The following is a 56979-nucleotide window of genomic DNA, read 5'->3' as shown; positions in this document are numbered from 1 at the left end:
AGCTCCTCGGGGACGGCGTAGTCCCAGAGCTGGTCGAGGTGGAGGACGCCCTTGTTGACGAGGATCCGGGCGACCGGCAGCTCCTTGGCGAGGGCGGCGCCCCGCCAGGTGCGCGGCTTGGCCTTGGGGGCCTTGGCCTTCGCCTCGGCGACCATCTCCCGTATCAGCGCGAGCTGCTCGGGCGGGCCGCCCGCCTCGGTTTCGCTCTCGCCGTTGTCCCTGCTCACAGCAGCATTCTTACCAAATGCCACCGACAGTGGGTGCCCTCCCGAGATCTGGGCGGGCGGCGGCGGGTGGAACCGTCCTTCAACGCCGGGCTCGTGCCCGGCTCCAGATGAAGCCGTCACCCCGCGCACCGGGAGGGCGTGTGCAGCATAGGCACCGGGGCGCCGGACGATCAACGCAATACGGCCCCGGACCAGCGGGGGTCCGGGGCCGTACGGGTCCGCCGTGCGGCGGGGCGTGCTTACAGGCCGGCGGCCGTGCGCAGCGCGTCGACGCGGTCGGTGCGCTCCCAGGTGAAGTCGGGCAGCTCGCGGCCGAAGTGGCCGTACGCGGCGGTCTGGGCGTAGATCGGGCGCAGCAGGTCCAGGTCGCGGATGATCGCGGCCGGGCGGAGGTCGAAGACCTGGCCGATCGCGTCCTCGATCTTCTGGACCTCGACCTTGGCGGTGCCGAAGGTCTCGACGAACAGACCCACCGGCTCGGCCTTGCCGATGGCGTACGCGACCTGGACCTCGCAGCGCGAGGCGAGGCCGGCGGCGACCACGTTCTTGGCGACCCAGCGCATCGCGTACGCGGCGGAGCGGTCGACCTTGGACGGGTCCTTGCCCGAGAAGGCGCCGCCGCCGTGGCGGGCCATGCCGCCGTACGTGTCGATGATGATCTTGCGGCCGGTCAGGCCGGCGTCGCCCATCGGGCCGCCGATCTCGAAGCGGCCGGTCGGGTTGACCAGCAGGCGGTAGCCGTCGGTGTCGAGCTTGATGCCGTCCTCGATGAGCTGGGCCAGCACGTGCTCGACGACGAACTCGCGGATGTCCGGCGCGAGCAGCGAGTCCAGGTCGATGTCGGAGGCGTGCTGGGAGGACACGACGACCGTGTCGAGGCGGACGGCCTTGTCGCCGTCGTACTCGATGGTGACCTGGGTCTTGCCGTCGGGGCGCAGGTACGGGATGGTCCCGTTCTTGCGGACCTCGGACAGGCGGCGCGAGAGCCGGTGCGCGATGTGGATCGGCAGCGGCATGAGCTCGGGGGTCTCGTCGCACGCGTAGCCGAACATCAGGCCCTGGTCGCCGGCGCCCTGCTTGTCGAGCTCGTCCTCGTCGCCCTCGACACGCTTCTCGTACGCGGTGTCGACGCCCTGCGCGATGTCCGGGGACTGCGCGCCGATGGACACCGAGACGCCGCAGGAGGCGCCGTCGAAGCCCTTCTTCGACGAGTCGTAGCCGATCTCGAGGATCTTGTCGCGGACGAGCTGCGCGATCGGCGCGTACGCCTTCGTCGTCACCTCACCGGCGATGTGGACGAGACCGGTGGTGATGAGGGTCTCCACGGCCACACGCGAGGTCGGGTCCTCGGTGAGAAGTGCGTCGAGGATCGTGTCGCTGATCTGGTCAGCGATCTTGTCGGGGTGACCCTCGGTGACGGACTCCGAGGTGAACAGGCGACGGGACACAACGCTCCCTGGGGTTGCAGCGGCTGCTGGCTGATCATTTGGCGGAACCACACCGGGGGCTGCGCCCGATCACGTTCCGAATGCAGTTTATCGGTCGCCACCGTTTGCCGGACCACCCGTCTCGCCCTATGGGAGCCATGTGACCTGCGGCACTCACATTCTGGCTCATGGAATCCGTTACGAGAAGAGTCGTCGCTCAGGCGCGTCGGGGAGCGAGTCGCGGGGCGACCTGGTCCCAAATCACTTCGGCCAGCGCCTCCTTCGGACCGTAGGGAACCGGGGTCTCCGCCCCGTCGGAGGCCAGGATCACAGCCTCGTTCTCCTCAGAACCGAAGGTCTTGGCTGCGCCCACCTCGTTCACGACGAGAAGATCACACCCCTTGCGGAGCAGTTTTCTCCGGCCGTTCTCGAGTACATCGTCAGTTTCGGCGGCGAAACCGACCACGACCTGGCCTTCCAGGGCCCGGTCGGCCGAGATCTCGGCGAGGACGTCTGGGTTGCGGACGAGCGCCACCGGGGCCGGATCCTGCCCGTCCTTCTTCTTGATCTTGCCGTCGGCGTACTCGGCCGGCCGGAAGTCGGCCACGGCCGCTGCCATCACCACGGCGTCGGCGTCCGCCGCCGCCTTGAGGACCGCCTCGCGCAGCTGGACGGCCGTCCCGACCCGTACGACGTCCACCCCGGCCGGGTCGGCAAGCGCGGTGTTGGCCGCCACGAGGGTGACCCGGGCCCCGCGGGCGACGGCCGTACGGGCCAGTGCGTAGCCCTGCTTGCCGGAGGAGCGGTTGCCGAGGAAGCGGACCGGGTCGAGCGGTTCCCGCGTGCCGCCCGCGCTGATCACCACGTGCCGGCCGGCCAGGTCGGGCTCGGCCACGCCGCGCGCCAGCACCCTGCGGCACACCTCGTAGATCTCCTCGGGGTCGGGCAGCCGCCCCTTGCCGGTGTCCTTGCCGGTGAGCCGGCCGACGGCGGGCTCGATGACGAGGGCGCCGCGGCGCCGCAGCGTGGCCACGTTCTCCTGGGTGGCGGGGTGCTCCCACATCTCGGTGTGCATGGCGGGGGCGAAGACCACCGGGCAGCGCGCGGTGAGCAGCGTGTTCGTGAGGAGGTCGTCGGCGAGGCCGTGGGCGGCCTTGGCGAGCAGGTCCGCGGTGGCCGGGGCGACGACGACGAGGTCGGCGCTCTGCCCGATGCGGACGTGCGGGACCTCGTGGACGGTCTCCCAGACCTCGGTGCCGGCCGGGTTGCCGGACAGCGCGGCCCACGTGGCCTCGCCCACGAAGTTCAGGGATGCCGCCGTGGGCACCACCCGTACGTCGTGTCCGGACTCGGTCAGCCGGCGCAGCAGCTCGCACGCCTTGTACGCGGCGATCCCGCCGCTGACTCCGAGCACGACCTTCGGCTTACCCACCACACACGCCCCTTCGGCTGATCGTCGTACCTGTCTATGACACACCACAGGCCCGGCAGATGTTCTGCCGGGCCTGTGGTGAAAGGAATGCTCGGTGCCTTACTGGGCCGGGGCCTCGATGGCCTCGGAGGTCAGCAGACCCGCGTTGATCTCGCGCAGCGCGATCGAAAGCGGCTTCTCGTGGACGTGGGTGTCCACCAGGGGGCCGACGTACTCGAGCAGGCCCTCACCGAGCTGCGAGTAGTACGCGTTGATCTGACGCGCGCGCTTGGCCGCGTAGATCACGAGGCTGTACTTCGAGTCCGTGGCCTCGAGCAGCTCGTCGATCGGCGGGTTGATGATGCCCTCGGGCGCAGTGATGGAAGAGGACACGCTCTACCTTCCGAAGAATGGGTGAAAGATCAAGCATTGATCGAAATGAACATCGATCAACGATCAGACAACTTCCATCAAGGCTAGCAGCTCGCGCGCCACGTCCTCGACGGAGGTGTTCACCAGGGTGGTGTCGAACTCGGACTCGGCAGCGAGCTCGACCTTGGCGGTCTCCAGCCTGCGCTGGATGACCTCGGGCGATTCGGTGCCGCGGCCGGTGAGCCGGCGGACCAGCTCGTCCCAGCTCGGCGGCGCCAGGAAGACGAGCTGGGCTTCGGGCATGGACTCGCGGACGAGTCGCGCGCCCTGGAGGTCGATCTCCAGGAGAACGGGCTCGCCGTTCTCGAGTCGTTCCACCACCGCGCCGCGCGGTGTGCCGTAGCGGTTGCCCGCGAACTCGGCCCACTCCAGCAGCTCGCCGTTGGCGATCAGCTTGTCGAACTCGTCGTCGTTGACGAAGAAGTAGTGGACTCCGTGTCGCTCACCGGGCCGCGGCTTGCGGGTGGTGGCCGACACCGAGAGCCATACCTCGGGGTGGACCTTGCGCATATGCGCGACGACCGTGCTCTTGCCGACCCCCGAAGGGCCGGAGAGCACGGTCAGCCGCGGACGAACCTCTGCTGCCATAAAGCGATTATCCAGGTTCTCGGGACTGCCTGAGAACGCCGGGAGAACTTCAGGCAACGCGTCAGCCGGCAGGAGTGCCGAACTCACGCTCCAGAGACGCGATCTGGTTGGAACCGAGACCTCGGACACGCCGGGACTCGGAGATGCCGAGGCGCTCCATGATCTGCTTGGCGCGCACCTTGCCCACGCCAGGCAGGGACTCCAGCAGGGCGGAGACCTTCATCTTGCCGATGACGTCGTTCTCCTGGCCCGTCTTGATGACCTCTTGGAGCGAGGCGCCGGAGTGCTTGAGTCGATTCTTCACCTCGGCCCGCTCCCGGCGAGCCGCGGCGGCCTTTTCGAGCGCGGCTGCGCGCTGTTCAGGGGTAAGGGGCGGAAGAGCCACGCCTACGTCACCTCGGATGTCGAACTGTCGGATACGGACCGGTGGGGAACCCTAGGGCGCCACACCAGGCGAATGCCCGAACAGCGGTGGAACTCGTTCGCTGCTCGTCACTCTGATCGGAGACTAGCGGCCAAGGCCGCTCCAGTCAGCGAGAACGGACGAAAAGTCCTGGTCAGCCTCCACTGAACCGTACATCACGGACAAACCACCCCGGTTTTGTCCGGTGAAAGACGTTCGATTTTCGTCAGGCCGTACGACGTGCGGTGCGACCGGAGTGCCCGGAGGCACTCCGGAACGGGCTCAGGCGGAGACGGCCTCGCGGATCTCGTCCGCGAAACGGGTGGCCGAGGCGCGCAGGGCCGCGGCGTCCGGACCGTGCTTCAGCACGCCCCGCGAGACGTTCGGGACCACGTTGCGGACCGCCGCGCCGAAGACCGCCGGCAGATCGGCCGCCGTCGCACCCTGCGCACCGATGCCGGGCGCCAGCAGCGGCCCGTTGATGTCCAGGTCGAAGGACGACAGGTCGCCCAGCGTGGCACCGACCACCGCGCCGAAGGAGCCCATGGGCGCCGCTCCCGCGTTCTCCGCCGCGAGGTGCCCCAGCATCGTCGCGCCGACCGTGCGGCCGTCCTCACGCACCGCGCGCTGGACCTCCGCTCCCTCCGGGTTCGAGGTGAGCGCGAGGACGAAGAGACCCGCGCCCGAGCGGCGGGCGAGTTCCACCGCCGGCTGCAGCGAGCCGTAGCCCAGGTACGGGGACACCGTCAGGGCGTCGGAGAACAGCGGCGAGGACGGCGACAGGAACGTCTGCGCGTACGCGGCCATCGTCGAGCCGATGTCACCGCGCTTGGCGTCCATCACGACCAGCGTGCCCGCGGCCCGCGCGTCGGCCACGGTCTGCTCCAGCACCGCGATGCCCTTCGAGCCGAAGCGCTCGAAGAACGCCGCCTGCGGCTTGAAGACGGCCACCGAGTCGGCCAGCGCCTCGACGACCGTGCGGGAGAACTTCTCCAGGCCCGCGACGTCGTCGTTCAAGCCCCACGACGACAGGAGGGCGGCGTGCGGGTCGATGCCCACGCACAGCGGGCCGCGGGAGTCCATCGCCGCACGCAGGCGGGTGCCGAACGGGGTCACGGCGCTCTCGTTCACGGGGGTCTCGGTCACTGGGCGGCCTTTCGGGTTTCGGCGCCGACGGCCTCGGCGAGGGTCGCGTACGGGCTGACGGCCAGGCGCGCGGCCAGGCCCTTGTGGATGGCGCGGGCGTAGAACGGGCCCTCGTAGATGAACGCGCTGTACCCCTGGATCAGGGTCGCGCCGGCCAGGATCCGCTGCCAGGCGTCCTCGGCGTTCTCGATGCCCCCGACGCCCACCAGCACCAGGCGGTCGCCCACACGGGCGTACAGGCGGCGCAGGACCTCCAGGGAGCGCTCCTTGACCGGGGCGCCGGACAGGCCGCCGGTCTCCTTCACGAGGGACGGGGCGGACTTCAGGCCGAGCCCCTCCCGCGCGATGGTGGTGTTCGTCGCGATGATGCCGTCCAGGCCCAGCTCCAGGGCCAGGTCCGCGACCGCGTCCACGTCCTCGTCGGCGAGGTCCGGCGCGATCTTCACCAGGAGCGGGACCCGGCGGTCGGTCACCGTGCGGTCCGCGGCCTCGCGTACGGCCGTCAGGAGCGGCCGGAGGGACTCGGTGGCCTGGAGGTTGCGCAGGCCCGGGGTGTTCGGCGAGGAGACGTTCACGACCAGGTAGTCCGCGTGGCGGGCCAGGCGCTCGGTGGAGACGACGTAGTCCGCCACCGCCTCCTCCTCGGGCACGACCTTGGTCTTGCCGATGTTGACGCCCACGACCGTGTTGAAAACGGGCACACGGGCCGCCAGACGGGCAGCCACGGCAGCGGAGCCCTCGTTGTTGAAGCCCATCCGGTTGATCAGCGCGCGGTCCGGCACGAGCCGGAACAGCCGCTTCTTGGGGTTGCCCGGCTGCGCCTGCGCCGTGACCGTGCCGATCTCGATGTGGTCGAAGCCGAGCATGGACATGCCGTCGATGGCGACGGCGTTCTTGTCGAAGCCCGCCGCGAGGCCGAAGGGGCCGTGCATGCGCAGCCCGAGCGCCTCGGTCCGCAGCTCCTTGTGGCGCGGGGCCAGGGCCGCCGCCACGAAGGTGCGCAGCACCGGGGTGCGGGCCGCGAGCCGGATCCAGCGGAAGGCCAGGTAGTGGGCCTGCTCCGGGTCCATCCGCTTGAAGACGAGGTCGAAGAAGAGTTTGTACATGTGGAGAAGATCCCCTCGTGCGCTCATGAAGAGGGGGACACCCGTCGCTTGCGCGAATCCGGTGTCCCCCTCCCCTGTACGGGCTGCTAGTCGCGGGCGGCGGTCAGGTGCTCCGCGTGCTCCTGGAGGGAGCGCACGCCCACGTCGCCGCGGTTGAGCGCGTCGATGCCCTGGACGGCCGCGGCGAGCGCCTGGACCGTGGTCAGGCACGGGACGCTGCGCGCCACGGCCGCCGTGCGGATCTCGTAGCCGTCGAGGCGGCCGCCGGTGCCGTACGGGGTGTTGACGATCAGGTCGACCTGGCCGTCGTGGATCAGCTGGACGATGGTCTTCTCGCCGTTCGGGCCCTCGCCCTCGCTGAGCTTGCGCACCACGGTGGCGTTGATGCCGTTGCGGCGCAGCACCTCGGCGGTGCCGGAGGTGGCCATCAGCTCGAAGCCGTGGGCGACCAGCTCGCGCGCCGGGAAGATCATCGAGCGCTTGTCGCGGTTGGCGACGGAGATGAACGCGCGGCCCTTGGTGGGCAGCGGGCCGTAGGCGCCGGCCTGCGACTTGGCGTACGCCGTGCCGAAGACGGAGTCGATGCCCATGACCTCGCCGGTGGAGCGCATCTCCGGGCCGAGGACGGTGTCGACGCCGCGGCCGTGGATGTCGCGGAAGCGCGACCACGGCATGACGGCCTCCTTGACGGAGATCGGCGCGTCGAGCGGCAGGGTGCCGCCGTCGCCGGTCTTCGGCAGCATGCCCTCTTCGCGCAGCTCGGCGATGGTGGTGCCGAGCGAGATGCGGGCGGCGGCCTTCGCGAGCGGGACCGCGGTCGCCTTCGAGGTGAAGGGGACGGTGCGGGAGGCGCGCGGGTTGGCCTCCAGGACGTAGAGGATGTCACCCGCCATCGCGAACTGGATGTTGATCAGGCCGCGGACGCCGACGCCCTTGGCGATGGCCTCGGTGGAGGCGCGCAGCCGCTTGATGTCGAAGCCGCCGAGGGTGATCGGGGGCAGGGCGCAGGCGGAGTCGCCGGAGTGGATGCCGGCTTCCTCGATGTGCTCCATGACGCCGCCGAGGTAGAGCTCGGTGCCGTCGTAGAGGGCGTCGACGTCGATCTCGATGGCGTCGTCGAGGAAGCGGTCGACCAGCACGGGGCGCGTCGGCGAGATCTCGGTGGACTCGGCGATGTACGACTCCAGGCGGGCCTCGTCGTAGACGATCTCCATGCCGCGGCCGCCGAGCACGTACGAGGGGCGGACGAGGACCGGGTAGCCGATCTCGTCGGCGATGGCCTTCGCGCCTGCGAAGGTGGTCGCGGTGCCGTGCTTGGGGGCGGGCAGGCCGGCCTCGGCGAGGACCTGGCCGAAGGCGCCGCGGTCCTCGGCGGCGTGGATGGCCTCGGGCGAGGTGCCGACGACGGGGACGCCGTTGTCCTTGAGGGCCTGGGCGAGACCGAGGGGGGTCTGGCCGCCGAGCTGGACGACGACACCGGCGATGGGGCCGGCGAGCGACTCGGCGTGGACGATCTCCAGCACGTCCTCGAGCGTCAGCGGCTCGAAGTACAGGCGGTCGGAGGTGTCGTAGTCCGTCGAGACGGTCTCCGGGTTGCAGTTGACCATCACGGTCTCGTAGCCCGCGTCGCTGAGCGCGAAGGAGGCGTGGACGCAGGAGTAGTCGAACTCGATGCCCTGGCCGATGCGGTTCGGGCCGGAGCCCAGGATGATCACCGCGGGCTTGGTGCGGGGCGCGACCTCGGACTCCTCGTCGTACGAGGAGTAGAAGTACGGGGTCTTCGCGGCGAACTCGGCGGCGCAGGTGTCGACCGTCTTGTAGACGGGGCGGACGCCCAGCGCGTGGCGGACCTCCCGGACGACGTCCTCGCGCAGGCCGCGGATCTCGGCGATCTGGGCGTCGGAGAAGCCGTGCCGCTTGGCCTCGGCGAGGAGCTCGGGCTCGAGCTTCTCGGCGCCTGCCAGCTCGTCCGCGATTTCCTTGATCAGGAACAGCTGGTCGACGAACCAGGGGTCGATCTTCGTGGACTCGAAGACCTCTTCCTGGGTGGCGCCGGCGCGGATGGCCTGCATGACGGTGTTGATGCGGCCGTCGGTCGGGCGGACCGCGGTGGCCAGCAGTTCGGTCTTGTCGCCGGGGTCTCCGACGAAGGTGAACTGCGAGCCCTTCTTCTCCAGGGAGCGCAGGGCCTTCTGGAGGGCCTCGGTGAAGTTGCGGCCGATGGCCATGGCCTCGCCCACCGACTTCATGGTGGTGGTGAGGGTGGCGTCGGCCAGCGGGAACTTCTCGAAGGCGAAGCGCGGGGCCTTGACGACGACGTAGTCGAGGGACGGCTCGAAGGAGGCCGGCGTCTTCTCGGTGATGTCGTTGGGGACCTCGTCGAGCGTGTAGCCGATGGCCAGCTTGGCGGCGATCTTGGCGATCGGGAAGCCGGTGGCCTTCGACGCGAGCGCCGAGGAACGCGAGACGCGCGGGTTCATCTCGATGACGATGACACGGCCGTCGACCGGGTCGATCGCGAACTGGATGTTGCAGCCGCCGGTGTCGACGCCGACCTCGCGGATGATCGCGATGCCGATGTCGCGCAGCCGCTGGTACTCGCGGTCGGTCAGCGTCATCGCCGGGGCGACGGTGATGGAGTCGCCGGTGTGGACGCCCATCGGGTCGAAGTTCTCGATGGAGCAGACGACGACGACGTTGTCCTTGGTGTCGCGCATCAGCTCCAGCTCGTACTCCTTCCAGCCGAGGATGGACTCCTCCAGGAGCACCTCGGTGGTCGGGGAGAGCGTGAGGCCCTGGCCGGCGATGCGGCGCAGCTCGTCCTCGTCGTGGGCGAAGCCGGAGCCGGCGCCGCCCATGGTGAAGGAGGGGCGGACGACGACGGGGTAGCCGCCGAGGGTCTCGACGCCCTTGAGGACGTCGTCCATCGAGTGGCAGATGACCGAGCGGGCGGACTCGCCGTAGCCGATCTTGGCCTTGACGGCCTCGACGACGCCCTTGAAGAGGTCGCGGTCCTCGCCCTTGTTGATGGCCTCGACGTTGGCGCCGATGAGCTCGACGCCGTACTTCTCCAGCACACCCTGCTCGTGCATGGAGATGGCGGTGTTGAGCGCGGTCTGGCCGCCGAGGGTGGGGAGCAGCGCGTCGGGGCGCTCCTTGGCGATGATCTTCTCGACGAACTCGGGGGTGATCGGCTCGACGTACGTGGCGTCGGCGATCTCCGGGTCGGTCATGATCGTCGCGGGGTTGGAGTTCACCAGGATGACCCGCAGGCCCTCGGCCTTGAGGATGCGGCAGGCCTGGGTGCCGGAGTAGTCGAACTCGGCGGCCTGGCCGATGACGATCGGGCCGGAGCCGATGACCAGGACGGACTGGATATCGGTGCGCTTAGGCACGCTCGGCCTCCATCAGGGTTACGAAACGGTCGAAGAGGTAGGCGGCGTCGTGCGGGCCGGCTGCTGCTTCGGGGTGGTACTGGACGGAGAAGGCCGGCTGGTCGAGCAGCTGGAGGCCTTCGACGACCTGGTCGTTCAGGCAGACGTGGGAGACCTCGGCACGGCCGTAGGGGGTCTCGGAGACCTTGTCGAGGGGCGCGTCGACGGCGAAGCCGTGGTTGTGCGCGGTGACCTCGACCTTGCCGGTGGTGCGGTCCTGCACCGGCTGGTTGATGCCGCGGTGGCCGTACTTCAGCTTGTACGTGCCGAAGCCGAGCGCGCGGCCCAGGATCTGGTTGCCGAAGCAGATGCCGAAGAGCGGGGTCTTGCGCTCCAGGACGCCCTGCATGACGGCGACGGGGCCGTCGGCGGTGGCCGGGTCGCCCGGGCCGTTGGAGAAGAACACGCCGTCCGGGTTGACCGCGTACACGTCCTCGACGGTCGCGGTGGCGGGCAGCACGTGCACCTCGATGCCGCGTTCGGCCATCCGGTGCGGGGTCATGCCCTTGATGCCGAGGTCGACGGCGGCGACGGTGAACCTCTTCTCCCCGATCGCGGGGACGACGTACGTCTCCTTGGTGGCGACCTCGGCGGAGAGGTTCGCGCCCTTCATCTGCGGGGACGCCTGGACCTTCGCCAGCAGGGCCTCGTCGCGGACGTGCGCCCAGGCCTCGCCGGAGAAGATGCCGACGCGCATGGCGCCGCGCTCGCGCAGGTGGCGGGTCAGCGCGCGGGTGTCGATGCCGCAGATGCCGACGACGCCCTGCTTGACCAGTTCCTCGTCCAGCGAGCGCTGCGAGCGCCAGTTGGAGGGGATGCGGGCGGGGTCGCGGACGACGTATCCGGAGACCCAGATGCGGGAGGACTCGGGGTCCTCGTCGTTGACGCCGGTGTTGCCCACGTGCGGGGCGGTCATCACGACGACCTGCCGGTGGTACGACGGGTCGGTGAGGGTCTCCTGGTAGCCGGTCATGCCGGTGGAGAACACGGCCTCGCCGAAGGTCTCCCCCACAGCGCCGTAGGCGCGGCCGCGGAACATCCGACCGTCCTCCAGGACGAGTACGGCGGGAGCTTTGGCTGCTCCCCTGGTGGAGGTCGTCATCGTTCGGCGCCTTCCGTCGTGATGGATTGGTTCATGAGATTGAGTGCTTCGACCCAGGCGGCGTGTTCGGCCGCGCGGTCGGAGCGGAATCCGGAGTCGATCAGCTTGTCGCCGTGCGCCCAGGTGACGACGAGGAGACCGCCCTCGGTGAGTACCTTGCCCGCGATTCCCTTGTCGAGGCGGGCGCCGCGCAGCTGCGCGGCCGGTACGAAGAAGTCGGTGGCACCCGGACGGACCACGTCGAGGCCCGCGTCGGTGAGCGTGAGCTCGACCCGGCTGCGGACGCCCAGACCGTGGGCGACGATCCGGTCGAGCCACTGCCCGGCGGTGGTGGACCCGTGGTACCGGCCGGTCAGGGCCAGCCGGTGCTCGGGGAGACCGCCGGGGGCGGCGGGCAGCTCCGGCAGATCGCTCTGCAGGGCGCCGCGCCATTTCCAGCCCTGCCGCATCAGCCAGTACACGAACGCGATGAGGACGAGCAGACCGATCACCCACGCGATGCGGGCGCCCCAGTCCGTCACCTCCGCCGACCGTCGTTCGGCGGCCTCGGCGGCCAGATGGATTACTGCAGGTGTCACGCCAGATTCCCGTCCACGACCGTTGCCCGGCCCCGCAGGAAGGTGTGAGTGACGCGACCCGGCAGCTCACGGCCCTCGTAAGGCGTGTTGCGGCTGCGGGAGGCGAAGTGTGCGGGGTCCACGACACCACGGTACGAGGTATCGACCAGCGTCAGGTTCGCGGGTTCACCTGCCGAGACGGGGCGGCCGTGGTGGTCCAGGCTGCCGATCCGCGCCGGGGCGAAGGACATCCGCTCGGCGACGCCCGCCCAGTCGAGCAGTCCGGTCTCGACCATCGTCTGCTGGACGACGGAGAGCGCGGTCTCCAGGCCCACCATGCCCATGGCGGCGGCGGCCCACTCGCAGTCCTTGTCCTCGTGCGGGTGCGGGGCGTGGTCGGTGGCGACGATGTCGATCGTGCCGTCGGCGAGCGCCTCGCGCAGGGCCATCACGTCGCGCTCGGTGCGCAGCGGCGGGTTGACCTTGTAGACCGCGTTGTACGAGCGGACCAGCTCGTCGGTGAGGAGCAGGTGGTGCGGGGTGACCTCGGCGGTGACGTCGATGCCGCGGGACTTGGCCCAGCGCACGATCTCGACGGAGCCGGCGGTGGAGAGGTGGCAGATGTGCACGCGGGAGCCGACGTGCTCGGCGAGGAGCACGTCGCGGGCGATGATCGACTCCTCGGCGACGGCCGGCCAGCCGCCCAGACCCAGCTCGGCGGAGACGACGCCCTCGTTCATCTGGGCGCCCTCGGTCAGGCGGGGCTCCTGGGCGTGCTGGGCGACGACGCCGCCGAAGGCCTTCACGTACTCCAGGGCGCGGCGCATGATCACGGCGTCGTCGACGCACTTGCCGTCGTCGGAGAAGACGGTGACGCGGGCTGCGGACTCGTGCATGGCGCCCAGCTCGGAGAGCTGCTTGCCCTCGAGGCCGACGGTGACGGCGCCGATGGGCTGCACGTCGCAGTAGCCGGACTCCTTGCCGAGGCGCCAGACCTGCTCGACGACGCCGGCGGTGTCGGCGACGGGGAAGGTGTTCGCCATGGCGAAGACGGCGGTGTAGCCGCCGGAGGCGGCGGCGCGGGTGCCGGTCAGGACGGTCTCGGAGTCCTCGCGGCCGGGCTCGCGCAGGTGGGTGTGCAGGTCGACGAGGCCGGGGAGGAGGACCTGGCCCTCGGCCTCGATGACGGTCGCGCCCTCGGCGGACAGCCCGGTGCCGACCTCGGCGATGGTCTCGCCGTCGATCAGGACGTCCTGCGCCTCGCCGCCGAGAACCTTCGCCCCACGAATCAGGATCTTGCTCATGATTACTTGCTCTCCTCGATACGGGGCGTGCTGGTGGTGGTGACGGCCGGCTCGGAGCCTCCGAGCAGCAGGTACAGGACGGCCATCCGGGTGGAGACGCCGTTGGCGACCTGCTCGACGGCGGTGCAGCGGTCGGAGTCGGCGACCTCGGCGGTGATCTCCATGCCGCGGTTCATCGGGCCGGGGTGCATGACGATGGCGTGCTCGGGCATCTTGGCCATGCGGTCGCCGTCGAGCCCGTACCGGCGGGAGTACTCGCGCTCGGTGGGGAAGAAGGCGGCGTTCATGCGTTCGCGCTGCACACGCAGCATCATGACCGCGTCGGACTTCGGCAGCACCTCGTCGAGGTTGTACGAGACCTCGCAGGGCCAGCTCTCGACGCCGATCGGGACCAGGGTGGGCGGGGCCACGACGGTGACCTCGGCGCCGAGCGTGTGGAGCAGCTGGACGTTGGAGCGGGCGACCCGGCTGTGCAGGACGTCGCCGACGATGGTGATGCGGCGGCCGTTCAGGTCCTTGCCGAGGCCGGCGTCGCGGCCGACCAGGCGGCGGCGCATGGTGAAGGCGTCCAGCAGGGCCTGGGTGGGGTGCTCGTGGGTGCCGTCGCCGGCGTTGACGACGGCGGAGTCGATCCAGCCGGAGGTCGCGAGCCGGTAGGGGGCGCCGGAGGCGTGGTGGCGGATGACGACCGCGTCCGCGCCCATGGCCTCGAGGGTCAGCGCGGTGTCCTTCAGGGACTCGCCCTTGGAGACCGAGGAGCCCTTGGCGGAGAAGTTGATGACGTCGGCGGAGAGCCGCTTGGCGGCCGCCTCGAAGGAGATCCGGGTGCGGGTCGAGTCCTCGAAGAAGAGGTTGACGACCGTGAGGCCGCGCAGGGTGGGCAGCTTCTTGATCGGCCGGTCCGCGACGCGGGCCATCTCCTCGGCGGTGTCGAGGATGAGGACGGCGTCGTCGCGCGTGAGATCGGCGGCCGAGATGAGGTGGCGCTTCATCAGGGTGCTCCGTAAGTCGATGAGGTCAGAGCGGTGGGGAGGGCAGAGCGGCGGGCGGGACGGGGTGCGGCCCGGCGGGCAGGCTCGCGCACGGGCCCCCGCGTTCGGGGCCCTCACTCGTACGGGCTACTGCCCGGCCGCCGTGTCGGTCCGCTGGCCGAGCAGCACGGCGTCGCGGCCGTCCTCCTCCTGGAGCTGGACCTTGACGGTCTCCCGCAGCGACGTGGGGAGGTTCTTGCCGACGTAGTCCGCGCGGATCGGCAGCTCGCGGTGGCCGCGGTCGACGAGGACCGCGAGCTGTACGGCGCGGGGGCGGCCGAGGTCGCCCAGTGCGTCGAGGGCGGCTCGGATGGTGCGGCCGGAGAAGAGCACGTCGTCGACGAGGACGACGAGGCGTCCGTCGATGTCGTCGCCGGGGATCTCGGTGCGGCCGATCGCGCGGGCGGGCTTCATCCGCAGGTCGTCGCGGTACATGGTGATGTCGAGGGATCCGACCGGGATCTTCGTGCCGGTGATCTCTTCGAGCTTGGCGGCCAGCCGGCGGGCGAGGTACACACCGCGGGTGGGAATGCCGAGGAGCACCACGTCGTCGGCGCCCTTGGCGCGTTCGACGATCTCGTGGGCGATGCGGGTCAGCACCCGCGCGATGTCCTGTGCCTCGAGCACGGGGCGCATCGCCTCGATGCCCTGGGCATCGACGTTCTGAGCAGCCTGAGCGTCCATGAAAAGGACCTCCTTCTCCGCCTCACGGGACGGACCTTAAAGGACGTCTGATGTACGTCGTCCACGGTACCAGGGCCCTGGCGGGGAACCGGCACCGGGCCTGTACGCGCCCCTCGTACGTGGGCGTCGGAGAGCATTCGGCTTGACGCATCCAAGTAACGCTGCGTAACCTCACAGTGAGTTACCAGCCGCGCGGCGGAGCCGCACGTGGTCCATGTCGTCAGCGTCCATGTCGTCACAGCGTCACAGCGTCCGGGAGCGTTATGTCCAGCGAATACGCCAAACAGCTCGGGGCCAAGCTCCGCGCCATCCGCACCCAGCAGGGCCTCTCCCTCCATGGTGTCGAGGAGAAGTCCCAGGGCCGGTGGAAGGCCGTGGTGGTCGGATCGTACGAGCGCGGGGACCGCGCCGTGACCGTCCAGCGCCTCGCCGAGCTGGCGGACTTCTACGGGGTTCCGGTGCAGGAGCTCCTGCCGGGCACGACTCCCGGCGGGGCGGCCGAGCCGCCGCCGAAGCTGCGCCTCGACCTGGAGCGCCTCGCGGGCGTGCCCGCCGAGAAGGCCGGCCCGCTGCAGCGGTACGCGGCGACCATCCAGAGCCAGCGCGGGGACTACAACGGCAAGGTGCTGTCGATCCGTCAGGACGACCTGCGCACCCTGGCCGTCATCTACGACCAGTCCCCCTCGGTCCTGACCGAGCAGCTGATCAGCTGGGGCGTGCTCGACGCGGATGCCCGTCGCGCCGTGGCGCACGAGGACATCTAGTCCCCGCCCCCAGGACCAGCAGAAACGTTACCGGCGCGGGCCGGGAGCCGACCGTGGCTCCCGGCCCGCGCCGGTTTCGCATCTCCGGGTGCAGCAGGAGCACAGACGGAAGCGGAAGCGGAACCGGAAGCAGAAACGGAGGGCCCGCGGCGCATGTGCGCTGCGGGCCCTCCGTTCTCGCCGAACCGCCGCGGGCTACTCGCCCCGGCGCAGGCTCGGCTTCAGGTCCTTGAAGCGGGCCAGCAGCCCGTTCACGAACGAGGGGGACTCGTCCGTCGAGAATTCCTTGGCCAGCTGGACGGCCTCGTCGATGGCCACGGCGTCCGGGGTGTCGTCCACCCAGATCAGCTCGTAGGCACCGAGCCGCAGGATGTTCCGGTCCACGACCGGCATGCGGTCGAGTTCCCAGTCCACGGCGTAGGTGACGATCAGGTCGTCGATGCGGTTCACCTTGTCGGCGTAACCCTCGACGAGATCCATCGTGAAGGCGCTGACGGGCGGCTGCCGGTCGTCCGACCGCGCGTGGCGGATCCAGTCCGCGAGGACCTCGCGCACGGGCACCCCGCGCTGGTCGGCCTCGAACAGGATCTGGAAGGCGCGCTTGCGCGCGTTGCTGCGGGCAGCCACGGTTAGCTGCTCACCCGGCCGAGGTAGTCGCTGGTGCGGGTGTCGACCTTGACCTTCTCGCCCGTGGTGACGAAGAGCGGGACCTGGATCTCGTAGCCGGTCTCCAGGCGCGCCGGCTTGGTGCCACCGGTGGAGCGGTCGCCCTGGACGCCCGGGTCGGTGTGCTCGATGACGAGCTCGACGGCGGCCGGGAGCTCGACGTAGAGCACCTCGCCCTCGTGCTGGGCGACCGAGGCGGTGAAGCCCTCGATCAGGAAGTTGGCGGCGTCGCCGACGGCCTTGCGGTCGACCATCAGCTGGTCGTAGGTCTGCATGTCCATGAAGACGAAGTACTCGCCGTCCATGTACGAGAACTGCATGTCGCGGCGGTCGATGGTGGCCGTCTCGACCTTCGTGCCGGCGTTGAACGTCTTGTCGACGACCTTGCCGGAGAGCACGTGCTTGAGCTTGGTGCGCACGAAGGCCGGGCCCTTGCCGGGCTTGACGTGCTGGAACTCGACGACGGACCAGAGCTGGTCACCGTCGAGCTTGAGCACCATGCCGTTCTTGAGGTCGTTCGTGGAAGCCACGGTTGCGGAATCTCCTGCACTGGAAGACCACGGGTGCGCGCACAGCCCGCCGCAGCGGGCTAGAGCGCGAGCAGCTCCTTGGTCGTAATGGTGAGTAGCTCGGGACCGCCGTCCGCCTCGGGGCGTACGACGAGCGTGTCATCGATCCGGACACCTCCCCGGCCCGGGAGGTGAACCCCCGGTTCGACGGTGACCGGCACGCAAGCGTCCAGTTTACCCATTGCCGTAGGTGCAAGCTGCGGGTCCTCGTCGATTTCGAGGCCGACGCCGTGTCCGGTCCACGGAGCGAGGGCTTCACCATGCCCTGCGGAGTCCAGTACGGAGCGCGCGGCCCGGTCGACCTCGCGGTACGCGGCGCCCGGCACGAGGGCCTCGCGTCCTGCCCGCTGGGCCGCGAAAACGAGATCGTAGAGCTCGATCTGCCAGTCGGCCGGGCTGGTGCCGATCACGAACGTCCGGCCGATCTCGCAGCGGTAGCCGCGGTAGTTGGCGCCGAGGCAGACGGAGAGGAAGTCGCCCTCCTCGACGCGGCGGTCGGACGGGCGGTGCCGGGAGCTGCCCGAGTTCGGTCCGGTGCCGACGGAGGTCGGGAAGGCGGGCCCGTCGGCCCCGTGGTCGACGAGGCGGCGCTCCAGTTCCAGGGCGAGGTGGCGTTCGGTGCGGCCCACCAGGATCGACTCGAGCAGCTCGCCGAGCGCCTGGTCGGCGATCTCGGCGGCGATCCGCAGACAGGCGATCTCCTCCTCGTCCTTGACGAGGCGCTGCTGCTCCACGGAGAACCCGAGGTCGGCGAGCCGCAGCTTGGGCGCGACGGAGCGCAGGGCGCGGTGCCGGGCGACGGTGAGGTGGTGCTCCTCGACGGCCAGCGAGTCGGCGCGCAGGGAGCCGGCCATGTCGCCGGCCGCGACGGCCGCGTCGCTGCCGGGGGCGGACAGCACGGAGAGTCTGAGCCGGTCGTCGAGGCGTCCCTCGTCGGCCTCGCCGCTGGGCGGGCCGACGGTGAACAGCATGTCCTCGCCGCCCGGTCCGACGAGCAGGACGGCGCCCGGCGGGGACGCCCCGGCGAGGTAGCGGACGTTCGCCGGACGCGTGATCAGTGCGGCGGCGTTCCCCGCGGCGGCACAGCGGTCGCGAAGCAGGCCCCGGCGGGCCGCGTACACGTCTGACATGTCTTCGAGCCTACGAGCGCCCCGCGCATCCGGCCTGGTGAGCACACCCGTACGAGGGCCCGGCCCGCGGCGGCGGTCAGAAGGCGGGGGCCGCGATGGCCCGGGCCAGGGCCTCGTCCAGGGCCCGGGAGGTGCCTTCCACGTCCAGGTCCGAGTTGTCGATGATCGGCAGGCCGGAGCCGTACCAGCCGGCCATCCGGCCGTGGATGCGGGCGACTTCCTCGTCCGAGAGGCGCCGGTTGCCCGAGCGGGCGGCATTGCGCTCGAGGACGATCTCCAGGCCGGGCAGGAGGACGACGGGCAGCAGGGCGGGGCCGACGTGCCGCTTCCAGCCGCCCAGGCCCACCACGGGCCGGTCCGGGAAGACGGCGTCGTCGAGGATGCAGGAGATCCCGTTGGCCAGGAAGTTGCGGGCGGCGAAGCCGCAGGTGCGGCGGGCCAGCCGGTACTGGGCCTCGGAGTGGTCGTTCCAGCCCGCCTGCGGGTCCGCGAAGCCCGAGCACACCCATTCCCGGACGTCGTCCAGGCTCACGTGCGCGGTCGGCACGGGCCGGGTGCTGGCCCAGTGCCGGGCCACCGTGGTCTTGCCCGCGCCCGCCGGGCCGATCAGCAGCACGGCCAGCGTGGCGCCGCCGGTGCCGGGCACCGCGGGCGGCAGCGGAATGTGCCCCGTCGTGGCCTCGGGGCCGCCCGGCGGTGGCGGCGGCACGTGCGGCGCCGGTGCCTGCGGCGGCGCAGGCACCGGCCACCCCTGCGCAGGGGGTATGGGCGGCTGCGGGGGCGCCGCCGGATGATGTCCCGGCTGCCCCCAGCCCGCTCCGCCGCCCCCCACTCCTTGCTGCATCCGCTGCCACTCCGTCTCGTTCCACCGACTGATGCGAGAACGTTATATGACCGCGGGGGCGGAGCCGCCCACCAGCACCGTCAGAGTTCGTCGGCCAGTGCGCGCAGCGCCAGCCGGTACGAGCCGATGCCGAAGCCCGCCACTGTTCCCGTCGCCACCGAGGCGATGACCGACGTGTGCCGGAACTCCTCGCGGGCGTACGGGTTCGAGATGTGCACCTCGATCAGCGGCGCGGTGCGCTGCGCGGCCGCGTCCCGCATGGCGTACGAGTAGTGCGTGAAGGCCCCCGGGTTGATCACGACCGGGATCTTGCCGTCCGCCGCCTCGTGCAGCCAGCGTACGATCGCGCCCTCGTCGTTGGTCTCGCGGACCTCGACGTCGAAGCCGAGCTCCTCGCCCAGCGAGCGGCAGCTCTCCACGAGCCCGGCGTACGAGGTGGCCCCGTACACGTCGGGCTCGCGCGAGCCGAGCCGGCCCAGGTTCGGGCCGTTCAGCACGAGGACCTTACGGCTCACGCGGACACCTCGCCGTACGCGGCGATCAGGTGCGCCGGGTCGGGGCCCTCGAGGACGGTGGGCTTGGCCAGTGCGTCGAGGACGATGAAGCGCAGCAGGTTGCCGCGGGACTTCTTGTCGACCTGCATGGTCTGGAGCAGCTTGGGCCACTGGTCGCCGCGGTAGGTCAGCGGCAGGCCGACGGCGGCGAGGATCTCCCGGTGCCGGTCGGCCGTCGCGTCATCGAGCCGGCCGGCGAGCCGGCCGAGTTCGGCGGCGAAGACCATGCCGACGGACACGGCCGCGCCGTGCCGCCACTTGTAGCGCTCGTTCTTCTCGATGGCGTGCGCGAGGGTGTGCCCGTAGTTGAGCATCTCCCGCAGCCCGGCCTCCTTGAGGTCGCTGGAGACGACGTCCGCCTTGACCTGGATGGAGCGCGTGATCAGCTCGGCCGTGTGCGGGCCGTCGGGCGTGCGCGCGCCGTGCGGGTCCGCCTCGATGAGGTCGAGGATCACCGGGTCGGAGATGAAACCGGCCTTGATGATCTCCGCGAGGCCGCTGACGTAGTCGTTGACCGGCAGCGAGTCCAGCGCCGCCAGGTCGCACAGCACACCGGCCGGCGGGTGGAAGGAGCCCACCAGGTTCTTGCCCTCGGCGGTGTTGATGCCGGTCTTGCCGCCGACCGCCGCGTCGACCATCGCGAGGACGGTGGTCGGTACGGCGACCCAGCGCACCCCGCGCAGCCAGGTGGCCGCGACGAAGCCCGCGAGGTCCGTGGTGGCTCCGCCGCCGACGCCGACGATCACGTCGGTGCGGGTGAACCCGGACTGGCCCAGCGCCTTCCAGCAGTACGCGGCGACCTCGGCCGTCTTGGCCTCCTCGGCGTTCGGCACCTGGATGGCGACCGCCTCGTAGCCCTGCCCGGCCAGGTCGTCGCGCAGTGCCTCACCGGTCGAGGCGAGCGCCTCGGGGTGGATCACGGCGACCCGCTGGGCCTTCGTACCGATCAGTGCGCCGAGCTCGCCGAGCAGCTGCCGGCCGACCAGCACGTCGTACGCGTCGTGTCCGGCTACGGCGCCGACCTGGATGCGCGTCACCTGGTCTGTCATACGTCCTTCAACTCCAGAGCGTCGAGGACCGCCTGGGCGACCTCTTCGGGGGTGCGGTCGTCGGTGGCCACCACGACGCGCGCGACTTCGGTGTACAGGGGGCGCCTGGCGTCCATCTGCTCGCGCCACTGGCGGCGCGGGTTGACGGCGAGCAGCGGGCGCGCGGCGCCCAGGCCGACGCGCCGGACGGCTTCCTCGACGTCCATGGAGAGGTAGGCGACGGGCAGGCCGGCCAGCAGCTCCCGGGTGCCCGCGTCGAGGACGGCGCCGCCGCCGAGGGCGAGGACCCCGGTGTGCTCGGCGAGGGCGGCGGCGACCGCCTGTCGCTCGAGCTCACGGAAGTACGGCTCGCCCTCGTCGACGAAGATGTCCGAGATCTCGCGACCCTGGGCCGCGACGATGTCGGCGTCGGTGTCCCGGTAGGGGACGCCGAGCCGTTCGGCGAGCATCGCCCCCACCGTGGACTTGCCGGACCCCATGGGGCCGACGAGGACGACCAGTGGTCCGCCCGTCACCGGATCTGCAGGTTCTCGAGGTAGGCCCGGACGTTGCGGCGGGTCTCGGGCACCGAGTCGCCGCCGAACTTCTCGACGACCGCGTCCGCGAGGACGAGGGCGACCATCGCCTCGGCGACGATGCCCGCGGCGGGGACGGCGCAGACGTCGGAGCGCTGGTGGTGCGCGGCAGCGGCCTCGCCGGTCGCGACGTCGACCGTGGCGAGCGCCTTCGGGACGGTCGCGATCGGCTTCATGGCGGCCCGTACGCGCAGCAGCTCACCGGTGGTCAGACCGCCCTCGGTGCCGCCGGAGCGGCCGGAGGTGCGCTTGATGCCCTCGGGGGTGGACACGATCTCGTCGTGCGCCTGCGAGCCCGGCACGCGGGCCAGGTCGAAGCCGTCGCCGACCTCGACGCCCTTGATGGCCTGGATGCCCATCAGCGCGGCAGCGAGGCGGGCGTCCAGGCGGCGGTCCCAGTGCACGTGCGAGCCGAGGCCGACCGGGACCCCGTACGCGAGGACCTCGACGACGCCGCCGAGCGTGTCGCCGTCCTTGTGGGCCTGGTCGATCTCGGCGACCATCGCCTTCGACGCGTCCGCGTCGAGGCAGCGCACCGGGTCCGCGTCCAGCTTCTCCACGTCCGCGGGGGTCGGGTACACGCCGTACGGGGCCTTGGCCGCGGCCAGCTCGATGACGTGCGAGACGATCTCGATGCCCGCGGTCTCCTTGATGAAGGACCGGGCGATGGCGCCGAGGGCGACGCGGGCGGCGGTCTCACGGGCGCTGGCGCGCTCCAGGATCGGCCGGGCCTCGTCGAAGCCGTACTTCTGCATGCCCGCGAGGTCGGCGTGGCCCGGGCGCGGACGCGTCAGGGGGGCGTTGCGGCCCGTCTCCTTCAGCTCCGACGGGTCCACGGGGTCGGCCGACATGACCTTCTCCCACTTGGGCCACTCGGTGTTGCCCACCATGACGGCGATCGGCGAACCCAGGGACAGACCGTGGCGGACGCCGCCGAGGAAGGTCACCTCGTCCTGCTCGAACTTCATCCGCGCACCGCGCCCGTACCCGAGCCGGCGCCGCGCCAGATGGTCGGCCACCAGCTCGGTGGTGACCGGAACGCCGGCGGGAAGCCCCTCCAGCGTCGCCACCAGCGCCGGACCGTGCGACTCCCCGGCGGTCAGCCAACGCAACCTGCTCAACGATGCTCCTCATGCTCGCGCCTGGTACTGCGGCGGCGCGGCCGGGTGCGCGGCCCGGACCCGCCTCACCCGATCCTCCCACGTCCGGGCCGGTGCACCGCCCTCCGGTCCAGCTGGCGGACGCCGGTGCACCCTCCCCACCCTGGCGGGTCCGGCTTCAGGCGAGCAAGATCAGTGGGCGCAGTGCATCAGGTGTGCCGCCCGGGCCCGGCCATGATCCGCCGGACACCCGCTAGTGGCGGGCGCGCAGGGCGGCCTCGCCGGCGGCCCGTATGGCGGCCAGCGGCGCGGTGTGGCGGCCGGTCATCTGCTCGACCTGGAGCACCGCCTGGTGCACGAGGAGGTCCAGGCCGCCGAGGAGGCGGCCGTCACGCTGCGCCCAGGCCGCCGCGAGGGCGGTCGGCCACGGGTCGTACAGGACGTCGAACAGGGTCCCCGGGGCGGCCGGTACGGCGGCTGCGAGCCAGTCCGTGGCGCTGGCGGGGGTGGTCGCGATGACCAGCGGCGCGCCCAGCCCGTCGGCCGCGTCGGTCCAGTCGGCCGTGCGGACGGCCACGCCGAGGCGCTCGCCCCACTCCTGCATCTCCTCGGCGCGGGCCCGGGAGCGCACGTACACCGTGACCTCGCCGGAGCAGATCCGGGCGAGGGCGGCCAGTGCCGAGGAGGCGGTGGCGCCGGCGCCGAGGATGGTGGCGCTCTCGACCTTGTCGACGCCGCGCTCGTGGAGCGCCGAGACGATCCCGGGGATGTCGGTGTTGTCGCCGAGGCGCCGCCCGTCCTTGGTCAGGACGACCGTGTTGACCGCCTCGACCGAGGCGGCGGTGTCGCTGATGCCGTCGAGCAGCGGGATGACCGCGCGCTTGAGCGGCATCGTCAGGGACAGCCCGGCCCACTCGGGGCCGAGGCCGGCGACGAACTGCGGGAGCGCGGCCTCGTCTATCTCGAAGCGGTCGTAGGACCAGTCGTCGAGACCGAGCTCCTGGTACGCGGCGCGGTGCAGCACCGGGGAGAGGGAGTGCTCGATCGGTGAACCGAGCACGGCTGCGCGTATCACTGCCCTGCCTTCTTCCGTTCCTCTTCGTACCGCTGGCGGTTCTGGTTGTGCTCGGCGTTCGTCACGGCGAAGAGGGTCTCGTTCTCGTTCACCGACACGAAGTAGTACCACGGTCCGGCGGCCGGGTTGATCGCCGACTTCAGCGCGTCCGGGCCCGGGTTGCCGATCGGGCCGGCGGGCAGGCCCTTGATCTTGTAGGTGTTGTACGGGTCGTCGAGCTTGCGCAGGTCGTTGACGGCACCGACGTCCAGGGTGCTCTGGCCCTTGATGTAGTTGACCGTGGAGTCGAAGTCGAGCAGACCGTACGTCTCGGTGTTGCCCGGCTTGAGCCGGTTGTAGACCACCCGGGAGATCTTGTCGAAGTCGTGCTGGTACTTGCCCTCGGCCTGGACGAGGCTCGCGACGGTGACGAGCTGCAGCGGGTTCGCGAGGCCCAGCTTGGCCGCCTGACCCTGGAGGTCCGCGCTCGCGTAGGCCTCGTTGGACTTGGCCACCATCTGCTTGAGCAGCGACTGGGGGCTCGCGTCCTTGCTGAGGTCGTAGCGGGCCGGGTAGAGGAAGCCCTCCAGCGGGTCCTTGATGTCCTTGCTGTTGTTGGCCCACTCGGGCAGACCGAGGTTCTTCGCCTCCTTGGAGGCGATGTCCTTGGTGGTGCCCTCCTTGAGCTTGAGCTTCTCGTCGATGGCCTTGTAGACCTGGATGTTCTTCCAGCCCGGGATGACGTCCAGGGCGTTGACCCCGGCGCCGTTCACCATGAGGTTCACGGCGGCCTTGCCCGACATGTGCTCCTTCATCACGTAGGAGCCCGCCTGGATCGCACCGCCCTTGGGGTTCGCCTTGGCGGCGGCGACGAAGGCGTCCGCGCTCTTGACGACGCCGTGCGCCTTGAGGATGCGGCCCATCTCACCGATGCCGGTGCCCTTGGGGATGTCGATGGCCACGGAGCCCTCGCCCTCACCGGCGTAGTCCTCGCCGGTGCTGAACTTGGACTTGATGTAGTCGTAGCCGTAGTAGCCGCCACCGCCGATGACGCCCACGATGACGAGGGCGGCGATCAGGCAGGCCGCACCGTTGCGGCGCTTGGGCTGCTTGTCCTTCGAGCGGCCGCGGCGTCCGCCGGCGTTCGGATCGTCGGAATCGTCGTCGCCTCCGCCGCCCGGCAGGATCGAGGCCTCCTCGGCCTCCTCGTCGGCGTACTCCGCCTCCGGCTCCTCCTCCGTGACCAGGTGGCGCCGGCCCGGGGGCTGCGGCGGCGGGTAGGCCTCGGGGGTGCCGTAGAGGTCGGGGGCCTCGCCCGGGTAGCCGCCGACGGGCTGCTGGGCGTACGGGTCCGCGCCGAGGTACGGGTCGGCCTGCGGGACACCGGTGTACTGGCCCTGGCCGGTGTCCCAGCCCTGACCGTCGTACGCCGGCTGCTGCTGCGGCTGCGGCTGCGGGTGCAGCAGCTGCTGCTGGTGAGCCTGGTGGGGCTGCTGCGGGGCATAGCCCTGCTGCTGCTCCGGGTACTGCCCCTGCTGCCCGTACTGCTGCTGGTACTGGGGCTCCTGCAGGTACTGGCCCTGCTGGTACTGGTCCTGCTGGTACTGCGGGCTCTGCTGGTACTGCTGTGGGTCCTGCTGGTACTGCGGCTCCTGCGGATGCTGCTGCTGCGGGCCACCGGCATAGGGCATCTGAGCCTGCTGGGCCTCGTGCCCGGTCCACCCGTGGTCCCCGTACAGGGGGTCCTCCGGGTGCCACGGTTCGGGGCCACGGCCCCGGCCATACTCAGTCATCGATCCCCTAGAGCCGCGAGACGGAGGCAGCGGCTACATCCGCCACGGCACCCGGTTCCGCCTCTGAAGTGGTGGGCGACGACTGTTCGAATGCCGCCGCATCGCGCGGAACGTTACCGTATCGCGATCAGACAACCACTTCGACGCACTCACCGGGCGGATTACCTGATACCCGTTCGGTCTCAAGAGCGTTCTGAAGGATCACCACAGCGGCCGCCTGGTCGATCACCGAGCGGCCCTTCTTCGCGTTCCTCCCCGAGGCCCGCAGCCCCTGGGCGGCGGTGACCGTGGTCATCCGCTCGTCCACCAGACGGACCGTCACCGGCTTGATGCCCTTCGCGAGTTCGTTCGCGAAGGCGCGCACCTTGGCCGCGGCCGGCCCCTCCCGCCCGCTGAGCGAGCGGGGCAGGCCGACCACGACCTCCAGGGGTTCGTACTCCTCGACGAGCTGCCGCAGCCGCCGGTGGGCGAAGGGGATGTCCCGGCCCGGAACGGTTTCCACCGGTGTGGCGAGCACCCCGTCGGGGTCGCACGAGGCGACCCCGATACGGGCGTCCCCGACATCGATGGCGAGACGGCGGCCACGGCGCAGAGTCATGGTCAGACCGTCTCGACGACGAGGCGTTCGACCGCGGCGATGGCGTCGGGAACGGCGGCCGGGTTCTGGCCGCCGCCCTGGGCGACGTCGGGCTTGCCGCCACCGCCGCCACCGAGGGTCTTGGCGGCGGTGCGGACCAGGTCGCCGGCCTTGAGACCGCGCTCGCGGGCGGCCTCGTTGGTGGCGATCACGGTCAGCGGGCGGCCGCCCGCCGTGGTGAACAGGGCCACGACGGCCGGGCGGTCGCCCTGGATGCGGCCGCGGACGTCGAGGACCAGCTTGCGCAGGTCGTCGGCGCCGGTGCCGTCCGGGACGGTGCCCACGACGAGGGCGACGCCACGGATGTCCTGGGCGTTCTCGGCGAGACCGGCGGCGGCCTGGAGGACCTTCTCCGCGCGGAACTTCTCGATCTCCTTCTCGGCGTCCTTCAGCTTGCCGAGCATGGAGGCGATCTTCTCCGGCAGCTCCTCGGGACGGCCCTTGACCAGCTCCTGGAGCTGGGCGACGACCGTGTGCTCCCGGGCGAGGAAGTTGTACGCGTCCACGCCGACGAGGGCCTCGACACGGCGCACGCCGGAGCCGATGGAGGACTCGCCGAGCAGCTTCACCAGACCCAGCTGGGCGGTGTTGGCGACGTGGGTGCCGCCGCACAGCTCCTTGGAGAAGTCGCCGATGGTCACCACGCGCACGCGCTCGCCGTACTTCTCGCCGAACTCGGCGATGGCGCCCTGCTTCTTCGCCTCGTCGATGCTCATGATCTCGGCGGTGACGTCGAGCTCGCGGGAGAGCACGTCGTTGATCTTCTGCTCGACGTCGGTCAGGACCGTGCCGGGCACCGCGTTCGGCGAGCCGAAGTCGAAGCGGAAGCGGCCCGGCGAGTTCTCGGAGCCGGCCTGGGCGGCCGTCGGGCCCAGCGCGTCGCGCAGCGCCTGGTGGGTCAGGTGCGTGGCGGAGTGGGCGCGGGCGATGGCCCGGCGGCGGTTCACGTCGATGGCGGCGTACGCGGAGGCGCCCACCGTCACCTCGCCCACCTGGACCGAGCCCTTGTGCACGGAGACGCCCGGGACGGGCTGCTGCACGTCGCGGACGACGATGACGGCGCCGGAGTCGAGCTTGATGCGGCCCTGGTCGGCGAGCTGGCCGCCGCCCTCGGCGTAGAAGGGGGTGCGGTCCAGGACGACCTCGACCTCGTCGCCCTCCGAGGCGGCGGGCGCGGACACGCCGTTGACCAGCAGGCCGACGATGGTGGACTCGCCCTGGTTGGTGGCGTAGCCGGTGAACTCGGTACCGCCGGCGTTGTCGGCGATCTCCCGGTAGGCGGACATGTCCGCGTGGCCGGTCTTCTTGGCCTTGGCGTCGGCCTTGGCGCGGTCGCGCTGCTCCTGCATCAGGCGGCGGAAGCCGGGCTCGTCCACGGAGAGGCCCTGCTCGGCGGCCATCTCCAGGGTGAGGTCGATCGGGAAGCCCCAGGTGTCGTGGAGCAGGAACGCCTTGTCGCCGGAGAGGACCGTGCCGCCGGCGGCCTTGGTCTCGGTCACGGCGGTGTCGAGGATGTTCGTGCCGCCCTTGACGGCCTTCAGGAAGGCCGCCTCTTCGGCGAGCGCGACGGTCTCGATGCGCTTGCGGTCGGTCACCAGCTCCGGGTACTGCTGCCCCATCGTGTTGATCACGACGTCGACGAGGTCCTGGACGACCGGGCCGGTGGCGCCCATGAGGCGCATGTTGCGGATGGCGCGGCGCATGATGCGGCGCAGCACGTAGCCGCGGCCCTCGTTGCCGGGGGTCACGCCGTCGCCGATGAGCATGACCGAGGTGCGGATGTGGTCGGCGACCACGCGCATCGAGACGTCGGTGTTCTGCGCGGCGCCGTAGCGAACGCCGGTCAGCTCGGTGGCCTTGTCCATGACCACGCGCAGGGTGTCGGTCTCGTACATGTTCTGCACGCCCTGCAGGATCATCGCGAGGCGCTCGAGGCCGAGGCCGGTGTCGATGTTCTTCGAGGGCAGGTCGCCGAGGATCGGGAAGTCTTCCTTCCCGTCGCCGGCGCCGCGCTCGTACTGCATGAAGACCAGGTTCCAGATCTCCACGTACCGCTCGTCGTTGACGGCCGGGCCGCCCTCGACACCGAACTCCGGACCGCGGTCGTAGTTGATCTCGGAGCACGGGCCGCACGGGCCGGGGACGCCCATGGACCAGAAGTTGTCCTTCTTGCCCAGGCGCTGGATGCGCTCGGCGGGGACGCCGATGACGTCACGCCAGATCGTCTCGGCCTCGTCGTCGTCGAGGTAGACCGTGATCCACAGCTTCTCCGGCTCCAGGCCGTAGCCGCCGTCCGCCACGGAGCTGGTCAGCAGCTCCCAGGCGTACTTGATGGCGCCTTCCTTGAAGTAGTCGCCGAAGGAGAAGTTGCCGCACATCTGGAAGAACGTGCCGTGGCGGGTGGTCTTGCCGACCTCTTCGATGTCCGGCGTACGGACGCACTTCTGCACGCTGGTGGCCCGCGGGGCCGGGGGCTTGGTCTCGCCGAGGAAGTACGGCTTGAACGGGACCATGCCCGCGTTGACCAGCAGCAGAGTCGGGTCGTCCGCGATGAGCGACGCCGAAGGGACAACGGCGTGACCGCGCTCCTCGAAGAAGCTCAGCCAGCGGCGGCGGATTTCAGCCGACTCCATCAGTGGTCCTCATTCCGGTTGTACGTAACCCTCGACTGGTTCGAGGAGTGGGTGGTCTTGTCGTTCTGGATGGCCCACAGCCGCCGCTGCCCGGGGAGGGCGGTGACGTCGTCGGGCCGATCGGGGTCCTGGTGCAACCCCAGTGCGTCGTTCAGCTCGTCCTCGCGCTGCGACATTCCCGCCTTCACGTCGAGGGCGAAGTCCTTGAGGCGGTGACCCGCCTCCACGGCCTTGTCGGCGGCCTGGGCGGCGAGGCTCTCCGGTGTCAGCTTCTTGAGCTGGCGGTTGACCTTGGTGGTGGCCCACACGCCGGCGGCTGCGCCTGCGGTGAACCAGAAGGCTCGGCGGAACATCGGAGGTTTCAGCCCTTCTGTTTCCGGCGCCGGGCGGCCGGCACCGTACGGCCAACGATCACGTTACGTCGGGACGCCTTCGGCGGCGCCCCTTCCGTGGATTTGCCCAGGGCCTTGCGGACCCCGTAGCCGAAGGCCGCGACCTTGACCAGCGGTCCGCCGAAGGTGGAGGCCACGGTGGAGGACAGCGCGGAGGCGTTCGAGGTGACTTCCTGGACGTCGCTCGCGATGGCGTCGACCCGGTCGAGCTGGGTGCGCGCGGAGCGGACCGTGGTGGAGGCGTCCGCCAGCAGCGGGACGGCCTGGTCGGTCACGTCGGCCACCAGCTTGGTCGTCGCCTTGAGCACCTGGGCCAGCCTCACCAGCACCACGGCGAGGAAGGAGACCAGAATGGCCCAGAAGACGGCCACGAGGATCCCGGCCACCTCTCCACCGGACACGTTGCACCGCTCTCTACCTGTTGATCACTACGTGGAAAAGTCGTTCTCCGACCCTATCGCGCCGGAGATCCACCGCCGTACCCGAATTCGCGGTCCGGCCAACCCGCCTTGTACGCAACGCATCCGGACCAGTACCCTCCGTGTCCCATGCGACAGAGGCCCGTGCAACACAGGACCTGCGGCAATCTTCCCTCGGAGCTGAGCCGCCTCGTCGGGCGGGGTGCGGAACTCTCCGAGGTCGGGAGGCTGCTGGAGGCCTCCCGGCTGGTCACCGTGACCGGCGTGGGCGGCGTGGGCAAGTCCCGGCTCGCGCTGGCGGCGGCCCGGGAGGCGGCCGAGGCGGACGCTGCGGCCGGTACTGCGCAGGAACGCTACTGCGACGGCGTCTGGCTGGCCGAGCTGTCCTGCGTACGCGATCCGGCGCTCCTCGAACTCACGCTGGCGGAGTCGCTCGGCCTCACCGACCACACCACGCGCCCGCCCCGGACGGTCCTGGCCGAGCACCTCGCCGAGCGGCGGCTGCTCCTGGTGCTGGACGGCTTCGAGCAGCTCGTCGACGAGACCGCCGGGCTGCTGCGGGAGCTGCTGCGCCGCTCCCCCGGCCTGCGGGTGCTGGCCGCCGGGCGGCGGCCGCTGGACCTCGACGGGGAGCAGACCTTCCCGCTGGCCCCGCCGGGCCCCGACGAGGCGCTGGAACTGCTGGCCGAGCGGGCGGCGGCCGCCGATCCGGGCTTCGCGGTGACCGCGGCCAACCGGGCCGCGCTGGAGGAGCTGTGCAGCCGGCTCGACGGGATCCCGCTGGCCCTGGAGCTGGCGGCGGCGCGGCTGCGCGTGCTGTCCCCGGAGCAGGTGCTGACCCGGCTGGAGGACCGGTTCGCGCTGCTGACGGGCGGGGTGCGCGGGGCCCTGCCCCGGCACCGGGCGCTGCGTACGGCGATCGGCTGGAGCCATGAGCTGTGCACCGCGCAGGAGCGGCTGCTGTGGGCGCGGCTGTCGGTGTTCGCCGGGCACTTCGACCTCGATGCCGCCGAGTACGTGTGCGCGGGGACGGACCTGCCGGTGGAGTCCGTGCTGGACGTCCTCGGGGAGCTCCTCGCCCAGTCGCTGCTGGCCCGGGAGGAGACGGCGGCGGGGGTGCGCTACCGGATGCTGGAGACCGTACGGGTGTACGGAGCGGGGTGGCTGGAGTCGCCGGGCGACGCCGGGCGGCTGCGGCGGCGCCACAGGGACTGGTACCTGGGGCTGGCGACCTGGTGCGAGCTGGACTGGTTCAGCCCGCGCCAGCAGGAGGTGGCCGCGCTGGTTGAGGCGGAGCTGCCGAATCTGCGGCTGGCGCTGGAGTGCTCTCTGGACGATCCGGACGAGGCCCATCTGGGGCAGTACCTGGCGGGGACGCTGTGGTTCTACTGGGCGGGCTGCGGCCGGCTCACCGAGGGCCGGTACTGGCTGGACCGGACGCTGGAGCCGGGCCCGGCGGAGTCGGAGCACCCGGGGTCGCGGCTGAAGGCGCTGTGGGTGCTGGGATACGTGGCGGCCCTGCAGGGCGATGCGGTGGCCTCGATGAGCGCCCTGTACGAGTGCCGGGACGGGGCGGCGCGCACCGGGAACCCGGTGGCGGCGGCGTACGCGGTGCACCGGCTGGGCTGCCTGGCGCTGGTCTCGGACGACATGGAGCGGGCCGGGGAGCTGCTGGGCTCGGCCCTGGAGCGGTACCGGGAGGCCGGGGAGCTGAACAGCAACGTGCTGATGTGCCAGGTGGAGCTGGCGATGGCGCTGGCCTTCCAGGGGGATCTGGCGGGCGCGCTCTCGCTGTGCCGGGAGGTCCGGGACATCTGCGAGGAGCGCGGGGAGCGCTGGACGAAGGCGTACGCCCTGTACGTCCTCGCGTACGCGGCCCTGGAGGCGGGGGGCGCGGCCGAGGCCCGGCGGCTGCTGACCGAGTGCGTGACGATCAACCACACCTTCCGCGACCTGGTCGGGCTGGTGCTGGCGCTGGAGCTGCTGGCCCTGGTCACGGCCGTCGAGGGGCATCCGGCCGAGGCTGCGGTGCTCCAGGGCGCGGCGGAGCCGATGTGGGACGGGGTGGGCCTGCAGCTGTTCGGCTCGGGATACTTCAACGCCCCGCGGCTGATGTGCCGGGAGCGGGCGGGCGAGCTGCTGGGGGCGGAGCGGTACGAGGCGTGCGCGCAGCACGGCCGGAGCCTTTCGCCCGAGGAGGCGGTCGAGCGGGCGCTGCGGGCGCCGGAGCCGGTGCCGGCGGCGCCGGATCCGCTGCCGAGGCCGCGGGCCGGGGACGCGGCGGGCACGGCAGGCGGCCCGGTCGGTCCGAGCGGCCCGAAAAACAGGAAGCCCGTCGGCTCCCCCAAGGGGGAACCGACGGGCTGACCAGCCTGTGAGGCTACGTCCGCTGGATCAGCGGGCGTAGTACTCGACGACGAGCTGCTCGTCGCAGATGACCGGGATTTCCTTGCGGTTCGGGTCGCGGTCCAGGCGGAAGGCGAGGGCCTTCAGGTTGACCTGCAGGTAACGGGGGGTCTCGCCCTCGCCTGCGTAGCCACCCTCACGGGCAACCTGGAACGGAACCTTCTCGCGGCTGCGCTCGCGCACGGTGATGACGTCGTCCGGGCGGACACGGAACGACGGCTTGTCGACCTTGCCACCGTTGACCTCGATGTGGCCGTGAACGACCATCTGGCGGGCCTGGTAGATGGTGCGGGCGATGCCCGAACGCAGGACCAGGGCGTCGAGACGACGCTCGAGCTCGACGACCAGCGCCTCGCCCGTCTTGCCTTCGGCCTTCTTGGCGCGGTCGTACGCGCGGGCCATCTGACGCTCAGAGATGTCGTACTGAGCGCGCAGACGCTGCTTCTCCAGCAGACGAACCTTGTAGTCCGAGTTCTGCTTGCGGCCACGGCCGTGCTCGCCCGGCGGGTAGGGGCGGGCCTCGAAGTACTTGACGGCCTTCGGGGTCAGCGCAATGCCGAGGGCACGCGACTTCTTGACCTTGGGTCGCTTCTGGTTCACGTGGAACCTACCTCCATGTAAGTTAGGTGAGGCTTACCTTAGCGAGGAGGACGTAATGTCTCGACCACATGGGATCCCCCTGCCCAGTGCGCAACGCAGTTCGGATTCAGACGAAACAGAATCCGCTTGCGCCGACGATAAGCAAGGTCAGCCGCGTCCCAGGGAAGGCGTTCGGCAGCTCACCGGAGCCGAACGCGTACGAACCCTCGTAGAGTCCAACGCCTCAGTATCCCTCACGCTGCCGGGTGCTGTTGACCAGCTGCGGTCTCTTGACCAGGCGGAGTTCGGGACGGGGATGCCGGCCGCTCGGACCGTCACCCCGGACGGGGACGTGATTCTCCTGGTGTCAGGGGAATCCGCGGCTGCCAGGGCAGCCGCTCACGCCCAGGACGACGACCTCACGGCCGTGATCGAGATCACGGATGTGGCGCCGGTGTCCGTGCCCCATCGTATCCGAGGCCGTGCGTGGCTGGCCGGGTGGCTGACGCACGTGCGCGGGGACGACCGCGCGGCCTGCGCGGCGCTGCTGGCGGAGCGCCGGCCGGTGGGCGAACTCCTCGGCCTGCACGGCCGGCCGTCCTTCGTGATGCTGCGCCTCGAGGTCGGCGAGATCTCGGTGGACGACCTGTGGGGCGCGGAGCACGTGGACCCGGAGGAGCTGGCCACGGTGGAACCGGACCCGATGGTGAACCACGAGACGGAGCTCCTCCAGCACCTGGCCGCCGCGCACCGCGACCGGATCGCCGACCTGTGCGCGCTGCTGGGCCCGCGGGAGAGCGCCGGCACGACCGCGGTCCCCCTGGCCCTGGACCGGCTGGGCCTGCGGGTCCGCTTCACGGGCGACGGCGGCTCCTCCTTCGACGCCCGCTTCGACTTCCCGGCGCCGGTACGCGATGTCTGCGACCTGCGCCGGGCGATGCACACGCTGTTCGCGGCGGCGGGTCACCGGTAGCGAGGAAACCGTGATCGCCGGACACGCGTGATCTTCCTGTGCCACCGTGATGTCGCTTGGTGACGTCACGGCTACACGGAGGAGCACAATGGCTGTCCCGACCCCTGAGCAGAGCGCGGCTGTCGACTCCTTCAGGCGCGGGGACCACCTGGTCCTCCAAGCGGGCGCCGGGACGGGCAAGACCACGACCCTGGCCATGCTGGCGAAGGGCACGGCGGCACGCGGCCGGTACATCGCCTTCAACAAGTCCATCGCCGTGGACGCGGCCGGCAGGTTTCCCGCCACGGTGGAGTGCAGGACCGCCCACTCCCTTGCCTTCGGCGCGGTGGGCCGGGGCTATGCGTCGCGGCTGAACGCCCCTCGGGTCCCCGGCTGGAAAACCGGGGCCCTGCTCGGCATCGCGGTCGGCATGCGCGTGCGGATCGGCGAGCGCAACGTCAGCAACAAGGCACTGTCGTACACCGCGCTGCGGACCGTCACCCGCTTCTGCCAGTCCGCGGACAGCACCATCCGGCGCCACCACGTCCCGCGGCTGCGCGGCATCGAGGCCGAACATCTCCACGCCCAGCTCGTCGACGTGGTGCTGCCGTACGCGCTCAAGGCCTGGGAGGACCTGCAGAACCCGCACGAAGGCGTGGTCCGGTTCGACCACGACCACTATCTGAAGATCTGGGCCCTCACCGACCCCGTGATCCCGGCCGACTTCCTGCTGCTGGACGAGGCCCAGGACACCAATCCCGTGGTCGAGAAGATCTTCACCGCGCAACGCGACCACGCCCAGCTGGTGATGGTCGGCGACTCGGCCCAGGCCATCTACGGGTGGCGCGGTGCCAGGGATGTGATGAGCGGTTTCGACGGGACCCAGCTGGCCCTGTCCCAATCCTTCCGCTTCGGCTCCGCGCTCGCCGAGGAGGCCAACCGCTGGCTGCACCTCGCCGAATCCCCGATCCGGCTGACCGGCACCCCGGCCATCGAGACCCGTCTGGAGCGGGTGGAGAAGCCGGAGGCCATCCTGTGCCGGTCCAACGTCGGCGCCATGCTCGAAGTCATGCGACTGCTGGAGGACGGCCGCAGGGTCGCCCTCGTCGGCGGCGGCGAGGCACTGAGTGCCCTCGCCCGGGCCGCGCGCGACCTCAAGGCCGGCAAGCGCAGTACGCACCCCGAACTGATCCTCTTCGACTCCTGGGGGGAGCTCCAGGAGTACGCCGAGTACGACCCCTCGGGCCGGGACCTGCTGCCCCTCGTCGATCTGGTGGACGAGCACGGTGTCGACGTCATCCTGAGCGCCGTGGAACGGCTCTCCGCCGAACAGGGTGCCGAGATCGTGGTCTCCACGGCGCACAAGGCCAAGGGGCGCGAATGGGCCTCGGTCCGCATCGGCGAGGACTTCACCGAACCGGTGGACGCCGAGGAGACGGACGAGAACGGGGACCCGCTTCCCGGTGAGATCGACGACGCGGAGGCACGCCTCGCCTACGTCGCCGTCACCCGTGCGCGTCTCCGGCTCGACATCGGCGGCCTCGGCTGGATCAACCGGCGCCCCGACGGCCGTCCGGGCGCCGGACCCGCCGGACCCGCCGGACCCTGGGACGCGCTGGGACCCGCCCCGGAGTGACGGACCCGGGTGCCGACGGTACGGTCAGGCACCGCCGCGGAGGCGTTCTCGGACCTTCTCCACCACGTCCGCGTAGCGGGCCTCGGCGCCGTAGCGGGTCGGCTCGTAGTACCGCTTGCCGTGGACGGCGTCGGGGGCGTACTGCTGGGCGGCGATCGCGCCCGGCACGTCGTGCGGGTACACGTACCCCACGGCGTGGCCCAGCTTGGCCGCGCCCTTGTAGTGCCCGTCCCGCAGATGCGTCGGCACCGGGCCCGCCAGCCCCGCCCGGACGTCCGCCAGCGCCGCGCCGATCGCGGTCGTCGCCGTGTTCGACTTCGGGGCCAGCGCCAGCGCGATCGTCGCGTGGGAGAGGGTCAGCGCCGCCTCGGGGAAGCCGATCATCGCCACCGCCTGCGCCGCGGCCACCGCGAGCGGCAGGGCCGTCGGGTCCGCGAGCCCGATGTCCTCGCTCGCCGAGATCATCAGGCGGCGCGCGATGAACCGCGGGTCCTCCCCCGCTTCGATCATCCGCGCCAGATAGTGCAGCGCCGCGTCCACGTCCGAGCCGCGGATCGACTTGATCAGCGCGCTCGCCACGTCGTAGTGCTGGTCGCCGTCCCGGTCGTACTTCACCGCCGCCCGGTCGACCGCCTCCTCCACCGTCTGGAGGCTGATCTCGGACTCCCCCTTGGCGATCGCCGAACCGGCACCGGCCTCCAGCGCCGTCAGCGCCCGCCTGGCATCGCCGCCGGCGATCCGCAGCAGGTGCGCCTCCGCGTCCGCCGGCAAGGTCACCGCCCCGCCCAGGCCCCGCTGCTCGGTCAGCGCGCGCCGCATCAGCGCGCTCAGGTCCTCGTCCGTCAGCGGCTCCAGCGTGAGCAGCAGCGACCGCGAGAGCAGCGGGGAGATGATCGAGAAGTACGGGTTCTCCGTGGTCGCGGCGATCAGCGTCACCCAGCGGTTCTCGACCGCGGGGAGCAGCGAGTCCTGCTGGGCCTTGCTGAAGCGGTGGATCTCGTCGAGGAAGAGGACCGTGTCCTTGCCGTACCCGCCGGCCGCCCGCTTGGCGCCCTCGATGACGGCGCGGACCTCCTTCACGCCCGCCGTGATCGCGGACAGCTCCACGAACCGCTTCTGCGTCGCCTGGCTCACCACGTACGCGAGGGTGGTCTTGCCGATGCCCGGCGGGCCCCACAGGATCACCGACGAGGCTCCGGCCGGACCGCCCGCCCCGTCCCCGACCAGCCGCCGCAGCGGCGATCCGGGCTTCAGCAGGTGCTGCTGGCCGACGACCTCGTCCAGGGTGCGCGGGCGCATCCGGACGGCGAGCGGGGAGCTCGCCGGATCCTTCTCCTGGCGGTCTTCGGCAGCGGCGGTGAACAGGTCTGGTTCCACACAGGAAGCCTAAGCGAGCCCACTGACAGCCCACCGACGGCGAGCGGCGCCCTCAGGAGGTCCAGAAGTCCCACCAGCGCGTCAGGATCAGCATGCCGATGATCCCGACGTGCAGGACCGGCAGCACCCAGGTGAACTCGTCGAGGAAGGAGCGCAGCCAGCCGGGGGCGGGCAGCAGGCCCTCCCGCACGTTGTGCGCGGTCACGTACCAGAACATGAAGATCGTGGCGACCCACGCCAGCGAGCACCACAGGCACAGCGAGTTGATGTTGTACAGCGACTGGTAGGTCAGCCAGGCGCAGAACACGACGCCGAACAGCATGCCCGCGTTGAGGGTCAGCCAGTACCAGGGGCGGAACCGGGCCCCGGCCAGCACGCTCATGCCGACGCAGACGACGATCCCGTACGCGACCAGCCCCAGCATCGGGTTCGGGAAGCCGAACGCGGACGCCTGGTCGCTCTTCATGATGTTGCCGCAGGAGACGATCGGGTTCAGGCTGCAGCCCGGCGTGAAGTTCGGGTCCTCGAGCAGCTTGAACTTGTCGATCGTGATCACCCAGGCCGCGAGCAGTCCCGCGGCGCCCGTGATCACCAGCAGCAGGGCGAGTGCCCGGCTGGCGCCGACCGTCCGCGGGGCGGGGCCTGCGTCCGTACCTCGTGTCGTCATACCGCCCGCTCCACATCTGCAAGGTCAACAAGCACCGGCCATTGTGCCGTACTGAGCCGGTGTCCACCGTTCGGTGGACATAAGGACGTACGCACGGGGGGACCGGTGGAGCGGGTTCCGCCACACCATGTGGGACATGACACGGAACGCGGTGGAAGTACGGGGGCTTCGCAAGCAATACGGCGAGGTCACCGCAGTGGACGGACTGGACCTGACGATCCGCCAGGGCGAGGTCTTCGGCCTCCTCGGGCCCAACGGCGCCGGCAAGAGCACGACGGTGGAGATCCTGCAGGGCCACCGGGAACGGGACGGCGGCGAGGTCGGCGTGCTCGGCGCGGACCCGGCCACCGCCGGGCGGGCCTGGCGCTCGCGCGTCGGGATCGTCTGGCAGGACGAGTCGGCGCCCGCGGAACTGACGGTACGGGAGACGGTCGAGCACTTCGCCCGCTACTACCCGGCCCCGCGCGACCCGGCCGAGGTCATCGCCCTGGTCGGCCTGGAGCAGAAGCGCGACCAGCGCGTGAAGGGCCTCTCGGGCGGCCAGCGGCGCCGGCTCGACGTGGCGCTCGGCGTCATCGGCGGCCCCGAGCTGCTGCTCCTCGACGAGCCGACGACCGGCTTCGACCCGGCGGCCCGGCGCCAGTTCTGGGACCTGATCCGACTGCTGGCCGGCGAGGGCACCACCATCGTGCTCACCACGCACTACCTGGAGGAGGCCGAGGCCCTCGCCGACCGCCTCGCGGTCATCGCGAGCGGCAGGGTCGTCGCGGAGGGCGAACCGGCCCAGCTGCGCTCCCGCTTCGGCACCGGCGCCACCGTCGAATGGACCGAGGCCGACGGCAGCCCGCGCAGCATCGCCACCGAGACCCCCACCCGCACGGTCGCCGAGCTCATGGCCCGCTTCGAGGGCGAGATCCCGGGGCTGAAGATCGGCCGGCCCACCCTGGAGGACGTGTACCTGCGCCTCACGGGTCAGCTCGTACCCACGACCACGCAGCAGCCGGAGGCCGCACGATGAGCACGACCGCCAAGACCGCCACGACCGCGACGGCCGGCGGCAGGGCCGCGGCGGCCGCGCAGACGCTGCCCGGCGCCTGGACCCTGGGGCTGAGCCGCGGGGCCCTGGAGATCCGGCAGTTCGTCCGCCAGCGCGACGCGATGATCTTCACCTTCGCCTTCCCCATCGTCTTCCTCGCCCTGTTCGCCTCGATCTTCCGCGACAGCGTGGAGAACACCGGGGTCACCGCCTCCCAGCTGTACGCGGCCGGCATGGTCGCGGCGGGCATCATGTCCACCAGCTTCCAGTCGCTCGGGATCTCGATCGCCGTCGAACGCGACGAGAAGGTGCTGCGCCGGCTGCGCGGGACTCCGATGCCCCCGGCCGCGTACTTCCTCGGCAAGGTCTGGATGGTGCTGGCCACCGGGCTCGCCGAGACCGCGATCCTGCTGCTCGTCGGTTCCACCCTCTTCGGCCTCGATCTGCCGGCCTCGGCCTCGAAGTGGCTGACCTTCGGCTGGATCTTCGCCCTCGGCCTGACCGGGTGCGCCCTGCTCGGCATCGCCATCAGCAGCCTGCCCAAGTCCGGCAAGAGCGCCAGCTCGGTGGTCGTTCTGCCGTTCCTGATCCTGCAGTTCGTCTCCGGCGTGTTCATCCCGGTCAACGCGATCCCGGACTGGCTGCTGAACGTCGGCGCGCTGTTCCCGCTCAAGTGGATGTGCCAGGGGTTGCGCGGGGTGTTCCTGCCGGAGTCCGCGGCCGTCCTGGAGCAGGCGGGCAGTTGGGAGTACGGAAAGGTCGCCCTGGTCCTGGGTGCCTGGGTCGTCGGAGGATTGGTGCTGTGTCTGCTGACCTTCAAGTGGAAGAACCGCCGCGACGGCTGAGCGGGTTCACCGGGAGGGCCGGAGCGCGCGAATCCCACGTCTGGGACCGCGCGTTCGGGCCCTGGGACCTCTACTTCGGCTTCGTGTGGGTCGCGACCGTGGCCTTCGTCCTGGGCACGGACTTTCCCCCGCTGTCGTACCGGGTCCCCGCCGCCGCCCTGCTCACGCTGCTGATCCCCTGGTACGCGTGGGCCGGCCGGCCCCTGCTCCAGAAGGATCCCGGGGCCGAACCGGGGCTGTCCCTGCGCTACCTGGGCGTGGTGGTGGCCCTGTTCCTGCCCGCCGCCTCCCTGGCGGGCGAGACCCGGCTGATCACCTTCGCCCTCGCCCCGCACTGCTTCATGCTGCTGCCGCTGCGCCGGGCGGTCGGCGCGATGGGGGTGGTGGCGCTGCTGCCGGTGGCCGGGTGGGCGCTGCTGTGGCAGCCGGCCGGCCACATCGTCTTCATCAACGCGGCCAGCGCCTTCGTCACCCTCGTCTTCTCCTCCTTCTTCGGCGCCTGGATCATCCGGATCATCGAGCAGAGCCGGGAGCGGGCCTCGCTCATCACCGAACTCGATGCCAGCCGGGAGGAAGTGGCCCGGCTGTCCGCCGCGCAGGGCGCCCATGCCGAAAGGGAACGCATGTCCCGCGAGATCCACGACACCCTAGCCCAGGGCTTCACGAGCCTGCTGATGCTGGTCCAGGCCGTGCAGTCGGAGATGGACACGGATCCGGAGCAGGCCCACCGGCATCTGGAGCTGATGGCCGCCACCGCCCGGCAGAACCTCGCCGAGGCCCGGGCCCTGGTGGCGGGCGGCGCTCCCGCCGACCTGGACGCCGGCTCGCTGCCGGACGCGGTACGCCGCCTCGCGGCCCGGCAGGCCCCGCCGGCGGCGGTGTCGGTGACCGGGGAGGTCCGGCCGCTCGCCGCGGTACTGGAGGTGGTGGCCCTGCGGTCCTGCCAGGAATCCCTGTCGAACGCCTCGAAGCACGCGGGGGCGGGTGCACGCTGTTCGGTGTCCCTGGCCTACGGTGACGGCGAACTGACCGTCACGGTCAGGGACACCGGGCGGGGCTTCGACCCGGCGGCCCCCGGCCCGGGCCACGGCCTGCGGGGGCTGCGCGCCCGCACGGCGGAGGTCGGCGGCACCGCGTCGATCGCCGCGGTGCCGGGCACCGGCACGACGGTCACCGTCACCCTCCCGACGACCACTCTCCCGACGACGCTCTGAGGAGCCGCAGCACATGATCCGCATCCTGCTGGCCGACGACCACCCGGTGGTACGGGAGGGCCTGCGCGGCATGCTCAGCGCGGAGCCGGACCTGGAGGTCGTCGCGGAGGCCGCGAACGGCCCGCAGGCGGAGGCGCTGGCCGCGGAGCTGGTGCCCGGCGGCCTGGACCTGATCCTCATGGACCTGCGGATGCCGGACGGCGACGGCGTCGAGTCCATCGCCCGGATCAGCGCGGCCCGGCTGCCCGTCAGGGTCGTGGTCCTGACGACGTACGAGAACGACCGGGACATCCTGCGGGCGGTGGAGGCGGGGGCGGCGGGCTACCTCCTGAAGGACATGGCACGGGCCGAACTGGCCGACGCGATCCGCGCGGCCGTACGGGGCGAGACGGTCCTGGCCCCGTCGGTGGCGGGCCGCCTGGTGGACCGCCTCCGCACCCGCCCGGAGCGCCCGCGCCTCTCCGACCGGGAGGTGGCGGTCCTCCGGCTGGTCGCGGAGGGCGCGACGAACGCGGAGATCGGCCGCCGCCTGTTCGTCGCGGAATCCACCGTCAAAACGCACCTGCTGCGGATCTTCGGCAAGCTGGAGGTCACGGACCGCACGGCTGCGGTGACCACAGCCATGCGGCACGAGCTCCTGTGACGGCTTCCGTCAGGCCAGCTTGGTACGCAGGAGGGCGACCACGTCCGTCAGGGCGACCGGGGACTGCTCCCCGGACTCCATGTCCTTCAGCTGGACGACACCCTCGGCGAGGTCCCGGTCGCCCGCGACCACCGCGAACCGTGCCCCCGACCGGTTCGCGTCCTTCATCGCGCCCTTGAGGCCCTTGCCCCCGTACGAGATGTCCGCCGCGACACCGGCCTTGCGGAGCTCCGTGACCAGCCCGAACAGCACCGGCTTCGCCTCGCCCAGCGCCACCGCGAACACCGACGTCGTCGGCGGGATGTCCAGCTCGACACCCTCGGCTTCGAGCGCCAGCACCGTACGGTCCACGCCCAGCGCCCAGCCCACCGACGGCAGCGCCGGCCCGCCGATCATCTCGGACAGCCCGTCATAGCGCCCGCCGCCGCCCACCGCCGACTGCGAGCCCAGACCGTCGTGGACGAACTCGAACGTGGTGCGGGTGTAGTAGTCCAGGCCGCGCACCAGCTTCTCGTCGTCCTCGAAGGCCACGCCCGCCGCCGTGATCAGCGTCCGCACCTCCTCGTGGTACGCCTTGCACGCGTCGCACAGGTAGTCCCGCAGCATCGGCGCGCCGACCAGCTGCTTCTGTACCTCGGGCCGCTTGTCGTCGAGGACGCGCAGCGGGTTGATCTCGGCCCGGCGCACGGTCTCCGCGTCCAGGTCCAGCCCGCGCAGGAAGGCCTGGAGCGCCTCCCGGTACACCGGGCGGCATTCCTTGTCGCCCAGCGAGTTCAGCAGGATCCGGAAGTTGCGCAGGCCGAGCGTGCGGTACGCCTGGTCGGCCAGGATGATCAGCTCGGCGTCCAGCGCAGGGTCCTCGGCGCCGATCGCCTCGGCACCGACCTGCGAGAAGTGGCGGTAGCGGCCCTTCTGCGGGCGCTCGTAGCGGTAGTACGAGCCCGAGTACCAGAGCTTCACCGGCAGGCCGCCGGCCTTGTGCAGGTTCGCCTCCAGCGCCGCGCGCAGCACGGACGCGGTGCCCTCGGGACGCAGCGCGAGGTTGGCCCCGCCCTTCGTCGTGAGGGTGTACATCTCCTTGGTCACGATGTCGGTGGACTCGCCGACACCGCGCGCGAACAGGTCGACGTCCTCGAAGCCCGGCGTCTCGACGTACCCGTAGCCGGACAGCCGCAGGGGGCCGGAGATGGCGTCGCGGACGGCCAGGTACTTCGCCGAGTAGGGCGGGATCAGGTCGTACGTGCCCTTGGGGGCCTTGAAGGTGCTCACGAAACTCTCGTCACATTCCTCGTCGTGGAGACGTGAAGCCGTCTCCCAGGCCGGCGGCCACCTGCCGCAGGTACGGGTTGGTGGCGCGCTCACGGCCAATGGTCGTGTGCTCGTTGTGACCGGGCAGCACCACGGTCGAGTCGTCGAGCGGCAGGCACACGCGGGCCAGCGACTCGAGCATGTCCGCGTGGCTGCCGCCCGGGAAGTCGGTACGTCCGATGGAGCCGGCGAAGAGCAGGTCGCCCGAGAACAGCAGCGGGGGGATGTCCCCCGCCTCGGGCATCCCGAAGGTCACCGACCCCCTGGTATGACCGGGCGCGTGCGAGACGGTGAGCTCCATGCCCGCCAGCGCCAGCTTCGCGCCGTCGGTGAGCTCCTTCACGTCGGAGGGCTCCCCCACGGTGAGCTCGCCCATCAGCTGTGCTCCCAGGGAGCGTCCCAGCGCCTTCTCCGGGTCGCTCATCATGAAGCGGTCCTCGGGGTGGATCCAGGCCGGTACGTCGTGCGCTCCGCACACCGGGACCACCGAGGCCACATGGTCGATGTGGCCGTGGGTGAGGACGACCGCGACGGGCTTGAGCCGATGCTTCTTCAGCGTCTCCTCGACACCCTGGGTGGCCTGGTGGCCCGGGTCGATGATGACGCACTCCTCACCGGCGGCGGGGGCGACCACGTAACAGTTGGTCCCCCAGGCCCCGGCGGGGAACCCGGCAATCAGCACGTTCGTCCTCAATCGTCGTCCGGCGGGAGCTTCAGCAGCGGCCGAGTTCGGAATGCTGCTGCTCAGAGCCTACCGGCGCCGCTCGTTACACAGCGAACCCATATACGGTACGGCCTAACCGAGCCCGGACAGCGGTGCCATACACGTACAAGGAGACGACCCGGTGGTCACGAGCGATCAGCGACGGCGACAGCTCGCCAGGGAGAAGTACGAGCGCCAGCAGAAGCGCCGGGCGGAGGCCCGGCGGAAGTCGCGGCAGCGGGCGGCGGTGATCGGCGCGGCGGTGGCCGTGGTGGTCGCGACGCTGGTCGGCCTCGTCGTGAGCGGCGTCTTCGACAAGGACAAGAAGGACCAGGCGGCGGATCCGGCGGCGAACCCGTCGGCCTCGCCCTCGCCGAAGCAGTCGCCCTCGCCGGCGATGGCGATCGACAAGAACGCGAAGTACACGTTCGACCTGAAGACCAGCGCGGGCGAGATCAAGTTCGAGATGGACGCGGCGAAGACGCCGGAGACCATCAACTCGTTCAAGTCGCTCGCGGACAAGGGCTTCTTCGACAACACCAAGTGCCACCGCCTGACCACGTCCGGGATCTTCGTACTCCAGTGCGGCGACCCGGAGGGCACGGGCATGGGCGGCCCCGGCTACACCATCGCGGACGAGAACCTCGACTCGCTGGGCAAGCCGAACGAGCAGGGCCAGGTGATCTACCCGGCGGGCACGGTGGCGATGGCCAATACCGGCCAGCCGCACAGCGGTGGCAGCCAGTTCTTCCTGGTCTACAAGGACAGCCCGCTGGCTCCGTCGTACACGCCGTTCGGCAAGATCGACGCGGCGGGCCTGAAGGCCCTCGAGGCGGTGGCCAAGGCCGGTACCGCCGACGGCGGGCAGGACGGCGCCCCCAAGAGCCCGGTGACCATCGAGAAGGGCGCCGTCACCCAGAACTGACGGGTTCCGGCGGCCTCGGGACCGGCCGCGGTCCGGCCCCTACGGCGATATTCCGTCGTGCGGGATGCGGACAGCCGGCCCGGCGGTCGCCTATGTTGGCGTTGTGCAGGGCGGGCGCTGCCCGCCCCAGGAAACTGTGGACGATGCCCAGGGGGTGAACCCCTCGCAGGCATCAGGTGGAGGAGGCGCTGTGAGCAGCGACCCGTGGGGCCGCGTCGACGAGACGGGCACCGTGTACGTGCGTACTGCCGAGGGCGAGAAGGTCGTCGGCTCTTGGCAGGCGGGCACCCCTGAGGAGGCCCTGGCCTACTTCGAGCGCAAGTACGAGGGCCTGGTGGTCGAGATCGGCCTCCTCGAACGGCGGGTGCGGACCACCGATCTGTCCGCCAAGGACGCGCAGACGGCCATCGACCACCTGCGCACGCAGGTGGAAGAGCACCACGCCGTGGGCGACCTCGACGCCCTGCGCGTCCGGCTGGACAAGCTGGTCGCGACCGTGGACTCGCGGCGCGAGGAGCGCAAGGTCCAGAAGGCCAAGCAGACGGACGAGGCCCGTGCGGCCAAGGACGCGCTGGTGGCCGAGGCCGAGCAGCTGGCGCAGAGCGACCAGTGGCGCAGTGCGGGCGAGCGGCTGCGCGCCCTGGTGGACACCTGGAAGGGTCTGCCGCGCCTCGACCGCAAGTCGGACGACGAGCTGTGGCACCGCTTCTCGCACGCCCGTTCCGCCTTCTCCAAGCGCCGCAAGGCGCACTTCGCCTCGCTCGACGCGCAGCGCGAGGACGCCCGCAAGGTCAAGGAGAAGCTGGTCGCGGAGGCCGAGTCGCTGTCGAAGTCGACCGACTGGGGTCCGACGGCCGCCCGCTACCGCGAGCTGATGGCGGACTGGAAGGCGGCGGGCCGGGCGCAGCGCGAGGCCGAGGACGACCTGTGGAACCGCTTCCGCGGTGCGCAGGACGTGTTCTTCGCGGCGCGCGGTGAGGTGTTCGCGGAGCGCGACGCCGAGCAGGTGGAGAACCTGAAGCTGAAGGAGGAGCTGGCCGACGAGGCCGAGAAGCTCGTTCCCGTGACGGACCTGAAGGCGGCCCGGGCCGCGTTCCGCTCCCTCAACGAGCGCTGGGAGGGCATCGGCCACGTGCCGCGCGACGCCCGCCCGAAGGTCGAGGGCCGGATGCACGCGGTGGAGCGGGCCATCCAGGAGGCCGAGGAGGGCGAGTGGCGTCGTACGAACCCGGAGGCGCGGGCCCGTGCGGCCGGTCTGACGGGTCAGCTGCAGGCGGCGGTCGACAAGCTGCGTGAGCAGATCGACGCGGCCCGTGCCGCGGGCAACAACGCGAAGGCCGACAAGCTGGCCCGCGAGCTCGAGGGCCGCCAGGCCCTGCTGGACCAGGCGCTGAAGGGCCTGGAGGAGTTCGGCGGCTAGTCACGGCCTGTACGAGGGCCCCGGTACGCCATGGCGTACCGGAGCCCTCGTACGTGCTCTGCCTGCTCCGCGTGCCCTGCGCGCGCTCGGCTAGGGCCGGCGGGCCGAGGTGACGCGGTAGACGTCGTAGACGCCCTCCACGCCGCGTACGGCCTTCAGGACGTGTCCCAGGTGCTTCGGGTCGCCCATCTCGAAGGTGAAGCGGGAGGTGGCCACCCGGTCGCGGGAGGTCTGGACGGCCGCGGAGAGGATGTTCACGTGCTGGTCCGACAGGACCCGGGTGACGTCCGACAGCAGCCGGGACCGGTCCAGCGCCTCGACCTGGATGGCGACCAGGAAGACCGAGGACTGGGTCGGCGCCCATTCGACTTCCAGCATCCGCTCGGGCTGCTGGGAGAGGGAGTCCACGTTGACGCAGTCGGCGCGGTGAACCGATACGCCACTGCCGCGGGTGACGAACCCGATGATCGGGTCACCCGGCACCGGGGTGCAGCAGCGGGCCAGCTTGACCCAGACGTCCTCGACGCCCTTGACGACCACGCCGGGGTCGGCGTTGCCGCGCCGCTTCCCGCGGGCGCGGGACGGCGGGACGCTCTCCTCGATGTCCTCGTTCGCGGCCTCCTCGCCGCCGAGGGCCTGCACCAGCTTCTGTACGACGCCCTGCGCGGCCACGTGGCCCTCGCCGATCGCCGCGTACAGGGAGGAGATGTCCGGGTAGCGCATCTCGTGGGCGAGGGTGACGAGCGAGTCGCCGGTGAGGATCCGCTGGATCGGCAGGTTCTGCTTGCGCATGGCCCGCGCGATGGCGTCCTTGCCGTGCTCGATGGCCTCGTCGCGGCGCTCCTTGGAGAACCAGCCGCGGATCTTGTTGCGGGCCCGCGGGGACTTGACGAAGCCGAGCCAGTCGCGGGACGGCCCCGCGCCCTCGGCCTTGGAGGTGAAGACCTCGACGAGGTCGCCGTTGTCGAGGGTCGACTCGAGCGGGACGAGCCGGCCGTTGACGCGTGCGCCTATGGTCCGGTGGCCGACTTCGGTGTGGACGGCGTACGCGAAGTCCACCGGGGTGGCGCCCGCGGGCAGCGCGATGACGTCGCCCTTGGGCGTGAAGACGAAGACCTCGTTGCGGGAGAGGTCGAAGCGCAGGGAGTCGAGGAACTCGCCCGGGTCCTCGGTCTCCTTCTGCCAGTCCAGCAGCTGGCGCAGCCAGGCCATGTCGTTGACGGTGTCCTGGCCGGCGCTGCCCTTGGCGGCCTGCGGGACGTCGGTGCGGACCTTGGAGGTGCCGGCGACGGTCTGCTGCTTGTACTTCCAGTGGGCGGCGATGCCGTACTCGGCGCGGCGGTGCATGTCGAACGTGCGGATCTGGAGCTCGACGGGCTTGCCGCTGGGTCCGATGACCGTCGTGTGGAGCGACTGGTACATGTTGAACTTGGGCATCGCGATGTAGTCCTTGAACCGGCCGGGGACCGGATTCCATCGCGCGTGCACGGTGCCGAGGGCCGCGTAGCAGTCCCGTACGGTGTCGACGAGGACGCGGATGCCGACCAGGTCGTAGATCTCCGCGAAGTCGCGGCCGCGGACGATCATCTTCTGGTAGACGCTGTAGTAGTGCTTGGGCCGGCCGGTGACGGTGGCCTTGATGCGGGCGGCCCGCAGATCGGTCTGCACCTCGTCGGTGACGACGGTGAGGTACTCGTCGCGCTTGGGCGCGCGCTCGGCGACGAGGCGGACGATCTCGTCGTACATCTTGGGGTAGAGGATCGCGAAGGCGAGGTCCTCGAGCTCCCACTTGATCGTGTTCATGCCCAGCCGGTGCGCCAGCGGGGCGTAGATCTCGAGGGTCTCGCGGGCCTTCTTCTCCTGCTTCTCCCGCTTGAGGTAGCGCATGGTGCGCATGTTGTGCAGCCGGTCGGCGAGCTTGATCACGAGGACCCGGGGGTCCTTGGCCATCGCCACGACCATCTTGCGGACGGTCTCGGCCTGGGCGGCTTCGCCGAACTTGACCCGGTCGAGCTTGGTGACGCCGTCCACGAGCAGGGCCACGGCGTCGCCGAAGTCGCGGCGCAGGTCCTCCAGCCCGTACTCGGTGTCCTCGACGGTGTCGTGCAGCAGGCCGGCCATCAGGGTGGCCGGGTCCATGCCCAGCTCGGCGAGGATGGTCGTCACCGCGAGCGGGTGGGTGATGTACGGGTCGCCGCTCTTGCGCTTCTGGCCGCGGTGCCAGCGCTCGGCGACCTGGTACGCCTGCTCGATCTGGCGCAGCGTGGCCGTTTCGATCTTCGGGTCGTTGCTGCGGACTATACGGAGCAGCGGTTCCAGTACCGGGTTGTACGGGTTGGAACGCTGGACGCCGAGGCGGGCGAGGCGGGCGCGCACGCGGTTGGAGGACCCGGCCGACTTCGCGGGCGCGGGCTTCACGGGCGGGGCCGGCGGGGGCGTGGCGGGGGGCGCCGCGGCCTGCTCGGCCTGCGGGTCGGGCTGCGCGGCGGAGAGTGGCTGGACCTCGTCTGGCAAGAGCGCTCCTCTGGGGGTCCCCCCGGGACGAAGTGTGGGGGAGGATCCGGTGCCCGTGTCCGGTCCGGATAACCCATGGTAGCGATGCTTCCGGCCGCTCGTTCGCCGAGCCTCCTGTCAATGCGGGTCCGCTGCCGCGGCTCCGCCCCGGGAATTTCAGCCCCGCCGGCGTTCGAGGCGCGGAGGTCCGGGGGCCGGCCCCCGGCAACGGCGCCGCACATGCGAACGGCGGGCACCCGGGTTGGCCCGGATACCCGCCGCTCGGCAGATGGAGGTCAGACGACGATCAGGGCGTCCAGCGGGGCACCGCCCAGAGCAGCGCCCAGCTTGGCGCGGCCCGGCAGGAACGACAGCTCCATCAGGACCGCCACACCGGCGACCTCGGCCCCGGCCCGCCGGATCAGCGTCAGCGAGGCTTCGGCGGTGCCACCGGTGGCCAGGACGTCGTCGATGACCATGACCCGGTCACCGGCCGCCAGATCCTCCGCGTGGACCTCGATCTCCGCCGTCCCGTACTCCAGCTCGTACGACTGCGCGAGCGTCGCACCCGGCAGCTTCCCGGCCTTGCGCACCGGCACGAAGCCGATGCCCGCCTGGACCGCCACCGGCGCCGCGAGGATGAACCCGCGCGCCTCCAGCCCGACGATCTTCGTCGCGCCGTACAGCCCGGCCAGCTCCACCAGCACGTCCGTCAGGGCCGCGAAGGCCTTGGGGTCGGCCAGCAGCGGGGTGATGTCCTTGAACATCACACCCGGCTTCGGGTAGTCCGGGACGTCCTTGATCCGGCTGAGCAGCAGCTCGCGCGCCTCGGGTGACAGCGCGCTCACCGGCGCCGCCCCGGCCGGCCCTGGGCCACGACCTGCGGGGCGTCGCCCGCCTCCTGGCCCTCGCCGTCCGCGGACTCACCCTTCGCCGCAGCGGCCGCCCGCTTGGCGAGCACCCGCTTCTTCAGGGCCTTCATCGCCGGCTCGCGCTCCTTGAGGTCCACGACCAGCGGGGTCGCGATGAAGATCGAGGAGTACGCACCGGCCGCGAGGCCGACGAACAGCGACAGCGAGATGTCGTTCAGCATGCCGGCGCCCAGGAAGCCGCCGCCGATGAAGAGCAGCGCTCCGACCGGGAGCAGCGCCACGACCGTGGTGTTGATCGAGCGGACCAGGGTGCCGTTGATGCTGCGGTTGGCGATCTCGCTGAACGTGTAGCGGGTCTGCTTGGTGATGTCCTTCGAGCCCTCCTTCAGACCGTCGAAGACGACGACGGTGTCGTAGAGGGAGTAACCGAGGATCGTCAGCAGACCGATCACGGTGCCCGGCGTGACCTCGAAGCCGACCAGCGCGTACACGCCGACGGTGATGGTGAGGTCGTGGATCAGGGCGATCAGTGCCGCGACCGCCATCCGCCACTCGAAGGCGATGGCGAGGTAGATCACCACGAGGATCATGAAGACGCCGAGGCCGGTCCAGGCCTTGTTCGCGATCTGGTCGCCCCAGCTGGGGCCGACCAGGTCCGCGTTGATGTCGGCCTCGGTGACCTTGAGGTCGGTGGCGAGCTGCTTCTTGACGCCCGCCGCGTCGTTCGTGTCCAGACCCGAGATCTGGATGCGCATGCCGCCCGTGCCGAGCTCCTGGACGATCGCGTCGTGGCCCGAGGCCTTCTCCGCGGCCTCGGTCGCCCTGGCGACGGAGACGGCCGTCTTCGGGGTGGTGAAGACGGCACCGCCCTTGAACTCGATGCCCATGTTGAGGCCCTGAACGGCCAGGGCCACGATCGCCGTGATGGTGATCAGGATGGAAACGCCGTACCAGATGAAACGCTTGCCGACGAAGTCGTAGCCGACCTCACCGCGGTACAGCCTGGCGCCGAGATCTCCCAGCTTCGACATCTCTCACGCCTCCTTTGCGTCGACGGGAGCGGTGACGGAGCCGGTACGGCGGGACCGGCGCAGCGGCGGCTTGGCGCCGAGCCGCTTCGGGTCCAGTCCGGACCACGGGTGACCGCTGGAGAAGAACTTCGTACGGGCCATCAGCGTCATGATCGGCTTGGTGAAGAGGAACACCACGACCACGTCGAGCAGGGTGGTCAGACCCAGCGTGAAGGCGAAGCCCTGCACCTTGCCGACAGTGACGATGAACAGCACCGCAGCGGCCAGGAACGACACGAAGTCGGACACCAGGATGGTGCGCCGGGCACGCGGCCAGGCCCGCTCCACGGCCGGGCGCAGGGTGCGGCCCTCGCGGATCTCGTCGCGGATGCGCTCGAAGTACACGATGAACGAGTCCGCCGTGATGCCGATCGCGACGATCGCACCGCAGACGGCGGGCAGGTTCAGCGCGAAGCCGATGCCCTTTCCGAGCAGCGCCATGATCGTGTAGGTGAGGATCGCGGACACCAGGAGGCTGACGATGGCGATGAAGGCCAGGCCCCGGTAGTACACGAGCAGGTAGATCACCACGAGGATGAGGCCGATGGCACCGGCGATGAGGCCGGCCTTCAGCTGCTCGCCGCCGAGCGCGGCGGTGACGGTGGTGACGCTGTCCTCGCTGAAGGAGAGCGGCAGCGCGCCGTACGAGAGCATGTTGCCCAGGTCCTGCGCGGACTGCTGGTTGAAGCCGCCGGAGATCTCGGCGTTGCCGCCGGTCAGCGCCTGGCTCACGGACGGGTCGGAGACGACCTCGCCGTCGAGCACGATCGCGAACTGGTTCTGCGGCATCTGCTTGGTGGCCAGCTCACCGGTGATCTTGGCGAACTTGTCGGCGCCCTTGTCGGTGAACTGCATGGTGACGATCCACTGGCCGCGCTGCGGGTCGATGACGCCCTTGGCGTCCTTGACGTCCGTACCGGCGACACCGGCGGGGCCGAGGATCCACTTGCCCCAGGCGTCGCCGCGCTTGCCACAGGCCAGCGTCGCGTCCTCGGGCTTGGCGCCCTTGCCGGCGGCGGTGCGCTGCGCCTCGTTGGTGCAGTCCAGCGCGGCGAACTTCGCCTGCAGGTCGGCGGCGGCCGCCTCGATGCCGGACGGGGCCGGGGTCGGGGTCGGAGCCTTGTTGTCGTCTGCCTTCTTCGACTCGCTCGCCGAGGGCGAGGGAGTGGCGGTGGCGCCCGGGGCCTTGAGGGCCTCGCTGAGCGCACGGCCCTGGGAAGTGGCGCTGGACGACGGGGTGGCCGAGGCGCCGGGCTTGCCGCTGCTCTCGGCCTTCGGGGCGCCGGAGCTGCTCGCGGAGGGGCTCGGCGTCGCCTCGGGGGCTGCCGGGGCACCGTCGGCGAAGGCCAGGACCGGGCGGAAGTACAGCTGGGCGGTGGTGCCGACCTGCTCGCGAGCCTGCTTCTCGTTCGTCCCCTTGGGGATGTTCACGATGATGTGGTCGCGGCCCTGCGTCTGGACCTCGGACTCCGACACACCGAGACCGTTGACACGGCGCTCGATGATGCCGACCGCCGTCTCCATGTTGGTCTTGTTGATCGCGTCCGGCTTGCCGGGCTCGCTCTTGGCCTTGAGCGTGATGCTCGTACCGCCCGCGAGGTCGATGCCGAGCCGGGGGGTCGTCTGCTTCGTGAGGAACATCCCCGCGGTGAGCGCCACCATCGCGATCAGGATGATGGCCAGGGCGCGCCCCGGCCTCCCCTGAGCCCCCGTGGGCCGCCGGCCCTTCTTCGGTGCTGCCACCTTGTCGTATCTCCCTGTCCAACCGCCCCGCGCCGGGTCAGCGCGCGGACGGCCACGAAAAATGTGTGGTGGGGACCCCTGCCCCCCGCAGAAGTGTCACTGACGGGGACCGCACCGGCCGCCGGTCAGGCGCCTGCACGGTCCCCGGCCGCGCGCTACTTCGTGCCGGCCTCGCCGTCGGCCTTGCCGTCCTTGGGCTCCGAGTCGTCCGACGCGTCGGCCTTGGGCTCGTCCTTCTTGCCCAGGTCGAGCTTCGGGGCCTCGTCCTCGGCCTTGTCCTCGGCCTTGTCCGCGTCCTTGTCCAGGGTCAGCGAGGAGGCGTCGTCCGGGACGACCGGCGTGTCGATCGTCAGATCATCACCGGCACCGTGGACGATGCGGTTGTACTCCGCGTCTTCCAGGACGGCGCCGATGGCGTTCTTCGCGTAGATCGCGTGAACACCGGGGGCCACCTCGAGGGTGACGGTGTCGTCGCCGATCTCCTTCACCGTGGCGTACATGCCGCCGATGGTGCGGACACCGGTGCCGGGCGTCATGTGGTCACGCATCTGCGCGGCCGCCTGCTGCTTCTTCTTCGCGGAGCGGGTCATCAGGAACATCGCCCCGATGAGCACGATGAACGGGAGGAGTGTCACGAGATTCACGGGACGGAGATCCTTCGCACGACCGCACGGGAGACGGCCTTTTTCTACGGGGGTGGGCATGCCGACCTGAAGGGTCGGCATCGGCGGAGTCTAGGCGAGTCCGCACCGATGGAACAACGCCCAGCATGGCACCGCAGTTCCTGAGCGGGCGAACCTCCGCGCCGTCAGGCCCCGAACAAGCCCTGTTGTCCGCTTGATCCGCTCCCGCCGTGCTGCGGCGGGACGAGTCCCAGGTGGGCCCATGCCGCGGGGGTCGCGACCCGGCCCCTGGGGGTACGGGCGAGCAGCCCCTCCCGTACCAGGAACGGCTCGGCGACCTCCTCCACGGTCTCGCGCTCCTCTCCGACGGCGACGGCGAGGGTGGACAGCCCGACGGGGCCGCCGCCGAACAGCTTGAGCAGGGCTTCGAGCACGGCCCGGTCCAGCCGGTCGAGCCCGCGCGCGTCCACCTCGTACACCTGCAGGGCGGTGCCGGCCACCTCGCGGTTGATCACCCCGTCGGCCCTGACCTGCGCATAGTCCCGGACGCGGCGCAGCAGGCGGTTGGCGATGCGCGGGGTGCCGCGGGAGCGGCCGGCGATCTCGGCGGCGCCGGCGGTGTCGATCTCCACGTCGAGGAGGCGGGCGGAGCGGTGAATGACGCGTTCCAGCTCCTCGGGGGCGTAGAACTCCATGTGCCCGGTGAAGCCGAAGCGGTCGCGCAGGGGCGGCGGGAGCAGGCCGGCGCGGGTCGTCGCCCCGACGAGGGTGAAGGGCGGCAGCTCGAGGGGGATGGCGGTGGCCCCGGGCCCCTTGCCGACGATCACGTCGACGCGGAAGTCCTCCATGGCCATGTACAGCATCTCCTCGGCGGGCCGGGACATGCGGTGGATCTCGTCGAGGAAGAGGACCTCGCCCTCCTGGAGGGAGGACAGGATCGCGGCGAGGTCGCCGGCGTGCTGGATGGCGGGGCCGGAGGTGATCCGGATGGGCGCGCCCATCTCGGCGGCGATGATCATGGAGAGGGTGGTCTTGCCGAGGCCGGGCGCGCCGGAGAGCAGGACGTGATCGGCGGTGGCGCCGCGCTGGCGGGCCGCCTTGAGGACGAGGTCCAGCTGCTGACGGACCTTCTCCTGGCCGACGAACTCGCCGAGGTCCTTGGGGCGCAGCGCCGCCTCGACGGCGGTGTCCTCGCCGTCTGCTGCCGCCGCCACGATCCGGTCGTCGCTCTCGTCATCCCAGTTCACGCTGTCAGTCTGCCTTCTCGGTTCGTACGGTGGTCTCTGCCGGGCCGCCGGCGCCCTGCGGGGGCTGCTCCCCCCTCCCCGCGCTTCTCCCGTTCACCGGTCTGCGCCGGGACCCCGCCGGTGCGGCGCCGCTGAGGGGGCCGGCCCCCGCGCCCCCGCGCAGCGGTACCCGGCCCGGTGGCGGCGAGGTCAGCGGGCTCGGTTCAGGGACTGGAGGGCCGCCCGGAGGAGCTGGGGGACGGGGACGGAGCCACCGGCCGCGATGGCGGCCTCCGCCTGCGGGGTCACCGCCGAGACCGCTTCCTCCGCCTCCCGGGAGGCGTACCCCAGGCCGATCAGGGCCGCCGAGAGCTGCTCCGTCCAGGGAGCCGGCCCGGAGCTCGCAGGGGCACGCTGCGCGCCCACCAGCGGCGCGCCCAGCTTGTCCTTCAGCTCCAGCAACAGCTTCTGCGCGCCCTTCTTGCCGATCCCGGGGACCGCCATCAGGGCCTTCTCGTCCCCCGTCCCGACGGCCGTCCGCAGCGCGTCCGGACTGTGCACCCCCAGCATCGCCTGCGCGAGCCTCGGACCCACCCCGCTCGCCGTCTGCAGCAGTTCGAAGACCTGCCGCTCGTCGTCGTCGGCGAAGCCGTAGAGCGTCAGCGAGTCCTCCCGGACGACCAGCGACGTCGCCAGCCGCGCCGTTTCCCCCATCCGCAGGCCGGCGATGGTGTTCGGGGTGCACTGCACGGCCATGCCCACTCCCCCGACCTCGATCACGGCCAGGGTGGGGGCGATTGCGGCGACCGGGCCGCTGACGAAGGCGATCATGAGGGGCGGCCTTTCGAGGCGTGCAGGGCGACCGCCTGCTGGAGGCGGTTGTGGGCGGGGGCCCGCCAGATGTGGCAGATGGCGAGGGCGAGGGCGTCCGCGGCGTCGGCGGGCTTGGGCGGGGCGGAGAGCCGCAGCAGCCGGGTCACCATCGCCCCGACCTGCGCTTTGTCGGCCCGGCCGGAGCCGGTGACGGCGGCCTTGACCTCGCTGGGGGTGTGCAGGGCGACCGGTATCCCGCGGCGCGCCGCGCACAGCATGGCAACGGCGCTCGCCTGGGCGGTCCCCATCACCGTGCTGACGTTGTGCTGGCTGAACACCCGCTCCACGGCGACGACTTCGGGCTGGTGGCGCTCCAGCCACTCCTCGATGCCGCGCTCGATCGCGACGAGCCGGTGCCCCAACTCCGCGTCCGCGGGTGTCCGTACGACCCCCACCGCGAGCATCGTCAGCGGACGGCCGGCGACCCCCTCGACCACGCCGACACCGCACCGGGTCAGTCCCGGGTCCACGCCGAGTACGCGCACTGCACCACCCCCCACACTCCGCCGATTGCCAGTGCGTGCAGGCTAACCGGTGGCACTGACAAAGCGGCGGGCCGACGGGGTGTGTCCCCGTCGGCCCGCCGCTGATGCCCGATCAGGCGTCGACCTTCTCCATGACCTCGTCCGAGACGTCGAAGTTGGCGAAGACGTTCTGCACGTCGTCGCTGTCCTCCAGCGCGTCGATCAGCTTGAAGATCTTGCGCGCACCCTCCTCGTCCAGCTCGACCTGCATGGTCGGCAGGAAGTTGGAGTCGGCCGAGTCGTAGTCGATGCCCGCCTGCTGGAGCGCGGTGCGGACCGCGACCATGTCGGTGGCCTCGCTGATGATTTCGAAGCTGTCGCCGAGGTCGTTGACCTCTTCGGCACCGGCCTCGAGCACCGTCTCCAGGACGTCGTCCTCCGAGAGCTCGCCCTTGGGCAGCAGGACGACACCCTTGCGGTTGAACAGGTACGAGACCGAGCCCGGGTCCGCCATCGAGCCGCCGTTGCGGGTCATGGCGACGCGCACGTCGGACGCGGCACGGTTGCGGTTGTCGGTGAGGCACTCGATGAGCACCGCGACGCCGTTCGGACCGTAGCCCTCGTACATGATCGTCTCGTAGTCGGCGCCGCCGGCCTCGAGGCCGCCGCCGCGCTTGACCGCGGAGTCGATGTTCTTGTTCGGGACCGAGCTCTTCTTGGCCTTCTGGATGGCGTCGAAGAGGGTCGGGTTGCCGTCGATGTCGGCACCGCCCATACGGGCCGCGACCTCGATGTTCTTGATCAGCTTCGCGAAGAGCTTGCCGCGCTTGGCATCGATCACGGCCTTCTTGTGCTTCGTCGTAGCCCATTTAGAGTGGCCGGACATCCGCCTGTCTCCTTCGCGTAACCAACAGTGTTCACCTCAGATCCTACCGGGACCTGATTACAGCCCCGCGCGCACCATGTCGACGAAGTACGCGTGGACTCGGTCGTCGCCGGTCAGCTCGGGGTGGAACGAGGTGGCCAGAACGTTGCCCTGGCGCACGGCGACGGTGTGGCCCTCGTACGAGGCGAGCACCTCGGCGGAGGCCCCGACCGACTCGACCCACGGGGCGCGGATGAAGACGCCCTCGACGGGGCCGCCCGCTATGCCGGCGAAATCGATCTTCGCTTCGAAGGACTCGTTCTGGCGGCCGAAGGCGTTGCGGCGGACGATCATGTCGATGCCGCCCAGCGTCTCCTGGTCCTCACGGCCGTCGAGCAGCTTGTCGGCGAGCATGATCATGCCGGCGCAGGTGCCGTACACCGGCATGCCGGCCCGCACGCGCTCGCGCAGCGGCTCGAGCATGCCGAACAGGACGGCGAGCTTCGACATCGTCGTCGACTCGCCGCCGGGAATCACCAGGGCGTCGACCTCGGCGAGCTCCTCGGGGCGCCGGACCGGCCTGGCCACGGCGTCCGCCGCGGCCAGGGCGATCAGGTGCTCCCGTACGTCGCCCTGGAGGGCCAGGACACCGATGACGGGGTTGGTCATGGTGATTACCAGCCGCGGTTGGCGTAGCGCTCGGACTCGGGGAGGGTGTCGCAGTTGATGCCGACCATGGCCTCGCCCAGGTTGCGGGAGGCGTCCGCGATGATCTTCGGGTCGTCGTAGAAGGTGGTGGCCTTCACGATGGCGGCGGCGCGCTTGGCCGGGTCGCCCGACTTGAAGATGCCGGAGCCGACGAAGACGCCCTCGGCGCCGAGCTGGCGCATCAGCGCGGCGTCGGCCGGGGTGGCGACGCCACCGGCGGAGAACAGCACGACCGGGAGCTTGCCGAGCTCGGCGACTTCCTTGACGAGCTCGTACGGGGCGCGCAGCTCCTTGGCGGCGGCGAACAGCTCGTTGTTGTCGTAGCCGCGCAGGCGGGCGATCTCGTTCTTGATCTGGCGCAGGTGGCGGACGGCCTCGACGACGTTGCCGGTGCCGGCCTCGCCCTTGGAGCGGATCATGGCCGCGCCCTCGGCGATGCGGCGCAGGGCCTCGCCCAGGTTGGTGGCACCGCAGACGAAGGGGGTCGTGAACGCCCACTTGTCGGAGTGGTTGACCTCGTCGGCCGGGGTCAGGACCTCGGACTCGTCGATGTAGTCGACGCCGAGGGACTGCAGGACCTGGGCCTCGACGAAGTGGCCGATGCGGGACTTGGCCATGACCGGGATGGAGACGGCCTCGATGATCTCTTCGATCATGTTCGGGTCAGACATGCGCGCGACGCCGCCGTCCTTGCGGATGTCGGCGGGGACCCGCTCGAGGGCCATGACGGCCACGGCGCCGGCGTCCTCGGCGATCTTCGCCTGCTCGGCGTTGACCACGTCCATGATCACGCCGCCCTTGAGCTGCTCGGCCATGCCGCGCTTGACGCGGGAGGTGCCGATCGCGGACTCAGCGGACTGCGGGGTGGAGGGAAGCGTGCTCACGGATTGACCTCACTCGAAGGGAAGACGGGCGCTGCAGTGGTACGCCGCGCAAGTGCTGCGGTGGTACTCCGCCGAGCAAACCCCTCCCGACCAGTCCACCGCAAGGGCCAATGAGGAGCCGGTGGCCTCTTTCAAATTGGCCTTTGGGTACAACTAGGGCCCGCCGGGCCCCCTAGGGACGGTCGGCAAGATCCACCGGAGGCTCGTCGTCCATTTCGAACGCGAGCGGGAACGGGGCGTGGCCGGCCAGCCGGAACCAGCGGACCTTGCGGTGGCGCCGCAGCGCCCGGGCGGCCCGCACGGCGTCGTTGAGGAACCGCCGCGCCATGGGCACCCGGCGGACGGCGGCGGCCAGCTCCTCGGCGGCCGCCTCGCCGCCCGGGGCGGCCTTGAGCACCTCGACCTGGGCGGCATCG

General features: G+C 70.9%; 55 protein-coding genes (2 of these 55 running past the window's edge). 10 read left to right on the top strand and 45 right to left on the bottom strand.

Annotation, left to right across the window (positions count from 1 at the left end; all coding sequences use genetic code 11):
- From AB5J51_RS31595 to pyrR, 14 genes are all read right to left on the bottom strand, one after another.
- On the bottom strand, positions 1-227 hold the 5' end (the start) of the coding sequence (locus AB5J51_RS31595) for a primosomal protein N' (protein WP_369779173.1). 1894 nt of this gene lie to the left of the window's left edge; the window shows 227 of its 2121 coding nt (coding positions 1-227); it begins with the start codon at positions 225-227; the stop codon falls past the left edge of the window.
- A gap of 239 nt (positions 228-466) precedes the next feature.
- On the bottom strand, positions 467-1675 hold the full coding sequence (gene metK / locus AB5J51_RS31590) for a methionine adenosyltransferase (RefSeq protein ID WP_030294604.1): 1209 nt from the start codon (positions 1673-1675) through the stop codon (positions 467-469).
- Between the two features lie 196 nt (positions 1676-1871).
- A complete protein-coding gene (gene coaBC, locus AB5J51_RS31585) occupies positions 1872-3086 on the bottom strand; it encodes a bifunctional phosphopantothenoylcysteine decarboxylase/phosphopantothenate--cysteine ligase CoaBC (RefSeq protein ID WP_053786079.1) in 1215 nt (404 codons plus the stop codon).
- A gap of 99 nt (positions 3087-3185) precedes the next feature.
- Positions 3186-3458, bottom strand: a complete 273-nt coding sequence (gene rpoZ, locus AB5J51_RS31580) for a DNA-directed RNA polymerase subunit omega (RefSeq protein ID WP_004948662.1) — start codon at positions 3456-3458, stop codon at positions 3186-3188.
- 63 nt (positions 3459-3521) lie between these two features.
- The gene (gene gmk, locus AB5J51_RS31575) at positions 3522-4085 is read right to left on the bottom strand and encodes a guanylate kinase (protein ID WP_030157469.1); all 564 of its coding nucleotides are present in this window, start codon (positions 4083-4085) and stop codon (positions 3522-3524) included.
- A gap of 61 nt (positions 4086-4146) precedes the next feature.
- The gene (locus tag AB5J51_RS31570) at positions 4147-4470 is read right to left on the bottom strand and encodes an integration host factor (RefSeq protein WP_008740406.1); all 324 of its coding nucleotides are present in this window, start codon (positions 4468-4470) and stop codon (positions 4147-4149) included.
- 300 nt (positions 4471-4770) lie between these two features.
- Positions 4771-5604, bottom strand: a complete 834-nt coding sequence (pyrF, locus tag AB5J51_RS31565; protein ID WP_078987274.1) for an orotidine-5'-phosphate decarboxylase — start codon at positions 5602-5604, stop codon at positions 4771-4773.
- A 26-nt stretch (positions 5605-5630) separates the two neighbouring features.
- Entirely contained in the window at positions 5631-6740 is a 1110-nt protein-coding gene (locus tag AB5J51_RS31560; RefSeq protein ID WP_133898570.1) for a quinone-dependent dihydroorotate dehydrogenase, read from the bottom strand.
- Positions 6741-6826: 86 nt separating this feature from the next.
- On the bottom strand, positions 6827-10135 hold the full coding sequence (gene carB, locus AB5J51_RS31555; RefSeq protein WP_053786077.1) for a carbamoyl-phosphate synthase large subunit: 3309 nt from the start codon (positions 10133-10135) through the stop codon (positions 6827-6829).
- Positions 10128-11276: a glutamine-hydrolyzing carbamoyl-phosphate synthase small subunit gene (gene carA / locus AB5J51_RS31550; RefSeq protein ID WP_053786076.1), complete on the bottom strand. Its 1149-nt coding sequence runs from the start codon at positions 11274-11276 to the stop codon at positions 10128-10130. The genes carB and carA overlap by 8 nt, the downstream gene beginning before the upstream one ends.
- Entirely contained in the window at positions 11273-11854 is a 582-nt protein-coding gene (locus tag AB5J51_RS31545) for a hypothetical protein (RefSeq protein WP_053786075.1), read from the bottom strand. The genes carA and AB5J51_RS31545 overlap by 4 nt, the downstream gene beginning before the upstream one ends.
- Complete coding sequence (locus AB5J51_RS31540; protein ID WP_030294589.1) at positions 11851-13137, bottom strand: dihydroorotase; 1287 nt, start codon at positions 13135-13137, stop codon at positions 11851-11853. The genes AB5J51_RS31545 and AB5J51_RS31540 overlap by 4 nt, the downstream gene beginning before the upstream one ends.
- 2 nt (positions 13138-13139) lie before the next feature.
- Positions 13140-14129 carry an aspartate carbamoyltransferase catalytic subunit gene (locus tag AB5J51_RS31535; RefSeq protein WP_030294587.1) on the bottom strand — a complete coding sequence of 330 codons (990 nt, stop codon included), beginning with the start codon at positions 14127-14129 and terminating at the stop codon, positions 13140-13142.
- A 126-nt stretch (positions 14130-14255) separates the two neighbouring features.
- Positions 14256-14852, bottom strand: coding sequence for a bifunctional pyr operon transcriptional regulator/uracil phosphoribosyltransferase PyrR (pyrR, locus tag AB5J51_RS31530; RefSeq protein ID WP_053786074.1), 597 nt, complete (start codon positions 14850-14852; stop codon positions 14256-14258).
- Between the two features lie 263 nt (positions 14853-15115).
- Here pyrR and bldD point away from each other — a divergent pair, with 263 nt between their 5' ends.
- Positions 15116-15616, top strand: a complete 501-nt coding sequence (gene bldD, locus AB5J51_RS31525) for a transcriptional regulator BldD (protein WP_007263032.1) — start codon at positions 15116-15118, stop codon at positions 15614-15616.
- A gap of 195 nt (positions 15617-15811) precedes the next feature.
- Here the strand turns inward: bldD and nusB are convergent, their stop codons facing one another.
- The 14 genes from nusB to AB5J51_RS31455 form a co-directional block, all read right to left on the bottom strand.
- Complete coding sequence (gene nusB, locus AB5J51_RS31520) at positions 15812-16243, bottom strand: transcription antitermination factor NusB (protein ID WP_030294584.1); 432 nt, start codon at positions 16241-16243, stop codon at positions 15812-15814.
- A gap of 2 nt (positions 16244-16245) precedes the next feature.
- Positions 16246-16812, bottom strand: coding sequence for an elongation factor P (efp, locus tag AB5J51_RS31515; RefSeq protein WP_030294581.1), 567 nt, complete (start codon positions 16810-16812; stop codon positions 16246-16248).
- Between the two features lie 59 nt (positions 16813-16871).
- A complete protein-coding gene (locus tag AB5J51_RS31510) occupies positions 16872-17981 on the bottom strand; it encodes an aminopeptidase P family protein (RefSeq protein ID WP_053786073.1) in 1110 nt (369 codons plus the stop codon).
- A 76-nt stretch (positions 17982-18057) separates the two neighbouring features.
- Complete coding sequence (locus AB5J51_RS31505; RefSeq protein WP_063785134.1) at positions 18058-18825, bottom strand: AAA family ATPase; 768 nt, start codon at positions 18823-18825, stop codon at positions 18058-18060.
- Between the two features lie 80 nt (positions 18826-18905).
- Complete coding sequence (aroQ, locus tag AB5J51_RS31500) at positions 18906-19340, bottom strand: type II 3-dehydroquinate dehydratase (RefSeq protein ID WP_053786071.1); 435 nt, start codon at positions 19338-19340, stop codon at positions 18906-18908.
- The gene (gene aroB / locus AB5J51_RS31495) at positions 19337-20428 is read right to left on the bottom strand and encodes a 3-dehydroquinate synthase (protein WP_053786070.1); all 1092 of its coding nucleotides are present in this window, start codon (positions 20426-20428) and stop codon (positions 19337-19339) included. Before aroB ends, aroQ begins: the two co-directional genes overlap by 4 nt.
- The gene (locus AB5J51_RS31490; protein ID WP_369779172.1) at positions 20425-20943 is read right to left on the bottom strand and encodes a shikimate kinase; all 519 of its coding nucleotides are present in this window, start codon (positions 20941-20943) and stop codon (positions 20425-20427) included. The genes aroB and AB5J51_RS31490 overlap by 4 nt, the downstream gene beginning before the upstream one ends.
- Positions 20940-22124 (bottom strand): chorismate synthase, encoded by a 1185-nt coding sequence (aroC, locus tag AB5J51_RS31485; protein WP_037634575.1) that lies wholly within the window; start codon positions 22122-22124, stop codon positions 20940-20942. Before aroC ends, AB5J51_RS31490 begins: the two co-directional genes overlap by 4 nt.
- Positions 22125-22356: 232 nt before the next feature.
- Positions 22357-23178, bottom strand: a complete 822-nt coding sequence (locus tag AB5J51_RS31480) for a shikimate dehydrogenase (protein ID WP_053786068.1) — start codon at positions 23176-23178, stop codon at positions 22357-22359.
- Positions 23175-24950: an endolytic transglycosylase MltG gene (mltG, locus tag AB5J51_RS31475; protein WP_369779171.1), complete on the bottom strand. Its 1776-nt coding sequence runs from the start codon at positions 24948-24950 to the stop codon at positions 23175-23177. The genes AB5J51_RS31480 and mltG overlap by 4 nt, the downstream gene beginning before the upstream one ends.
- A 127-nt stretch (positions 24951-25077) precedes the next feature.
- Entirely contained in the window at positions 25078-25548 is a 471-nt protein-coding gene (ruvX, locus tag AB5J51_RS31470) for a Holliday junction resolvase RuvX (protein WP_030028999.1), read from the bottom strand.
- Between the two features lie 2 nt (positions 25549-25550).
- Entirely contained in the window at positions 25551-28220 is a 2670-nt protein-coding gene (alaS, locus tag AB5J51_RS31465; protein WP_136224321.1) for an alanine--tRNA ligase, read from the bottom strand.
- A complete protein-coding gene (locus tag AB5J51_RS31460) occupies positions 28220-28573 on the bottom strand; it encodes a DUF6167 family protein (RefSeq protein ID WP_053786065.1) in 354 nt (117 codons plus the stop codon). The genes alaS and AB5J51_RS31460 overlap by 1 nt, the downstream gene beginning before the upstream one ends.
- 8 nt (positions 28574-28581) lie before the next feature.
- A complete protein-coding gene (locus tag AB5J51_RS31455) occupies positions 28582-29013 on the bottom strand; it encodes a DUF948 domain-containing protein (RefSeq protein WP_053786064.1) in 432 nt (143 codons plus the stop codon).
- A 147-nt stretch (positions 29014-29160) separates the two neighbouring features.
- On the opposite strand from AB5J51_RS31455, the gene AB5J51_RS31450 reads away from it, so the two are divergent.
- Positions 29161-31398 carry an AAA family ATPase gene (locus AB5J51_RS31450; RefSeq protein ID WP_369779170.1) on the top strand — a complete coding sequence of 746 codons (2238 nt, stop codon included), beginning with the start codon at positions 29161-29163 and terminating at the stop codon, positions 31396-31398.
- A gap of 27 nt (positions 31399-31425) precedes the next feature.
- Here AB5J51_RS31450 and rpsD read toward each other — a convergent pair whose 3' ends face one another.
- Positions 31426-32037 (bottom strand): 30S ribosomal protein S4, encoded by a 612-nt coding sequence (gene rpsD / locus AB5J51_RS31445; RefSeq protein WP_030294564.1) that lies wholly within the window; start codon positions 32035-32037, stop codon positions 31426-31428.
- 55 nt (positions 32038-32092) lie between these two features.
- Here rpsD and AB5J51_RS31440 point away from each other — a divergent pair, with 55 nt between their 5' ends.
- Both AB5J51_RS31440 and AB5J51_RS31435 read left to right on the top strand, forming a co-directional pair.
- Positions 32093-32989 (top strand): DUF2470 domain-containing protein, encoded by an 897-nt coding sequence (locus AB5J51_RS31440; RefSeq protein ID WP_240805297.1) that lies wholly within the window; start codon positions 32093-32095, stop codon positions 32987-32989.
- Between the two features lie 88 nt (positions 32990-33077).
- On the top strand, positions 33078-34604 hold the full coding sequence (locus AB5J51_RS31435) for a UvrD-helicase domain-containing protein (RefSeq protein ID WP_369779169.1): 1527 nt from the start codon (positions 33078-33080) through the stop codon (positions 34602-34604).
- A 24-nt stretch (positions 34605-34628) separates the two neighbouring features.
- Here AB5J51_RS31435 and AB5J51_RS31430 read toward each other — a convergent pair whose 3' ends face one another.
- Both AB5J51_RS31430 and AB5J51_RS31425 read right to left on the bottom strand, forming a co-directional pair.
- The gene (locus AB5J51_RS31430; RefSeq protein ID WP_133898562.1) at positions 34629-35981 is read right to left on the bottom strand and encodes a replication-associated recombination protein A; all 1353 of its coding nucleotides are present in this window, start codon (positions 35979-35981) and stop codon (positions 34629-34631) included.
- Positions 35982-36033: 52 nt separating this feature from the next.
- The gene (locus tag AB5J51_RS31425; RefSeq protein ID WP_053786059.1) at positions 36034-36648 is read right to left on the bottom strand and encodes a vitamin K epoxide reductase family protein; all 615 of its coding nucleotides are present in this window, start codon (positions 36646-36648) and stop codon (positions 36034-36036) included.
- A gap of 136 nt (positions 36649-36784) precedes the next feature.
- Between AB5J51_RS31425 and AB5J51_RS31420 the strand changes: the two genes are divergently transcribed.
- From AB5J51_RS31420 to AB5J51_RS31405, 4 genes are read left to right on the top strand one after another with little or no spacing between them, the layout of a single operon-like run.
- The gene (locus tag AB5J51_RS31420) at positions 36785-37666 is read left to right on the top strand and encodes an ABC transporter ATP-binding protein (protein ID WP_053786096.1); all 882 of its coding nucleotides are present in this window, start codon (positions 36785-36787) and stop codon (positions 37664-37666) included.
- Entirely contained in the window at positions 37663-38529 is an 867-nt protein-coding gene (locus tag AB5J51_RS31415; protein WP_369779168.1) for an ABC transporter permease, read from the top strand. Before AB5J51_RS31420 ends, AB5J51_RS31415 begins: the two co-directional genes overlap by 4 nt.
- Complete coding sequence (locus AB5J51_RS31410) at positions 38487-39743, top strand: sensor histidine kinase (protein WP_369779167.1); 1257 nt, start codon at positions 38487-38489, stop codon at positions 39741-39743. Before AB5J51_RS31415 ends, AB5J51_RS31410 begins: the two co-directional genes overlap by 43 nt.
- 13 nt (positions 39744-39756) lie before the next feature.
- Positions 39757-40386, top strand: a complete 630-nt coding sequence (locus tag AB5J51_RS31405; protein WP_369779166.1) for a response regulator — start codon at positions 39757-39759, stop codon at positions 40384-40386.
- A gap of 9 nt (positions 40387-40395) precedes the next feature.
- Here AB5J51_RS31405 and hisS read toward each other — a convergent pair whose 3' ends face one another.
- Positions 40396-41655 (bottom strand): histidine--tRNA ligase, encoded by a 1260-nt coding sequence (hisS, locus tag AB5J51_RS31400; RefSeq protein WP_053786055.1) that lies wholly within the window; start codon positions 41653-41655, stop codon positions 40396-40398.
- A 10-nt stretch (positions 41656-41665) separates the two neighbouring features.
- Complete coding sequence (locus AB5J51_RS31395; RefSeq protein WP_030294552.1) at positions 41666-42376, bottom strand: MBL fold metallo-hydrolase; 711 nt, start codon at positions 42374-42376, stop codon at positions 41666-41668.
- Between the two features lie 163 nt (positions 42377-42539).
- On the opposite strand from AB5J51_RS31395, the gene AB5J51_RS31390 reads away from it, so the two are divergent.
- Both AB5J51_RS31390 and AB5J51_RS31385 read left to right on the top strand, forming a co-directional pair.
- Positions 42540-43322 (top strand): peptidylprolyl isomerase, encoded by a 783-nt coding sequence (locus tag AB5J51_RS31390; protein ID WP_369779165.1) that lies wholly within the window; start codon positions 42540-42542, stop codon positions 43320-43322.
- A gap of 190 nt (positions 43323-43512) precedes the next feature.
- Complete coding sequence (locus tag AB5J51_RS31385) at positions 43513-44742, top strand: DUF349 domain-containing protein (protein ID WP_053786053.1); 1230 nt, start codon at positions 43513-43515, stop codon at positions 44740-44742.
- 90 nt (positions 44743-44832) lie between these two features.
- Here AB5J51_RS31385 and AB5J51_RS31380 read toward each other — a convergent pair whose 3' ends face one another.
- The 12 genes from AB5J51_RS31380 to AB5J51_RS31325 all read right to left on the bottom strand — a co-directional run.
- Positions 44833-47256 (bottom strand): bifunctional (p)ppGpp synthetase/guanosine-3',5'-bis(diphosphate) 3'-pyrophosphohydrolase, encoded by a 2424-nt coding sequence (locus AB5J51_RS31380; RefSeq protein ID WP_053786052.1) that lies wholly within the window; start codon positions 47254-47256, stop codon positions 44833-44835.
- Positions 47257-47531: 275 nt separating this feature from the next.
- Complete coding sequence (locus tag AB5J51_RS31375) at positions 47532-48083, bottom strand: adenine phosphoribosyltransferase (RefSeq protein WP_136224312.1); 552 nt, start codon at positions 48081-48083, stop codon at positions 47532-47534.
- Entirely contained in the window at positions 48080-49138 is a 1059-nt protein-coding gene (gene secF / locus AB5J51_RS31370; protein WP_053786050.1) for a protein translocase subunit SecF, read from the bottom strand. The genes AB5J51_RS31375 and secF overlap by 4 nt, the downstream gene beginning before the upstream one ends.
- A 3-nt stretch (positions 49139-49141) precedes the next feature.
- Entirely contained in the window at positions 49142-50920 is a 1779-nt protein-coding gene (gene secD, locus AB5J51_RS31365) for a protein translocase subunit SecD (RefSeq protein WP_053786049.1), read from the bottom strand.
- Positions 50921-51075: 155 nt separating this feature from the next.
- Positions 51076-51564, bottom strand: a complete 489-nt coding sequence (yajC, locus tag AB5J51_RS31360) for a preprotein translocase subunit YajC (RefSeq protein ID WP_369779164.1) — start codon at positions 51562-51564, stop codon at positions 51076-51078.
- 164 nt (positions 51565-51728) lie between these two features.
- Positions 51729-52790, bottom strand: a complete 1062-nt coding sequence (gene ruvB, locus AB5J51_RS31355) for a Holliday junction branch migration DNA helicase RuvB (protein WP_133898554.1) — start codon at positions 52788-52790, stop codon at positions 51729-51731.
- A gap of 189 nt (positions 52791-52979) precedes the next feature.
- The gene (ruvA, locus tag AB5J51_RS31350; RefSeq protein WP_369779163.1) at positions 52980-53600 is read right to left on the bottom strand and encodes a Holliday junction branch migration protein RuvA; all 621 of its coding nucleotides are present in this window, start codon (positions 53598-53600) and stop codon (positions 52980-52982) included.
- A complete protein-coding gene (gene ruvC / locus AB5J51_RS31345; protein ID WP_369779162.1) occupies positions 53597-54127 on the bottom strand; it encodes a crossover junction endodeoxyribonuclease RuvC in 531 nt (176 codons plus the stop codon). Before ruvC ends, ruvA begins: the two co-directional genes overlap by 4 nt.
- Before the next feature lie 112 nt (positions 54128-54239).
- Positions 54240-54992, bottom strand: a complete 753-nt coding sequence (locus tag AB5J51_RS31340) for a YebC/PmpR family DNA-binding transcriptional regulator (protein ID WP_053786045.1) — start codon at positions 54990-54992, stop codon at positions 54240-54242.
- Positions 54993-55049: 57 nt separating this feature from the next.
- On the bottom strand, positions 55050-55640 hold the full coding sequence (pdxT, locus tag AB5J51_RS31335; protein ID WP_030294531.1) for a pyridoxal 5'-phosphate synthase glutaminase subunit PdxT: 591 nt from the start codon (positions 55638-55640) through the stop codon (positions 55050-55052).
- A 5-nt stretch (positions 55641-55645) separates the two neighbouring features.
- A complete protein-coding gene (pdxS, locus tag AB5J51_RS31330; protein ID WP_030294529.1) occupies positions 55646-56563 on the bottom strand; it encodes a pyridoxal 5'-phosphate synthase lyase subunit PdxS in 918 nt (305 codons plus the stop codon).
- Between the two features lie 172 nt (positions 56564-56735).
- A protein-coding gene (locus AB5J51_RS31325) for a membrane protein (RefSeq protein ID WP_030294527.1) crosses the window boundary here: on the bottom strand, positions 56736-56979 show its end. It continues 296 nt past the right edge of the window; only the last 244 of its 540 coding nucleotides appear in the window; the start codon falls outside the window, past its right edge — the gene reads right to left on this strand; the stop codon is at positions 56736-56738.

This window comes from Streptomyces sp. R33, from assembly GCF_041200175.1.
In the GTDB taxonomy this organism is placed as follows: domain Bacteria; phylum Actinomycetota; class Actinomycetes; order Streptomycetales; family Streptomycetaceae; genus Streptomyces; species Streptomyces katrae_B.
Note: the sequence above shows the minus strand (reverse complement) of the source record. Positions and strands in the feature narration are given on the sequence as shown.

Coding starts and splice junctions, on each gene's coding strand:
- gmk (WP_030157469.1), bottom strand. CDS start 4,085: ATGGCAGCAGAGGTTCGTCCGCGGCTGACCGTGCTCTCCGGCCCTTCG.
- AB5J51_RS31560 (WP_133898570.1), bottom strand. CDS start 6,740: ATGTACAAACTCTTCTTCGACCTCGTCTTCAAGCGGATGGACCCGGAG.
- carA (WP_053786076.1), bottom strand. CDS start 11,276: ATGACGACCTCCACCAGGGGAGCAGCCAAAGCTCCCGCCGTACTCGTC.
- AB5J51_RS31540 (WP_030294589.1), bottom strand. CDS start 13,137: ATGAGCAAGATCCTGATTCGTGGGGCGAAGGTTCTCGGCGGCGAGGCG.
- AB5J51_RS31535 (WP_030294587.1), bottom strand. CDS start 14,129: ATGAAGCGCCACCTCATCTCGGCCGCCGATCTCACGCGCGACGACGCC.
- pyrR (WP_053786074.1), bottom strand. CDS start 14,852: ATGGACGCTCAGGCTGCTCAGAACGTCGATGCCCAGGGCATCGAGGCG.
- bldD (WP_007263032.1), top strand. CDS start 15,116: ATGTCCAGCGAATACGCCAAACAGCTCGGGGCCAAGCTCCGCGCCATC.
- AB5J51_RS31510 (WP_053786073.1), bottom strand. CDS start 17,981: ATGTCAGACGTGTACGCGGCCCGCCGGGGCCTGCTTCGCGACCGCTGT.
- AB5J51_RS31505 (WP_063785134.1), bottom strand. CDS start 18,825: ATGCAGCAAGGAGTGGGGGGCGGCGGAGCGGGCTGGGGGCAGCCGGGA.
- aroB (WP_053786070.1), bottom strand. CDS start 20,428: ATGACAGACCAGGTGACGCGCATCCAGGTCGGCGCCGTAGCCGGACAC.
- mltG (WP_369779171.1), bottom strand. CDS start 24,950: ATGACTGAGTATGGCCGGGGCCGTGGCCCCGAACCGTGGCACCCGGAG.
- ruvX (WP_030028999.1), bottom strand. CDS start 25,548: ATGACTCTGCGCCGTGGCCGCCGTCTCGCCATCGATGTCGGGGACGCC.
- alaS (WP_136224321.1), bottom strand. CDS start 28,220: ATGGAGTCGGCTGAAATCCGCCGCCGCTGGCTGAGCTTCTTCGAGGAG.
- AB5J51_RS31460 (WP_053786065.1), bottom strand. CDS start 28,573: ATGTTCCGCCGAGCCTTCTGGTTCACCGCAGGCGCAGCCGCCGGCGTG.
- AB5J51_RS31450 (WP_369779170.1), top strand. CDS start 29,161: ATGCGACAGAGGCCCGTGCAACACAGGACCTGCGGCAATCTTCCCTCG.
- AB5J51_RS31440 (WP_240805297.1), top strand. CDS start 32,093: ATGTCTCGACCACATGGGATCCCCCTGCCCAGTGCGCAACGCAGTTCG.
- AB5J51_RS31435 (WP_369779169.1), top strand. CDS start 33,078: ATGGCTGTCCCGACCCCTGAGCAGAGCGCGGCTGTCGACTCCTTCAGG.
- AB5J51_RS31425 (WP_053786059.1), bottom strand. CDS start 36,648: ATGACGACACGAGGTACGGACGCAGGCCCCGCCCCGCGGACGGTCGGC.
- AB5J51_RS31420 (WP_053786096.1), top strand. CDS start 36,785: ATGACACGGAACGCGGTGGAAGTACGGGGGCTTCGCAAGCAATACGGC.
- AB5J51_RS31415 (WP_369779168.1), top strand. CDS start 37,663: ATGAGCACGACCGCCAAGACCGCCACGACCGCGACGGCCGGCGGCAGG.
- AB5J51_RS31405 (WP_369779166.1), top strand. CDS start 39,757: ATGATCCGCATCCTGCTGGCCGACGACCACCCGGTGGTACGGGAGGGC.
- secF (WP_053786050.1), bottom strand. CDS start 49,138: ATGTCGAAGCTGGGAGATCTCGGCGCCAGGCTGTACCGCGGTGAGGTC.
- ruvA (WP_369779163.1), bottom strand. CDS start 53,600: ATGATCGCCTTCGTCAGCGGCCCGGTCGCCGCAATCGCCCCCACCCTG.
- AB5J51_RS31340 (WP_053786045.1), bottom strand. CDS start 54,992: ATGTCCGGCCACTCTAAATGGGCTACGACGAAGCACAAGAAGGCCGTG.
- pdxT (WP_030294531.1), bottom strand. CDS start 55,640: ATGACCAACCCCGTCATCGGTGTCCTGGCCCTCCAGGGCGACGTACGG.